Consider the following 55,381-nt stretch of genomic DNA (forward strand, 5'->3'; position numbering starts at 1 on the left):
GGTGGGGAGGGAGTTTCTGTGCATGACGGGATCGGCGGCAGCGCGAAGCTGCCGCCGATCCGGTGGGGGCCGATCAGGCCGGGGAAGGTGCGAAGCGATCCCGTAGGTCGCGCTTGAGGATCTTGCCGGTCACGTTCTTGGGGAGTGTGTCGACGAACTCGACGCGGCGCGGCACCTGGAATCCGCCGAGATGCTCGCGGCAGCTCGCGATGATGTCGTCGGCGCTCGCGTCGGCTCCTTCGCGGAGAACTACGACGGCACAGACGATTTCGCCCCAGGTTTCGTTCGGAACGCCGATCGCGGCGGCTTCGGCGACGGCGGGGTGGCGGTAGAGGGCCTGCTCGACCGCGAGGGACGCCACGTTCTCGCCGCCGCTGATGATGAGGTCCTTCTTGCGGTCGACGATGTACACGAAGCCTTCGGCGTCCTGCCGCACCAGATCACCGGTGTGGAACCAGCCGTCGGTGAAGGCGGCCTCGGTTGCCTCGGGATCGTTCCAGTATCCCGACATGACCTGGTCCGCGCGCACGATCATCTCACCGATCTCGCCGCGGGGAACATCGTTCATCGCGTCGTCGACGATGCGGATGTCCGCCAGTCGCATCGGTTTTCCTGCGGCCGCCAGCAGTTCGGGCTCGCCGTTCGCGGCCCGGCGATGCGACGCCTCGTCGAAATGGAGGACGTTGCCGGCCAGCTCGGTCATGCCCATTCCCTGGTAGAAATCGCAGCCGAGCCGGTCCAGGCCTTCGCGGAGCACCGCTGCGGGGATGGCGGACGAGCCGTACCCGATCGCTTCGAGCGTGCCGAGATCGTGCTCGTCGAGCGCGGGATCCTGCAGCAGGAAGTTGATCATGGTGGGAGCGAGTCCGGTCTGCGTGACCTTCCACTCCTCGACCGTCCGGAGGAAGGTCGCGTTGTCGTAGGCACGCAGAATCCCGACCGTGTTGCCGTTCAGGTGGTTGAGCAGCGTCACGTAGCCGCCCACGTGACAGAGCGGGAAGCAGAACAGAAACACGGTACCCTCGGGCAGGTTCCAGTGGAGCGCCGACGACGTGATGCCGCTGAGCAGGTTCCGGTGGCTGATCGCCACGCCCTTGGGCATTCCCGTGGTGCCGCTGGTGTAGACCAGCCACGCGATGTCGTCCGGGGACGGCCGGGTCACCGGCGGCTCCGTCGATGCGTTGCGGACGAACGACTCCCAGGAGGTGTCCTCGTCGGAACCGTCGATGACGACGATCGTGTGGACGGAGGGGACGCGCTCCCGGACCGTTGCGGCGACCTCGGCGAATTCCTCGGAGACGACGAGCACCGACGCCCCGGAGTGCTCGACGAGCGCGACGATCTGTTCGGGATGGAGCCGGAAGTTGAGGATGGTCAGCGCCATTCCGGCCATCGGGACGCCGTAGTAGCAGTCGAAGTACTCGGTGCAGTTCGTCGAGAGGATCGCGACCCGGTCACCCGGATTCGCTACGGCAAGAAGCGCATTCGCGAGTCTCCGGGTTCGGTCGCGCAGTTCGCCGAAGTCGACCACGTCGTTCTCGAATCGGAGGGCGATCCGGTCGGGATGTTTGCGTGCGCCGTACTCGACGATGTCGCTGAGCAGCATGTCGGGGGTTCTCCTGAGGTCGAGGGGATTGTGCGAGCGACCGTGGCGCTCAGCGGATGGCGAGCGGATTGATCGGCGACCCGACGCCACGGGTGAACTGCAGGGGCGGTCCCGCGTAGAAGAAGTCGTAGACACCGTCGGCCGCGCATGCCGCGGCGAGTTCCTCGAAGTTGAGCATTTCGGCGAGCGTCATGCCCATGTCGCGGATGAGCACCATGTGCAGTTCGAACAACGCACCCGGGTTCTCCCCCGGCATGACCTCGACGGCCCAGTTGTCCGCGCCGACCACGGCGACGTCGCGGTCGCGGAGCCACTGCGCGCAGGCGAGCGACAGGCCGGGTTCCCCCGCCATGTACGACGCCGGGTCGCGCTCGGCGAGAAACTTTGCATGCCAACCGGTTCGGATGAGCAGGATGTCGCCCGGCCCGACCTCCACCTGCTGGGATCGGGCGACCGCGTCGAGTTCGTCCGGTCCGATCGCGGTTCCCGCCTCCAGCCAGTCGACGCCGCGGTGGCGGGCGATGTCGAGGAGGACGCCGCGGCCGGCGATACCCTTGGACTGCGTATGGATGCCGCACTTGTCGGCGCCCTTGACGGTGATGCCGGTGCCGGGATGACCGTTGTAGATCTGCTCGTCGTACTGGACGTGCGAGAGCGCGTCGTACTGCGATCCGGCCTGCAGCGGCATGAACACGTAGTCGTCGGCCCACTTGAATCCGCCGGGCAGGACCTGCTCCTGGCCGTTCTCGGACATGAGGCGGATCGGGTTGATGCGGGCGCCGCCGGGCTGAGGCCCGTCGCCGTCGAGGGGGATCCCCAGCTCGAAGATCTCACCCGTGCGAATCAGCTTTGCCGCCGCGACCAGGCGTTCCGGGGTGATGAGGTTCGTCGTACCGCGCTCGTCGTCGGAGCCCCACCGCCCCCAGTTGCGCACCTTCTCGCCGAGTTCACGCATCGCAGGAACGGGCATGGTCTTCCTCCAGGGGTCTGTTCGTGACGTGACAGTCATGTCAACTTCATTGATTCCGATTGTGAGCGACAACACTCGAAGTGTCAATAGGCCGCCGTTCCGGGAGTGCGCCCGGCGACCGCATCCTCGGTAGTCCCCTGGTCGGGCGGCACGAATCCGACTGTTGTGCAGCAGATTCGGAAACCATCCGCTCGGGGTGGCGGGATCCCCTGCAAGACTGCTCGACCCACCACACCGAACCGGCCCCGCCCCGATCCATCTCGGGGGCGGGGCCGGCGACGGCGTTCCCGGCGGGGGCGGACGCGGTGTGATCAGTCCGATGTCAGCAGCGCGGTAACCATCCGCGTCATCACCGACGTCGCCTCGTGAATCGACAGTCGCGACACGTCACGCAGCGACACCCAGGTCGGCCAGGTGACGGCGATGCCCAGCGCCTGCAGCACCTCCCCGCGGCGGGGGACATCGCCTCCGGCGAGTTCACGGGCGAACAACGCCTCGATCTCCGAACTCACGCCACGCAGGTACCGCACCCGGTTGCGCTGCAGTTCGCGGGAGAACGGCGCCCGGAGCTCCGACGACCGGGCGAAGGGGGCGACGAATTCCAGAACCCGGGCACGCTGCCGACAATACGTCTCGATCCGTTCCTCCAGCGACAGGTCCGCGTCGATCGGCTCGATCATCGTGTTCTGGCGACGCAGCACCTCGGCTCCCGTCGCTGCGAACAGGGTCTCGAGGTCGTTGAAATTCCCCCACAGCGATCGCAGCGACACCCCGGCCCGGTCCGCGATCTGCGCCCCCGTCGGCGAGAGTTCACCCGCGCCGATCAGGGAGATGTGCGCCTCGACGATCGCGCGGCGGGTCCGCTCGGCCCGTGCCTGGCGCCCGTCCACGGCGGGCGGCGCGTCGTCCTGCCTGGCGGCACCGTCGACCGGTGCTCCGATTTCGCGCGCCGGAATCACGCGCACGGGCGGCGTACTTCCACTGACAACCCCCATCGAATCCCCCCAAAAGTCTTCGTTCTAGCCGGTCTCGAGCACCGCAGTACGCGCAGTGGCGCGAATGATCGAATCACACAAGGACGCGGTTGCGCGACGGGTTACCGCTGCTCCGCGAACCAGAGAAAATCCGTGGAAAGTGCCGGGCCAGAGGTGCAGTTCCACGCGCACGCCGGCCTGCAGAAGGCGCTGGGCGTATTCGAGCCCTTCGTCGCGCAGCGGATCGAGTTCGTTGACGGTGATGTAGGTGGCCGGCAGTCCCGACAGATCCTGTTGCCGCGCCGGCACCGCCTCCCCGGTCGGCGGCTGCTCGCCCAGATAGTGACGCCAGCTCAGCGCTGCCTTGGTGTTGTCCCACACGGGCGTGTCGGTGCCGCTGCGCATCGAGGCGGTCTGGAGCCGGTCGTCGAGTTCGGGCTCGAGCAGAACCTGCAGCGCGATCGGCGGGCCGTCGAGGTCCCGGGCGCGCAGAGCGACGCTGGCGGCCAGGCCGGCGCCCGCGGAATCGCCGACCAGGACGATCCGGTCCGGGTCGATGTCGAGATGCGTTGCACTCGAAGCGATCCAGGTCAGGGCGGCGTAGCAGTCGTCGACCGCGGCCGGGTACGGATGCTCGGGGGCGAGCCGGTAGTCGACGGAGACGACGACTGCCCCGGTGCGCCGCGCGATCACCGAGTTCAGTGCGTCGCTCTGCGCGGCCGAGCCGAGCACGAAGCCGCCGCCGTGGATTTCGAGCACGACCGCCCGGGATCCGAAGTTCCCGTCCGGACAGGCGTCCGGCACGAACAACCGGACCGGAATCTCCGGACCACCGGGCGCACCGGGGACCAGCCACTCCTCGACGGCGACGCCCGAGGTGTCCGCGGGACCGAGCCCGGACATCAACTCGTCGAAGGTGCGGCGAGCCTCCTCCAGATTCTCGAGGCGCAGGTCGGGTAGCTGCGCCAGGGCCGCGGCGAGATCGGGATCGACCGTCGCCGCGAACGGCATAATCTCACTCATGCCGGATGACACTAACCGATTCGGCAGTCGCAGTGCAGATTTTCTCCGGGGCAGAACTATTCGGCGAGCAGGCCCTTCGCGATGTGGGTCACCTGGATCTCGTTGCTTCCCGCGTAGATCATCAACGACTTGGCATCGCGCGCGAGCTGCTCGACGCGGTACTCGGCCATGTAGCCGTTGCCCCCGAACAACTGCACCGCTTCCATCGCCACCTCGGTCGCGGCACGCGAGGAGTACAGCTTCATCGCCGACGCCTCCGACAGGCTCACCGGCTTGCCGGCCGCGGCGCGTTCGATCGCGCTGAACACCATGTTCTGCACGTTGATGCGCGCGACCTCCATCTCGGCCAGCTTGAGCTGGATGAGCTGGAACTGCGCGATCTCCCTGCCCCACAGCTTCCGGGACTTGGCGTACGCGGTGCACAGCTTCAGGCACTGCTCGATGATGCCGAGCGAGAGATAGGCGATGCCGATCCGTTCGGCCGCGAACGATTCCTTCGCGCTGTCCTTGCCGTCGCTCTTGCCGCCCTCCTCGGTTTCGCCGAGCAGCCGGTCGCGGGTGATGCGGACGTTGTCGAAGAACAGTTCGCCGGTGGGCGAGGAGTTCATGCCCATCTTCTTGAACGGGGCGCTCTGCGTCAGCCCCTCCATGCCCTTGTCGAGCACGAACGCGAGGACCTTGCGATCCCGCCGATCGACGGTCGCGTCCCCCTCGTCGAGCTTCGCGTAGACGATGATGACGTCGGCGTAGGGGCCGTTGGTGATGAACGTCTTCTGGCCGTTGAGGATGTAGTCCTCGCCGTCGCGGCGCACGGTCGACTTCATCCCGCCGAATGCGTCGGAGCCGGAGTCCGGTTCGGTGATCGCCCACGCGCCGACCTTCTCCATGGTGACCAGTTCCGGCAGCCAGCGCTTCTTCTGGGCGAGGGTGCCGCGGCTGCGGATGGTGCCGGCGGTCAGGCCGAGGCTCACGCCCATCGACGCGACGAGACCGAGGCTGACACCGGCGATCTCGATGTTGAGCAGCGCCGCCATTCCGGGCGAGCCGCCCATCCCGCCGGACTTGGCGGGCGCGCTCTCCCCCGCTTCCTCGCGGGCCAGGGCTTTCGCCAGCGATTCCCGGGCCATCTCGTCGATGCCGAACGCCGCGAACATCTTGCGGATGATGTCGTACGGCGGCAGCGCACCGCTCTCGAGTTCATCGACGTGGGGGCGGATTTCCTTCTCGATGAAGCCGCGAAGAGCGTCGCGGAACATGAGGTCGGTGTCGGACCACTCGTACATGGTCGCAATATAGAACAGGTTCCTGGGGCCGTACAGGACTCGTCCCACTCCCGCCTTCCCCGCGATCGGAGAGATTTGGACCGCACGATTAGTTAGTGCGCTACTTATATGTGTACACTCGATCTCGACCGATCGTGACGACACACGAGGAAGCGAAACGGCACATGCGCACTCGCCCCGGCCCCGTCCAGTGGACCGCCTACGCCTTCGGACGCCCCCTACCCGCCTCGATGCGCGAATGGGTCCGCAACGACCTGGTCGGCGACCACGCCGTCCTCCGCCACATGATCCGCAGCCAGGTCCCGTTCCTCCCGGTCTACGCGGCCTTCCTACTGCTCCCCGGGCCGATCTGGCTCCGCCTGAGCACGGCGGGACTCGGCATGATGCTGTCGCTGTTCTTCTCCGTCGCCTACATGGCCCACAACCGCACGCGCCGGCTCGAGAAGAACGGACTGCCCGGCGACCTCGAGAACGACCGGGTCAAGCAGCGGCGCGCGGCCGAGCACGCCGCCTACGAGAAGTGGCGCAGCACTCTCACCCCGCAGTAGCGGGGGCGGCACCAGTAGCGGGGGCAGCACCGACCAACTCCGCGACCATCTCGCGCCCCAGTCGCAGCGGCGCGTCGCTGTGCTCGAGCTTCGACCCGGCGAGCGCGCCGTCGTAGATCAATCGGATCCGCAGGGCGAGGGCATCCGGTTCGGTGACGCCGGCCGCCGTGAGGAGTTCGACCAGCGTGCGCCGCAGCCACTCCCGGTGCGCGACCACCGGCGGAAACGATTCCTCCGGGAATTCCGTTGCGGCATTGGAGTATTGACATCCTCGAAAACCCTTCGAGGGCGCCGACGCGAGTGCCAGGTCGAAGAAGGTGAGGATCTTGACGATCGGATCCTGCACACCGGCGACCGCACCTTCCCACCGGGCACGGTCCCGGCCGTCGAGCCGATCCAGATAGGCGAGCACCAGCGCGTCCTTCGATCCGTAGGACGAGTACAGGCTGGCGCGTGCGACCCCCGATTCGGCGAGGATGCGGTCGATGCCGACGGCCCGGATGCCGTGTTCCGAGAAGAGCGCCGTCGCCGTCTCCAGGAGTCTTTCGGCAGGACCGGGCTTGCCGGTGCGGGTGTTCCGGCCGGTGTTCGACTCGGTGTGGGTGGAGACTGTCACGCCGTCGAGCCTAACCGACCCTCGCAATAGACAGATCGGTCTGTCTACATGTACGGTGAGCTTCGTGACCCACCGCCAGCTGACCCGCCGCCTGCACGTGGACCTCGTGCGCGTGGCCGGCGCCGCGTGTTGTCACATTCACCGCTGACCGGCGAAGCCCCGCCCGTTCTCGGGCCCTGACGCACGTCGACCGTGCCCGGGTGCCGGCGCAGCGACACACCCCATCCCCGTTTCACCGGAAGGTGCCCTCATGTCCCTGTACCTGTACGAACTCGTGCCCGCAGACGGCCAGGCCGACGCCGCGATCAAGGCGTTCGACGCCGAGGTCGCCGCGGCCGGCGGCGAACTCATCGAATCGCAGGTCACCACCGGTGGCGCCCGCGTCTTCGCGATCGCCGAGTTCGACGCCTGCCGCGCAGCCCAGCTCGAAGCCGCCCAGCTCGACGTCGCGGAGATCTTGGGCCCCAACGAAGTTCGTCTGGTCGGCGCGGATCTCGACGAAATCAAGGCAGCGCGTCCCGAGGCCGGCTATCTCGTCGAGTGGGACATCCCGGACACGATCGACATGGACACCTACCTGGCCCGCAAGAAGGCCAACTCCCCCAAGTACGCGAACGTTCCCGAGGTGAGCTTCCTGCGTACCTACGTCCGCGAGGACATGGACAAGTGCTTGTGCTTCTACAACGCTCCGGACGAAGCCGCGGTCGTTCGCGCCCGCGAGGCCGTCAGCACTCCGATCGACCGCATCCACTCGCTCGAAGGGTAGGAACCCGATGACCGCGGCCATGGAACGAACCGACGAGCAACAGCGCCGGGCGATCGCAGAATTCGTGCGCGATCGCGCTGCCGCGCTGGATCGCGGGGAAACCGACACCCGGATCGATCTCGCCCGGATCGGCGAATCAGGTCTTCTCACCGGCGGACTCGACGGCGGCGAACTACGGGACATGGTCGCGGTCATCGAGGACGTCGCAGCCGAATCTCTCGCGGTCGGCTTCTCCCTGTGGGCACAGCGCATGGCCCTCGAGTACATCGACCGCGCGCCGGCGACGCTGCGCGGGAAGTTCCGCGACGACCTGGGCGCAGGCCGGCGGGTCGGCGTCACCGCCATGGCTGCGGCAATGAAACATCTTGCCGGCCTGGGTGATCTCACGCTCGCTGCGGAACGTACCGACGACGGTCTGGTGGTGTCCGGTCCGATCCACTGGGCATCCAACGTATTCGACGATGCACTCATCGTCTTCCCGGCGCGCACCGCCGACGGCAGCGGAGTCGTCGCCGCGGTCCGCGCGGACAGCCCCGGCATCCGCATCGATCCGCGGCCGGACCTGCTCGCCCTCGGCGCGACCGCATCGACCTCCCTGACGTTCGACCGGGTGCACGTTCCGCACGACCAGATCGTCACCGACGAGCTCCGCTCGTTCTGCGGCGCCGTCCGCCCCACCTTCCTACTGTTGCAGACCTCCTTCTGCGTCGGGATCTCTCGCACCGCGCTCGACGAATCCTGTTCTCGTACCACCGGACTCGGCGCACTGTTCGTCGACGAGTACCACGCGCTGCGGGACCGCTTCGACAACCTCCGCGACCGTCTCTACGAGTACGCCGGCGCTCCGGCGTCCGTGGCCCCGGCCGATCTGCTGCGGCTGCGCCTCGACGGTTCCTTCGTCGCGGTCGAGGCGACGCGGCTCGAGTCGACGTTGCGCGGCGGCGCCGGCTACGCGTCCGCGAGCGCAACCAATCGCCGCTTCCGCGAAGCGGCCTTCCTGCCCATTCAATCGCCGTCGGAAGGACAGCTTCGGTGGGAACTCTCGCAGTACGAGTAGTACAGGGCTACAAGAGTTTTCCCGGCCGGACCGAACCCGTTCTCGACGGGGTCGACCTCGACATCGACACCGGCGAGTTCCTGGTGGTGCTCGGCAGCAGCGGTAGCGGCAAGTCCACGTTGCTGCGCATCGTCGCCGGTCTCGACCGTCTCGACCGAGGCGCGGTCACCTGGCCCGAATCCGACGACGCGGCCCGCCCGCACACCGGTGTGGTGTTCCAGCAGCCGCTCCTGATGCCGTGGCTCACCGTTCGCGAGAACGTCGCATTCGGTGGACGTTTCGCCGCCCATCGCGACCGTTTCGACCCCGCGTACGCCGACGAACTGCTCGACACGTTCGGTCTCGCGGGTCTCGCCGGCTACTACCCGGACCAACTCTCCGGCGGTCAGGCACAACGGGTCGCGGTGGTCCGGGCCGTCGCGGTGCGGCCGCGGCTGCTGCTGCTCGACGAGCCGTTCAGCGCGCTCGACCCGGCGATCCGCGCGGATCTGCAGGACTGGCTGAGCGGGCTCGCCCGCGACCTGGGCTTCACCACGGTGCTGGTCACCCACGACATCGACGAGGCGCTGAGTCTCGCCGATCGCATCGCCCTGCTGGGGTCCGGCGGCCGGGTGCAACAGCAGTGGCACCTGGACCATGACGGAATCACCGAATCCGAACGGCAGCGGCTGCGCACCGAGATCCTCGCCCGCTACCGCGACACCGCACTCGAAATCGCATGAGCACGAACATCGGCCGACGGACGCTGCTGCGCGGCGCCGTCGGTCTCGCCGCCGCGGGTGGCGTCGCAGGCCTTCTCGACCTGGGCCGGGCCGCGAGCACGGACCGTACGAACACCAGCGGCCGACTGCGCATCGGCTACCTGCCGATCACCGACGCCGCTCCCCTGCTCGTGGCACATCACGCCGGGCTGTTCGCCCCGGGCGTCGTCGACGACGTCCGCCCCGTGCTGTTCCGCAGCTGGGCCTCGCTCGCGGAAGCGTTCGTCACCCGCCAGGTCGACGTGGTCCATCTGCTCATGCCCATGGCGTTGCAGCTGCGGTATTCGCTGGGTAGCGCGGTGCGGGTCCTGGGCTGGAACCACACCAACGGGTCCGCGCTCACCGTCGCCCCGCACATCACCGAACTGGGGCAGCTCGCGGGCCGACAGGTGGCGATCCCGTTCTGGTGGTCCATCCACAACATCACGGTCCAGCAGATGCTGCGCGCCCACGGCCTGCACCCGGTGATCCGGCAGTCCGCGTCGCGCTCGGCCGGCACCGTGGAGCTGGTGGTGATGAGCCCGTCCGACATGATTCCGGCGCTCGCGAACGGCTCGATCGCTGCGTTCACCGTCGCGGACCCGTTCAACGCCGCCGCCGACCTGCGCGGCATCGGCCGCATCCATCGGTTCCTCGGCGACGTGTGGCGCGAGCACGCGTGCTGCGCGCTGCTCGTGCACGAGGACCTCATCGAACGCAATCCGACGGTGGTGCAGCAGGTCTCGGATTCCCTTGTGACCGCGCAGCTGCGGATCGGCACCGACCGCCGCGCCGCCGCGGAAGCCCTGACCGCCGGCTATCTGCCGCAGCCACTGCCCGCGGTGACCCGCGCGCTCACCTACCCCGAGCCGCCGGGAACCATCCGGCACCCCCAGTGGCATCCTCAGCGGATCGGCTATCAGCCGTTCCCGTTCCCGAGCTTCACCGAGGCGCTGGCGCTGGCCATGCACGACACGGTCGTCGACGGCGACACCCGTTTCCTGTCGCGTCTCGATCCCGCGACCGTGCACGCCGACCTGGTCGACGACCGCTTCGTGCGGACCTCCCTGGTCCGGGTGGACGGCACCGCCGCGTTCGGTCTGCCCGCAGATCTCACCCGTATCGAGGAGGTCGATCCATCGTGAGCACCACCGCGCTCGCTTCCCGTGCCCCCGTCCGTCCGCGCCAGGACGCGTGGTGGCCCCCGTTCGCCGCGATCGCCGTCGCCGTGTTCGTGTGGTGGCTGCTCACCACCGTGGTCGCCGGATCCGATTCGCTGGTCCGGGAATTCGCACCGCAGCACGTGGTGCCCGCCCTCGGGGATCTGCTCTCCCGCGGAGTGCTGCTGCCGGATATCACGGCGAGCATGTGGCGGCTGCTGGTGGGGCTGCTGATCGCCGCGGTGGTCGGGATCCCGCTCGGGCTGCTCATCGGACTGAACCCGGTCGTCGAGCGGGCGTCGATGCCGGTGGTGCAGTTCCTGCGGATGATCTCACCGCTGTCGTGGGCTCCGATCGCGGTGGCGCTGTTCGGAATCGGACACCAACCGGTGTTCTTCCTGATCGCCGCTGCGGCGGTGTGGCCGATCGTCATCAATACCGCCGCCGGCGTCCACGGCATCGATCCGGGGCATCTGCTCGTCGCCCGGTCGTTCGGAGCCACCCGCCTCGAACAGCTGAGATCGGTGGTGCTGCCCGCGATCCGGGGACAGGTGCAGACCGGTCTGCGCGTCGCCCTCGGCATCGCGTGGGTGGTGCTCGTGCCGGCCGAGATGCTCGGCGTCCGATCCGGACTCGGCTATCAGATCCTCAACGCCCGCGATCAGCTCGCCTACGACCAGGTGATGGCCGTGATCGTCGTGATCGGTGCGCTCGGCTTCTGCCTGGACTGGGCGGCCCGTCACGTGCTGCGCGAGCGCCGGCGGCCCGTGCGCGTCGAGGACGCCGACAACCCACGCACTCCTGCATCCCCCGAGTGATGGGATCCGTTGTTCGGTCCGGCCGGGTGAATGTTCCGGTCACCGGGAGGGGCGGAGGAGCGGGGGTCAGACCAATGCGGCGGTAGTGACCGCGAAACCGGCGATGTATTCCTTGATCGGCTGGTAGAACTCGTACGTCACCTCGAAAGGCCCACAGGCCCGCAACGCCGAGTACGCCGCAACCCACGTGCGGACCTCGTGCGAGGAATGCCCGGCGACCGCGTCCATCTCGTCCGCGGTGTATCGATCGAAATCCTCCACCCGCCCCGACGCGCACACCTCGAGGAACCCGCGGTCCCACTCGGGATTGAGGTCCATGATGTCGGCTTCACCGGCTGCGAAACGCCGCGCAGTGTCGATGGTGCGGGCCTGCCGGGCGGCACGAGCCTCGGCGGTGGGATGGCGACCGGCAGTGAGGAATTCACGCTGCGCCCCGTCGGCGGTCGCGAACTGCGGAACCGGCGGATCGTGCGAGAGTCCCCCGGACCCGAGGAACAGCACCCGTTTGTCGACGCTCGCGAAGTACTCCCCGATCGCCTGCCCCAGTGCTCGCACCCGCGACATCGGAACAAACGGTCGCGCAACGGAGTTGACGAACACCGGCAGTACCGGCGTGGCAGCGGGATCACCGTCGTAGAGAATCTCCAGCGGCTGCACGGCGCCGTGGTCGAGTTCCATGCGCCGCGAGATCGCCAGATCGATGTTGCGGTCGATCACGAACTGCGCCAGCTCCTCGGCGATCGGCGCGGGAACGTCGAGTGCGCCGTCGAACGAGTCGTAGTCCCCGGTGCCGTGCGCCGCGAAGCCGAGACAGAACGGCGGCATCAGATCGTAGAAGAACCCGTTGAAATGATCCGGGCCGAAGTTCACGACGAGCTCGGGATCGAAGTCGCGGACGAACGCCCTGGCCTGCTCGAAGGAGGCGTCGACAGCAGCGCGGACCTCGGCGGGCGGGTCGACGTGGTCGAGCAGCGGACTGTGCGACATGCACAGCAGCGCCTGCCGCCGGGTGCTCATCGGCCCGCCCGCGTGGAGTGGTGGCGGGCCAGATAGTTGCCGACGACCTCGTTGAACTCCTCGGCCCGTTCGACCTGCGACCAGTGCCCGCACCGGCTGAAGATGTGCGCGTCGGCGCGCGGGATCACGTTCAGCAGCTCCCACGTGCGCGAGACCGGGATGACGACGTCCTGCGTGCCGTGGATGAGCAGAACCGGAATGTCGAGTTCGGCAAGTACGTCGAAATCGAGCGGCAGTTCGTAGCGGTCCCGGTCGCGTGCGGCGACAACCGCCGCGAGCCGGTCGGAAGCGGTGTCGTTGAGGGCCGCGCGGTACCGAAGTGACACCAGTTCGTCGGTGATCAGGCTCTTGTCGACGACGAACATCTCGAGGGTCTTCCGGATTCCGTCCTCGGTGAGGGTCGGATTCGAGTGCGCGGCCAGGGCGCCGGTGAGCTTGGCACCCCCGGTGCCCATCGACACGATGCCCAGCAGTCGCTCGGGAAAGTCGATCGCGAACTGGAACGCCAGCCATCCGCCGAGCGAGTTTCCGACGATCCAGGTCTTGTCGATGCCGAGAGCGTCGAGGACCCGGACGGCGTGGCGGACCCATTCCCGGATGCCGTATTCGGTGCCGTCCGCGACCACGCTCTGCCCGTAGCCGATGGAGTCGATGGCGATACACCGGCCGTGCCTGGCCAGCTCGGGAAGGTTCAGCCACCAGTTCGCGGCCGCGGTCACGCCCGTGCCGGATCCGTGCAGGAACAGGATCGGCGTGCCCTCGCCGAGCTCGTGGTAGTGCGTCAGCTCGCCGTCGGCGGTCTGCAGCCACCGGTCCTCGAGACCGAAGAAGCCGTCGGTGGTGTAGTTCGGAATCATGCTGGTCGACAAGATCGTTCCTCCAGGAAGTCGGGTCCGGTGGGTCAGGCTGTTGCGGTGTCGTCGCCGAGGTCGCGGTCCTTGGTCTCCTTGCCGAACACGACCGCGACGATCGTGACGAGGCAGGCACCGATCAGGTAGACGGCCACCATCGAGTACTGCTGCCAGCCGGTGTCCGCGATGTGGTTCTGTCCGAGGCTCCACAGCGCCGCGGCGATGAACGGGGTGAAGCCACCGACGGTTGCTCCGAGCTGGTACGCGAGACCGGCTCCGGTGTAGCGGGACGAGGTTCCGAACATTTCGGAGACGTACGCCGCGAGCGGTCCGTACATGGAGGCCTGCAGGATCGAGTTGCCGAGGACGAAGCCCGCGAACACCAGCGCGACGCTTCCGCTGCCGAGCAGCATCAACAACGGCAGGGTCAGCACGATCGAGACGACGGCCCCGTAGATCAGCACACGGCGCCGGCCGAGGCGGTCGGACAAGTGCGCGAAATAGCCGATCGTGAACACGTGGATCAGGGCGGCCCCGGCCTTGCACAGCAGCACTGCGGTGGCACCGACGCCGGTGTTGGTTGCCATCGAGATCGCGAAGGTCGCCATGAAGGTCTGGAAGGCCAGCGCCGCCACTGCCGCAGCCGACGCGAGCAGCAGCGGGGTGCGGTACCTGGTGAAGACGGTGACGATCGCCACCTCCCGCTTCGTGCGCGTCGTGTCCGAGCGCCTCTGCGCCTCTACGAACAGCGGGGACTCGGAGATCTTCAAGCGGATGAACATGCCGACCAGCACGAGCGCAGCGGACAGCAGGAAGGGGATCCGCCAGCCCCAGTCGAGGAACTGTTCGCGCGGCAAGGTGCTGAAGGCTGCGAACACCAATGTTGCGATCAGGGCGCCGGCGGGCCCGCCCATGTTCGCGAACGAGGCAGAGAAGCCGCGCTTGTTCGACGGTGAATGCTCGAGCGCCATCAGGGCCGCTCCGCCCCACTCGCCGCCGACCGCGAGCCCCTGCACGATTCTCAGGCACACCAGCAGGATCGGTGCGGCGGCGCCGATCTGCGCACTGGTCGGAAGTAATCCGATCGCGCAGGAGGCGGCGCCCATCATCAGCATCGTGGTGACCAAGGTGGCCTTGCGCCCGATCCGGTCACCGAGTTGGCCGAACACGATGCCTCCGACCGGCCGTGCGAGATAGCCGACGGCGAACGTCGCGAACGAGGCGGCCAAGGCGACTGCGGGCCCCTGATTACTGAAGAACAACGGACCGAAGACGAGGCTGGCCGCCGTGCCGTACAAGAGAAAGTCGTAGTATTCGATGGCAGACCCGAGGAAGCTCGACGCGAGCACCCGCCGGTACTCACGTTCGCGGTCCAACGAAACATGTTGTGTCACTTCGGTGGTCATTGTGTTTCGATCCTTCGGCTGTGGCGAGCACGGACAGCTCGGGGGTTGGTTCGAGATAGAAGGCGGTGCGTGACATGGGGTCCGAACCCGGACGCAGGGAGGTCGACTCCAGACTGCTGCGCACGTTCGTGGTCGTGGCGCAGGAAGAGAGTTTCACCCGGGCGGCCGCGCGACTGCAGGTATCCCAGCAGGCGATCAGCGGACACATCAAGTCGCTCGAGAGCATCCTCGGGACGAGCCTGTTCTCGCGTCACAGCACGGGTGCGAGGCTCACCGCGGCGGGCAGCAGGGTCATCGCGTACGCCGAGCAGGCTCTTGCGGCCACCGATGCGCTGTTCGAAGCGGCGGCAGGTGTGGATCGGCCGATCCGACTGGCCGAGATCCGGAATCGGAAGATAATGCAGGAGATCTGGCGGGAGCACCGTCGGCGCTCTCCCGGCGACAGTGTCAGCTTCACCGACCTGACCGGTGACGAACAGATCAATGCGCTGACGAGCGGCCGCATCGACGTGGCGATGCACTCCGCCACACGCGTCGAAGCGGCGTTTACCCAGGCACTGTTGCGCCTCGATCCGGTCAAGTGTTTCCACATCCACGACCTCGGCGCGCCGCTGCTGCGTGGTCAGCGGATCGGGTACACGGGCGTGGAGTCCCGCTTCTCGAGCTGGCAGCGATTCTGCCTGCGGATGGCACCGGATGTCGGCGCGAAGCTCGAACTCGTTCCACACGACATCACGATGCTCGAGGCCATCGGGCAGCAGATGATCCAAGGCGACGTGCCTCCCGTTCTGGTTCTCGAGGGCATGGAGCAGTACGCAGAGGCGGACCACTTCAATTTCCACTACTTTGCCGATATCCAGCCGTACTACCCGTGGGCGATTTCGATCCGGCGGGACGAGCGGCGACCGGATGTGCTGGCCTTCTTCGAGACTGCGCTGGCGGTCCGGACCCAAAAGGGTTGGCTCAGGCCGATTCGCCCGGAGGTTCCACAATGGCTCCCGTCCGAATTGGTCGAGGATGCGTCGTTGCGTCACGAGTTCTCCGGCTTCGACATGTTCGGCGCGTAGCGCGGCCCCTCAGGCCACCTTCGCGCGGCAGGTCGCGACCGACGCCCCGACGCTCACCAACTGCCGCATCCGGCCGAGGTGCCGCGGCTGATCGATCAGGAGAGCACCCGTGATCGCACTGTCGGTTCCGTACACACCGACGAAGCTCATCGATTCGAGCGAGCCGACGATCGGTGTCAGCGTGGCGTTCTCGCCGACCCGGCCGAGCACCTGGACCTTGTGGGAGTACTGATCCGACCAGAAGTAGTCCGGCATCTCGATCGACGGCGACCTGCCGGATCGGCCGGCGATATCGGCGGCAACGGATTTCGCATCCGCGATCGCCGCTGCCCAGTGCCCTTTGGACGAACGCACGACATCACCGGCGGCCCACACCCGCTCCCCGGCGCGACCGGATCCGGTGACCCCGACGCCTCTCGGGTCGTAGAACGGAGTCCCGGCGAGCCACTGCACCGACGGCCGGACCCCGACCGCGACCAGCACCGCCTCCGCCGCGACGACAGTGCCGTCGGCGAGGCGGACACCTTCGACAGCCTGGTCACCCAGCAGCGCCGCAACGTCACTGGAATGATGCACGGCCACACCGCGACCACGGTGTAGATCCGACACAGCCTGCGCGACCGCATCGCCCAGCGCGGGCGCAAGCGGCGCGGCCTCCCGCAGCACCATGGTGACGTCGATTCCCATCGACCGAGCGGTCGCGGCGACCTCGGTTCCGACGAATCCGCCGCCGACCACGACCAGAGAGTTCACCGCAGTCAGGGTGCTGCGCAGTGCTCGCGCATCGGCGAGCGTGCGGAGTTCGTGAACACCGGCGATCTCCCGATACCAGGGCGGGCGAATGCAGGCGGCACCGGTGGCGATCACCAGATTGTCGTAGCCGATCGTCTCTCCGTCGGCGAGACCGACGATCCGCCGGTCGACGTCGACGCCGACGGCACGCGCACCGAGGACGAGTTCCACAGCAGCGGAACCGATCTCGTCGTCCGAGCACAACGACAGTTCCTGGGGTGCGACGGCGCCGGAGAGGAAGCCCTTCGACAGCGGCGGCCGATCGTAGGGCCGTTCCGGCTCCTCACCGACAAGGGTGATCGGCCCGTCGTAACCCTCGCGACGCAGATCCTGAGCGGTGCGGATCCCGGCCAGCGATGCCCCGACGATGACTGTCCCGCTAGCCATTTCCTGCTCCCGCTGTCATCTTGATCGCGAGTGCCGGACATGCGTCGGCAGCATCACGGATCTCGGTGGCCGATGCGTGGGCTGCCGTCGGCAGCACCACCGCCTTGCCCGCGTCGTCCATCTCGAAGACGTCGGGAGCAAGGATGGTGCAGATGGCGTGACCGGCACACTTGCTGCGGTCGACGATAATTTCCATGCGAGTTCCAATCTCAATTCATCAGGACTGCGGTATGCAGGGGTGCCGGTGCGCTTCCCTCGCCGGCAGCATCGACGAAGGCATTGTCGAGTTCGTCGATGCGGTAGGTGCGTTCGCACAGCCGTCCCAGCGCAGGCTCGGAAGCCAGCCAGCGCAGTGCAGCGGTGATCGCCCAGCTCGGCCGCGCCCACAGGCCCCGGACGGTCAGCTCCTTCTGTGCGACGAGGTCGGTGTCGATGAGCGGCCGGGACGCACCGCGCTTCATACCGCCCCACAGCACGCGTCCGCGCACCGCTGCGAGCCGGATACTCGCCTCGACGGGATGCGCGACGGATGGCGTCATGTCCATCACGATGTCGGGGCTGCCGCCGAGCACTTCGACCACGGCCTCCTCGACGTCCTCGGCCGGAGCGACGACCACCTGGCTGCCGAGTTCGCGGGCCACCGCGAGCCGGTCGCCGTCGCGGTCGGTGCCGACGACGACGACCTCGGAGGCTCCCAGACGCAGGGCCGCGGCCGCGGACGCAATGCCGTGCTGACCGGCGCCGAAGATCGCGACCCGTTCCCCGGGCCGGAGTTCGCCGCTGTCCCCCATCCACGCCAAACCGTTGGACAGCGGAATATACAGGGTTGCAAGCTCGTCCGAGACACTGTCGGGGACGCGATGGAGCTGGGTCCGCGGGTGCAGATACATCAGCGGGGCGAATCCGCCCCACAGGCTCGGCGCCGTATCGGTCGACGTGTATCCGTACCGGATCCCCGAGCGTGTGCACAGCCGCTGATGGCCGGACCGGCACAAAGCACAGAACATGCAGGGGACGGCCTCTTCGATCGCGACCCGATCGCCCGGTCGCACGTCCCACAGCGCGGCGGCCGCGGGACCGAGATCGGCGATCCGACCGATCACCTCGTGCCCGAGAACCACCGGCCCGTCGTGCTTCTTCTCACCGCGCCAGCTCGCCACATCGCTGCCGCACAATCCGCAGGCGAGAACCCCGAGCAGTCCGTCGTCCGCGCCGAGCACGGGCCTGTCGAAGCGACGGGTCTCGAAACGGCGCGGTGCCGTCAGCACCCGTGCCGCGATGTCAGTGTCGGACATCGATGCTCGCTCCATTCGTCTCGTCGTACTCGTAGATGCCCACGCGGATGAGTTCGGCACGCCGATCCTCGGGCCATGTGCACAGGCTGGCGAGTTCGATCGGATCCAGATAGGTGCGACCACCGGTCTCCCGGTCCTCGACGAGAAGCCGTGCACCGCACCGCGTGTGCTCGAGCGTGAGCCGGATGTTGGCGAACTCGTTGCGGAAGTCGATGTGGGGCTGTGTCATCCCTGTCTCCTCGTACTCGGAACATCGGGGACGGTGGGCACGTCGGAGGGCATCACAGCAGGAAGGTGACGTTCCCGAGGGGCCCCTCGGCGCCGAGGAGCTGCACCTTCTTCGCGGCGATCCGCAGGCCGTCGGCGGTCTCGGCGAGCCAGTAGGTGTACCGGCCGGTGTACTCGGTGGTGCGTTCGGCGCGGTATTCGGCCAACTTGAACGGGGCGGTCACGACCTGGTCGAACGGCGCCGGCGGTTCCCAACCGCCGGGGATCGGTGCGCAGGCCTGGCCCAGCAACCGCACGGTCTGCGACGCCGGGTCCTGCGAGTGCAGGTCGCCGCCGGTCAGGCGAGAGATCCGTTCCCGCAGACGCGGGAAATCGTCGTACAGCAGGTTCATCTCGTTCAGCGGTTCCGGCGCGTCCCACCGGTAGGGAGCCCAGTAGCGGGCATCCGGGGTGAACAGTTGGAGCCATTCGTCGTACCGGCGCTCGTCGAGCAGCAGGTTCTCGTGGTGGATCAGGTCCTGGGTGGTCATGGTGTTTCCGTTCACGACTCGACATCCATCAGCTCGGCCCAGCGCGCCCATTCGGCGCGCTGCGGCAGTTCGTCGGTGATCTGGGCGGACACGACACCGCCCTGTTCCTTCTCGCGGTGCTGCCCACGATTCAGCAGCAGCCACTCGGCGTCGGCGCCGACCCCCTGGGACACCCGGCGGAACATCTCCCCGTCGTCGGGCACTCCGAATCCTGCTGCAGAGTAGAACAACTCATGATTCCGCATGCGGAGCTGATTGATTCCGTCCGGCACTCCGTCGACAGCGAGCGGCGTGTAGTGAACGACCGTCTCGTTCACCGACACCGGCCGAATCTCGCGGATGTGCAGGCCGATCAGCTGTAGGTTCGGGAAGACGGTCAGGTTGAATCCGGGACTCGTCGACTGGGCGAGCAGCTCCGTGATCTCGTCCTCGGAAAGTTCCTCGCGCAGGCTCGCGACGATCGTGTCGACATCGGGCGACGCCTTGTACCGTTCGGCGTAGTGCTCGGTCGCCGTGTTCCGCTGGTCGAGCAGTGTGTGCCCGTTGCCGAGGCTGACCGACTCGGCGGCAGCCGAGCCGTCCATGTAGGAGCCGAGGCCTTCCTCACCGGTCCGCTCCGACATCACACGGAAGAACGAGCGGTGCGCGAAGTTCGGATGATATCCGTCGCAACCGTTTTCGAGCTGGTACTTCCAGTTTCCGCCGTACCGGATCTTCTGGGTTCCGTACGCGGCCTTGAGCGGGCGTCCGGCACCCTGTGCGACGAACAGGTCGATGTACTTCGCCGCCTCACCGAGGTGGTCGAGGAGCGGTTCGACGTCGGGGTTCAGGGACGCGAACACGAAGTCCTGGTAGATCTCGACCCGGGGGATTTCCTGCAGGCCGAGCTGGGACTTGTCGAGCCCCTGGTACGCGTCGGCGTAGGTGACGCCCACCAGTTCCCCGCTGTTCTTGTAGGTCCAGCCGTGATACTCGCAGCGGAAGAACCGCGCGTTGCCCTTCGGGGCCTGGCACACGGTGGCGGCGCGATGGCGGCACCGGTTCTGCAGTGCTCGGATGGCACCGTCCGCACCGCGCACCACGATCACCGGACGGCCGGCGACCTCGGTCGTCTTGTAGTCGCCCGTCTCGGGGATCTCCGAGGCGTGCGCGACGTAGAGCCACGTACGTTCGAAGATGCGCTGAATCTCGGCGGCGTAGACCTCCGGATCGTAGTACGCCGACTTCCGCACGAGGCCCTGGTCGAGGTCGACGAAATCCCCGACCGAAAAGTTTGCAGCATTCATCGGATGCCCACTCATTCCCTTTGCTCCGGCCCTTTGCTCCGGCTGACGTTGCCCATAAGCGCGGATCGAGGTTCGCCGTGACGGGCGATTCGATCCGGTGCGCTGTGTGATCCAGTCAACAGTCATCGCCGGGCTTGCCGCCAACAACAGCCGGAGAGGGGGTACAACGAATCCTTGTGGGCGGATCCCGGGCGGAGGGATTCACCATTCGGCATGACCCGGTGATGGGTGCCCCTGTTGTCACCCAGCGAAGGGACGCTCTTCCACGAGCGAGAGCGGTGCCGCCGTTGTTCGTCGAGAATCGCCAGGACCATCACCGGCTCGTCGATGTCGACCGGTCGGCTATGGCCATATGCGGCGGCCACCTACGCTGCGGCAGGGGCGTCGATGGGCACACCCATCACAGGTCGACCCATTCAGCGGTGGGTGCTCAGCCGATACAAGTCGGAACATTCACCCCTGGGGGGCGTCGATACGGTGCCTAGCGCCGCCAGGCTGCGAGCACCGTGCGCACCGCCGTGACGACGGACAGCGGCTGGTCGAACATCGGATGGTGACCGGCCGCGGGCAGTACGGTCATCACCGCGTCGGGGCCGAACAGCTCCCGCAACTGGGCGTACAGGGCGTCGTCGACGATGCCGTGCTCGCTGCGGAAGTACACGACCGGGCAACGCGGGGTCATCTCCTCGAGACTGCTCCGCGTCTCCCGACCGATCCGCATGGCGTCGAATTTCCAGGTGTACCCGCCGTCGACGGGCTTCAGCGAGCCGCGGGCGATGTGATCGAACACGTACGGCTCGGCATGCTCCTGCGGCGGAACGAGACGGAAGCGCGCGACCGCATCCTCGACGGTCGGGTACACCTTCGGTGGACCCGCCGGCCGCGCCGCCTTCATGCGCATCTCGAGTTCCTCGGGCGTGAGATCGCGGATCGGCGAGTCGAGGATGACGACGCCGGCGAGACGCTCCCCCATCCGGTGCGACGCCGCGAACGACACGATGCCGCCCATGCTGTGCCCGACCAGGACGGGCGGTCCGACGATCCCGCCGGCTTCCGCGGCGGCGAGCACCTCGTCCGTCCAGGTTTCGAGACCGTAGTGGTCGCGGTGGTCGCTGTCGCCGTGTCCGCTCATGTCCAGCGCGACGACGCGCCGGGACTCGGCGAGCTGCGGTCCGATGTGGTCCCACCAGCCCGAATGGGCCATACCGCCGTGGACGAGGACGATCCCGGCCTGCCCCGGATCACCCCACGCTCGGTAGAAGATCGTCGCGCCCGACACCGTGCATTTGCCCGTTTCCACGGGAGCGGCGAGGGCGTCGACGAACCACTGGGGAGCAGCACCGTTCTCATTGCTCATCACTCGAACTTAAGCGAAGTGTGACGTCCACCAACATCCGGGCCGCTTTCAACTCACGCGTCAGCGGGAATTGCGCGCTCGACGGCGGTCCGCACCAGCTCGGCGGCGCGCTTCTCGTCGAAGATTCCCGGAAGCGTGAGGCGCTCCAGGATCAGCCAGTTCAAGGCGAGGTACAGCAGCACGACGGCGTCCTCGCCTCCGGGCAATCCGGACTCCCGGTAGTTGGCCACGTTGAAGTCGAGATCGGCTCGCACCCGCTCGGTGAGCAGGGCCTGGAGTTCGGGTCGCCGTGTCGCCTCGAGCCGGAGTTCGAGGACGGCGAGATATCCGCTTCGGAAGCCGCTGACCCGTTCGACCACTTCGGTCATCAAGTCGATCATGGACTCGCGGGTCTGTCTCTGCCGCGACTGCGCTACGACGTCCTCCCCGGGAATCAGCCGCTCGTAGTAGCGATGTCCCACCTGGACGAGCAACTCGTCGCGACTGGAGAAGTAGTTCGAGGCGGTTCCCGCCGGCACTCCCGCTTCCTTGTCCACCGCGCGGAACGTCAGCCCGCGTGCCCCGTCTCGGGCGAGCACCTCGATCGATGCGTCCAGCAGGGCCTGGCGACGTTCGGGATTCGCGCGAACCACTTGACACCACTCCATCCGTAGTACTACGTTCAAACCACTTCAATCATAGTACTACGGACGAGGTGGTTTCTGTGCGAAAGCTCGTCTACTACGTGGCCGTCTCCCTCGACGGCTACATTGCCGGCCCCGACGGCGAATTCGACTTCTATCCGATGTGCGACGACATGTCGTCCTGGATCGGCGAGACGTATCCGGAATCCGTCCCGACCCACGTTCGCGAACTCGTGGGCATGCCGACCGATACACCGAACCGGACGTGGGACACCGTGGTGATGGGTCGCGGCGCCTACGAACCGGCACTCGCGGAGGGGGTGGTCAGCCCGTACGACCACCTGAAGCAGTACGTCTTCTCACGCACTCTCGCACCGGTGGACCATCCACGAGTCGACATCGTCGACACCGATCCGGTGGAACTGATTCGGAATCTGAAAGCGCAAGAGGGCCTGGACATCTGGCTCTGCGGCGGCAGCAATCTCGCGGGGCAGCTCATCGGCGAGATCGATCGGCTGATATTCAAGAGCTATCCCGTCCTCGCGGGAGCCGGTCTGCCGGCACTGTCCGGGTCCTTTGCGCCGACGCAGTTCACGGCCACCCGGCGCCGGGAGTTCGGCAACGGCGCGCAGGTGACGTGGTTCGACCGAGCCTGAATCAGGGCATTCCCAGGAGCACGAAACCTTTGAAACGCGGTCAGTTTCGTGATTCGTTCTCTACGTCCCGGCGCGACGCGCCTCCGGTCAGAGCGCGCGCGATCTGCTGGAGCCGCAGATCCTCCTGTTCCGGTTGCGGATGCACGACTGCGGACATCGCCTCTCCGTCGAGCATGTGCACGATCGAGAACACGATCGTGGTGAACACCTGCGGGTCGAATCGGGCTGCAACCGGCAGCGCGGCAGCGAATTCCGCGATCTCGGCGTGGTAGCGCGCGGCCAGCGGTTCGAGCCGTTCGCGCAGCGCCGCATCGGTGCGGGCCGCGCCGAGCAGTTCGTACCAGGCCGCGTTGATCGGGGCACGGCACGCGGCACGCACCAATTGCAGGCTCGCGAGGACCGATTCGTAGCTCCGGTCGATCACGCCGAGCCGCGCGAGGCCCTCCCGGTACTTCTCGAACTGCCGTTTGCGCACCTCGTCGGCGGCCGCGACCATCAGGTCCAGCCGAGTCGGGAAGTGCCGGAAGACCCCACCGGAGGACACCCCGGACCGGCTGCACACCTCGGCGATGGTGGTCGCGGTGTAGCCGACCTCCCCCAGCGCGGCGACCGTCGCATCGAGGATGCGCCCGATCGTCGCTTCCCGGCGTTCCTGCTGGGTGCGTGGACGGGAAATCGAGGTCATCCGACCTCGACGCGCTCGGGGACGTCCCCGCGCGCCGGGGCGGGCCCGCGTTCGGCGACGCCGGCACGCAGGAAACGGCCGGTGCCGACGGTGGTGCCGTAGCCGGGAACGAACTCGCCGTCGCGGAAGACGACCCGTCCGGCGACGACCGTCGCGGTGACGGCGGCGTCGTTACGGTTCACCATCCGGCGCAGGCCACCGAACTCGGGCATGGGTTCCTCGTGGTAGCGCTCGGTCGCCTCGTCGAGACCGGCGGGATCGACGACGACGAGATCGGCGCGGTCGCCGACGCGCAGGTGCCCGGCGTCGATTCCGTAGAAGTCGCCGAGTTCCCCGGTGAGTTTGTGGACGGCCGTCTCGAGGGGCATCACCGGCTTGCCGCGTTCGGCGAAGTCGTGGATGCGGCGCAGCATGCGGATCCCGTAGTTGTAGAACGCCATGTTGCGCAGGTGCGCACCGGCGTCGGAGAACCCGACCGTGACGCCAGGGGTGTTGATCAGGCGGTTCAGCACCTCGGGCCGGTCGTTGGCAATGACGGTGTGCCAGCGGAATTCCCGGCCGTATTCGACGACGAGATCGAGGAACACGTCGACCGGATGCAGCTTGCGTTCGCGCGCGACGTCGCCGATCGAGCGGCCCACGAGGGACTCGTCGGGGCAGGCCACGATGTCGGTGTCGTCGAAGTCGCGGTGCCACACCCGCGGCGAGAACTTCTTCTCGAAGTCCTGCCGGAACCACCGGCGGTAGGCCTCGTCGCGCAGCAGGTCGTTGCGACCCATCTCCTCCTCGAGATGCAGTGCGGCGCGGCCGGATCCGAATTCCTCGAAGACGACGAGGTCGATTCCGTCCGAGTGCACCTCGAAGGTGGTGGGCAGGTGCTGCCAGCGGAATGCGCCGCGTCCGAACTTGTTGGCGGCCTTCGCGATCGGACCGAAGATGCGGTGCACCCACCGTTCTGCCTTGGTGTCCGCGGCTGCGAGGATCGAGGCCTTCATGGGGCGACGGCCGATGCCGGTGCTCGCGAGCGCGAAGAACGCCACGTCGTACTTGGTGTTGAGGTTGGGCACGGCCTGCAGCACCCGGCCACGACGGCGCAGGATCCGGTGCAGCCTGCGGAATTCCGACCACGAGGCGTGGGTGGACGGCAGTGTCCGGGACCGGTAGCGGTCTCCGTCGATCTTGTCCCACGGGTTCGTCATGGTGGAGACCCCGAGGAAACCCGCGTCGAGCGCTTTGCCGACGGCGGTGTCGATGGCGACGAGTTCTTCGCGGGTGGGCTTGTTGACCGAGTCGGTGGAGCGGCCCAGTCCCATCACGGCGGCGCGCACGTCCGAATGGCCGATGAACGCGGCGACGTTCGGTCCGAGGGGCAGCGCGTCGATCGCCGCGATGTACTCCTTCGGCGACGTCCAATTCTTCGCGGTCTCGAGCGCGCTGAGCACGTGATCGCGGGGCAGCGCCTCGACGCGGCTGAACAGGTCGGCGGCGTCGACCGGCGGCACGAACACCGTCGACAGCGAGCAGTTGCCCATCAGGACGGTCGTGACGCCGTGCCGCACCGATTCGGACAGGCCCGGCGCGACGAGCACCTCGGCGTCGTAGTGCGTGTGCGCGTCGACGAATCCGGGCATCACCCACCGGCCGCGCGCATCGACGACCTCGGTGTCCGGGCCGGCCGGCAGCGGCTCGACGCTCTCCGTCACCACGACTCCACCGCGGATGCCGAGGTCGCGGACGACGCCGGGAGCGCCGGTCCCGTCGAACCACAGGCCGCCGCGCACGATCACGTCGAACGGTTCACTCATGAGTCCCCTCCTCCTCGAGTTCGCTCACGATAGCCAGAAAAGAGGTCGCACACTCTCTAAATCCCGAAAACGGGATTCGACCGATGGAACCGTGCACCGACAGGTCACGCAGATACCTGAGCACTTGTTCATATGAGAAGTTATGATTCGACGATGGATGTCGTAGCAATGCACATGAGCGACGGCCTCATCAACGCCCCGACGTCCCTCCTGTTCGGTGCCGTGGCAGTCGCCGGACTCGCGATCGCACTGTGGCGGGCACGGACCGAACTCGACGAGCGGACCGCTCCCATGGCGGGTTTGGTGGCCGCGTTCGTGTTCGCCCTGCAGATGGTGAACTTCCCGATCCTTCCCGGCGTGAGCGGACACGTCCTCGGTGGCGCGCTCGCCGCGATCCTCGTCGGCCCGTACACCGGCGCGCTGTGCCTCGCGATCGTGCTGATCGTCCAGGCCCTGTTGTTCGCGGACGGTGGCCTGAGCGCCCTCGGCGCGAACATCACCAACATGGCGCTGATCGGCGTCGCGACCGGCTACGGCATCGCGGTCGCGCTGCGGTCCCTCCTCCGCGGTCGCACCCGTGGTCGGGGCCTGGCGGTCGTGTCGTTCACGGCGGCACTGGCCGCCGTGGTCGCGGCGTCCGCCGGATTCCTGCTCGAGTACGCGATCGGCGGCGCCTCCACCACCTCGCTCGGGACCGTGGCCGCCTACCTGCTCGGCACCCACGTATTGATCGGCGCCGGGGAGGGAATCGTCACCGCCGCGACGGTGGCCGCGGTCGCCAGGGCCCGGCCCGATCTGGTGTATCTCCTGCGCACCGCACCCCGACCCGCACCCGCACCCGCGTCGGACGTGACGGCATGAGCCGGCGCCGGGTACTGCTCACCCTCGCCGCGGTCACCCTGCTGATCGCCGGGGCGCTCTCCTACCTCGCCAGTTCCAGCCCCGACGGCCTCGACTCGACGACCCTGCGCGGGTGCGAGGTCGTCGAGGTCGACGGGACCGAACGCGTGACCGGCGAGTGCATGGCAACCACCGCCACCGATCACAGGCTGTCCGGCAGCCCGCTGGCCGACTACGCGGTCGGCGGCCGGGAGTTCTCGACCGGGCTCGCGGGCATCGCCGGCGTGGTCGTCGTCGCGGTCGCCGCCGGCGGCCTGTTCCGATTCCTCGGTCGCCGCCGCGCACCCGGGGAATCGGCGAAACCGTGAGCGGCGAGACCGCGGCGACGCGGCTCCACCTGCCGGGCACCTCGCCGGTGCACCGGCTGCCCGCGGAGGTGAAGATCGTCGCGGCGGTGACGTTCGTGTTCGTCGTCGTCGCCACCCCACGCGAGGCGATGTGGGCGTTCGGTGCGTACCTGGCGGTGCTCGCCGCCGTGTGGACGGTCGCGGGGATCCGGCTCTCGTGGCTGGCTCCGCGGATGCTCATCGAACTTCCGTTCGTGGTGCTGGCGGTGCTGCTGCCGTTCGCCGAGGCCGGTGAACGTGTCGTGGTGGCCGGGGTTTCGCTGTCGGTTCCCGGCCTGTATGCCGCGTGGGGGATCCTCGCCAAGGGGACCCTCGGCGTGCTCGTGTCGCTGACCCTCGCCGCCACCACGGCGGTGCGGGAGCTACCGGGAGCCCTTGCACGCCTTCACGTACCGGGATCGATCACCACCATCGTCGTGCTGATGATCCGGTACGCGGACCTGCTCGCCGACGAGGCGCACCGGATGCACATCGCACGGCTGTCCCGCGGCGACGACCCGCGCACGCTGCGTCGGATCGGTGCGACCGCGCGCGGGATCGGGGGCCTGTTCCTGCGCGCCTACGAGCGCGGCGAACGGGTGCACCTGGCCATGCTCTCGCGTGGATTCACGGGTACCGTCCCGGCTTTCGGTGAGCCCGCACGTCCCGCGGACTGGATCTCGGCACTGGCGCCGACCGCAGGTGCCGTGCTCGTGTGCGCGACGGCGTGGGTCACGACGTGACCGGCACACCCGCGGTCCACCTGGCCGGCGTCGGCTACGCCTATCCCGACGGCCGGCGTGCCCTGCACGGCATCGACCTGACCGTCGCGGCGGGCGAGCGCGTCGCGGTGCTCGGCCCCAACGGGGCGGGCAAGACGACGCTCATGCTTCATCTCAACGGCGTGCTCACCCCCACCGAGGGAACGGTCGCGATCGGCGGGCGGACGATCGGCCGCGACACCCTCCGCGACGTGCGGCGCGCCGTCGGCCTGGTGTTCCAGGATCCCGACGACCAGCTGTTCATGCCCACCGTCGCCCAGGACGTCGCGTTCGGCCCGGCGAATTTCGGGGTCCGCCCGCCGGAGCTCGACGAGCGGGTCCGGGAGGCTCTCGCCGCGGTCGACATGACCGAGCACGCGGACCGCGACACCGCGCACCTGTCGGGCGGGCAGCGGCGGCGTGTCGCCCTGGCGACCGTGCTGTCCTGCAGGCCCGAGGTTCTGGTGCTCGACGAACCGTCCGCAAATCTCGATCCGGTGGCCCGTCGCGAACTCGCGGAGGTCCTCACCCGGCTCGACGCGACGCTGCTGCTGGTCACGCACGACCTTCCGTATGCCGCGCAATTGTGTACCCGCGCGGTGATTCTGGACGGCGGCCGGCTCGTCGCGGACGGACCGATCGACGAGATCCTCACCGACGACACGCTGCTCGCGGCGCACCGGCTCGAACTGCCGTGGGGCTTCTCCGTGCCGCAGCGCCGCGGCTGAGCATCATGCGGCGAGCCGGCGGTTGGTGTGCCCGAGCTGCCGGACGGTCCACGACTCCAGCCGGTCGGTCTCCTCCGCAGTGAGCCTGTCGCACACGAAATCCCAGTGCAGCGCCACCCGGTCCCCCACGCGCAGGTCGGGCACGAACACGCCGGAGTCGGTCCGCCGGCCGACGCGCCGAGCCGTCTCGGCTCCGAGAGTCAGCCGGCCACCGCCGAATTCGAGTCGCCGTACGTTCACGAGGGCGTCGTCGTCGGACACCTCCAGCACGGTCCCCCACCCGATCCGGCACGAATCGAGGATCCGGAGCGGCTCGGGCATCCCGGTTCCCAGCAGCCGCGACCACGGATACACCCCGAACACGTGGAACGCGTGGGTCGCGGTCACCTCGGGCAGCAGGTCCTCCGTCAGGTGCGACCAGTAGTGACCGGCTCGCGCGCCGAACCGGCTCAGCAGTTCACCACCGAACCGCTCCGTGTCAATGCGATCGGTGAGGACGTTTCCGGTCCAATAGGACCGCACCACCCGCTCGTCGAGCGGATCGGCGATCCCGCACTGTTCGGCGATCAGTTGCTGATACGGCCAGGCCCCGCTGAACTGCCGGGCCGCGGCGGCCACCACCGCCGGATCCCCGCCACCGCAGGCAGCAGTCTCGAGCGCGGCGGCACTCGCCGGGCCGCAGTAACCGAGTTCGTTGGGCGCGTGCGCATACCGCGCGAACAACCGATATCCCTGGGCCACCGCGCTTTCCGCCACGGTCACCCCTTCCCGCGCTGCCCCACCAGTGCCGCCGTCTCGCGATGGAGACGACCGAAGTTGTAGTAAGCGGCGCATGCCCCTTCGGGTGAGACCATGCAGGTGCCGATCGGCGTCTCGGGTGTGCATGCGGTCCCGAACACCTTGCACTCCCACGGTTTGATCACGCCTTTGAGCACCTCACCGCACTGGCATGCCTTCGGATCTGCCACCCGCACACCCGGCATCGAGAAGCGCTGCTCGGCGTCGAACTCGGCGTAGTCGGGGTGAATTCCCAGTGCGCTCTGCGAGATGAATCCGAGCCCGCGCCACTCGAAGTGGGGTCGCAGCGCGAACGTCTGCGCGAGCAGCGCCAGGGCCTGCCCGTTTCCCTCGCTGCGCACGACCCGGCTGTACTGGTTCTCCACCTCGCACCGCCCGTCCCGGATCTGCCGCAGCAGCATGTGCACCGACGCGAGAATGTCGAGGGGCTCGAAACCCGCCACCACGATCGGTTTTCCGTACTTCTCCGGCACGAACCGGTACGGGCGCAGGCCCACCACGGTCGACACGTGGCCCGGCCCGAGGAACCCGGACAGGCGCAGATCCGGCGATTCGAGGATCGCCTTGATCGGGGGAACGATGGTGACGTGATTGCAGAACACCGAAAAGTTCGTCAGCCCCAGCTGTTTCGCACGCACGAGGGTCACCGCGGTGGACGGTGCCGTGGTCTCGAACCCGACCGCGAAGAACACCACCTGCTTGTCCGGGTCGTCGACCGCGATCTTGAGCGCGTCGAGCGGCGAATACACGAACCGCACATCGGCGCCGCGCGCCTTCGCTTCGAGCAGGTTGCCGCGCGATCCGGGCACCCGCATCATGTCCCCGAACGTCGTGAACACCACGCCGTCCTGCTCGGCCAGCCACATCGCGTCGTCGATGCGGCCCATCGGGATGACACAGACGGGACAGCCCGGTCCGTGCACCAGCTCCACCGACGGCGGCAGCAGATGTTCGATGCCGTGCCGGTAGATGGTGTGGGTGTGCCCACCGCACACTTCCATGAACTTGAACTCGTCCTCGGCGGCGAGATCGGTGATCGCAGCGACCAGGGCCCGGGCCGCAGCCGGGTCCCGGAACTCGTCGACGAATTTCATGGTGCCAACCCGCTTTCCCTCGTCGCCGTCATCTCGGCGTCGTGTCGATCTCCGAATTGGTGAACGCCTCGATCTCGTTGACGTAGTCGGCCCCCATTCGGCGCACCTGGTCGAGCGTCATCCGTGCTTCCGCCTCGTCGATGCGGGACATCGCGAATCCGACGTGCACCAGCACCCAGTCGCCGACCTGCAGGCCGGTGCCGGCGAGCAACCGGATGCTGATGGCCCGCTGCACCCCGTTGACGTCGACCTTCGCGAGATCCTGATCGGCGTCGAGGATGTCCACGATCCGTCCCGGAATTCCCAGACACACAACAGTTCTCCTCACGGTCAACAGATGCGTGGCAGCGGATCACCGACGAGCATGTCGACGATCCGGCTGCCCCCGAATGCGGTGCGCAGCGCGACGATGCCCTCCGGTTCCGCGAGGATCTCGCCGACGACCGCCGCGGCTTCGCCCCCGGCCTGCCCGCGCAGCGCGGCGAGCGCCGCGTCGGTCTCGTCCTCGGCGACCACCGCCACGAACTTGCCCTCGTTCGCCACGTACAGCGGGTCGATGCCGAGCAGGTCGCACGCACCGAGAACCTGCGGCCGGACCGGCAGTGCCTCCTCGTCGAGCACCACTGCGAATCCGGTGGCCTGCGCGAGTTCGTTGCACACGGTGCCGACGCCGCCGCGGGTCGCGTCGCGCATCCACCGGGTCGACGGGGCCGCCGCGAGCAGCGCCTCCACCATCCGGTGCACGGGAGCGGTGTCGGACGCGATGTCCGCCTCGAGCGCGAGTTCGCCGCGCGCGAGCAGCACCGCCATGCCGTGGTCGCCGATCGTGCCGGAGACGACGACCCGGTCGCCGGGCCGAACCAGGTCCGCACCCAGACGACGGCCGTCGGGCACCACGCCCACGCCCGCGGTGCTGATGTAGAGCCCGTCGGCGGAACCCTTGCCGACGACCTTGGTGTCCCCGGTGACGATGTCGACTCCCGCGCCGGACGCCGCGGTCGCCATGTCGGCGACGATCTCCCGCAGCCGGGCGATCTCGAAGCCCTCCTCGATCACGAACGCCGCCGACAACCAGCGCGGCCGCGCGCCGGATACGGCGAGGTCGTTGACGGTGCCGTGCACCGCGAGGTGCCCGATCGATCCGCCCGGGAACTGCAGTGGCTTGACGACGTACGAATCGGTGGAGAACGCCAGGCGCTCCCCCACGCCGATCGACCCGACGGCAGCGTCGCCGAGCTGTTCGAGTTCGGCGTTGCGGAACGCATCCACGAACACCGCATCGACCAGCGCCGCGGACGCCTTGCCCCCGGCCCCGTGGGAGAGGGTGACGACCGTGTCGAGCAGACGCGGGCGGCGGCGCCGGAACGCCTCGATCCGTTCCAGTACCCGGTCCTCGCGATCCGCGTCGGTGCTCACGTTCCGCCTCCGGCCGTCGACGTGTCGTGCGCGAGATGGTCCTGCGCGATCTCCCACAGGCGGTATCCGAGCAGCGCGTGGCTCTCCTGGATGCGGTGGATGCTCTGCGAGCGGATCGTGAAGCAGTAGTCGAGGTCGTCGGAGACGGCCATCCGCCCGCCGTCGTGGCCGGCGAATCCGATGGTGAGCAGGCCGCGGAATCGCGCCTCGGCGAGGGCCGTCATGAGATCGTCCGAGTTGCCGGACGTGGACAGCGCGATCGCGATGTCGATCGGCCGGGCGTGGGCGATGATCTGCCGCGAGAAGATCAGGTCGAAACCGACGTCGTTGCCGAGGGCGGTGACCACGGCCTGGTCCGCGGCCAGGGACCAGGCGGGCACCGGCCGTCCGCGGGCGGGCCGGCTGAACAGGGACGCGAGGGTCGCGGCGTCGGTGGAACTGCCGCCGTTGCCGAACGTGTAGAGCCGGCCGCCGCGTGCGAAGGACCGGGCCATCCGCTCCCCCGCGGATTCGAGTGCCGGTCCCCATTCGTCGATCGACGCCTGCTGCAACCGTGCGCTCTCCGCTGCCTTGCTGCGGGCGGACGCGGCGAGGTCGCGTAACAGCGGCGCGGCGTCGCGTTCGTCCGCCTCGATGAACGGATACAGGAAACTCGTCTGTTCCGGTTCGCTCACGGTGTCACCTCTCCCCCGGATCGGCAGTAGCGTCGAGCCGGGTTAGCGCCACGCCCCCGTGTACGACGAGAAGATCGTGCACGGCAACGGATTCCAGGATCGACACGTCGACGTGCTCCTCCCCGTCCGCGGTCCGCACGAGAGCGGTGGCGGTGTCGGCGCCGGGTGGGGCGACGACCTCCGCGAGCCTGCCCTCGTCGCTGCACGTCACGCACACCGCGTCGGTGTGGTCTTCTTCGAGCAGTCCGGGATGCTCGAAGACGACGTGGGTCAATTCCCACAGCAGGTGGTACATCAGCACGAATCGGCCGGTGGCCCACACCATCGGATCGTTCGAATCCACCCACAGCACGTGCGTGGCGGCCCCGGCGGGCGGGCGCGGTCCGGCACCGATCCAGATGGTGTCGGCTCCCCACGCCGCGGCGCGACGCACGATGTCGAGGACGTCGGGTTCGTCCGCGGACACGACGGCGAGGATCACGTCGCCCGGCCGCACCGCGACCCGGCACTGGGCCACCGGGTCCGGCTCGACCAGCGACACCGCCGGCAGCGCCCGCTTGCCCATGATCACCGGATGCACGAATTCCACGGCCACGTGGTGGGCGTGCGGTTCCCATTGCGGCGAGACCACCCACAGGGTCGCGCCCGCGTGGAATCGTCGCGCCAGCCCGAGCGCCGCGGTCGCCAGGTCCGCGGCGAGGTCCTCCCCGATCGGGTTCTCACCGATCGGCGGGTTCGATTGCTGTTTCGTCGATGTCATCGCCCACGTCCCGTCTGCGCCGGATCCGCTTCCCGCCGTATCGAATCGGCGGCTCGCCGCTGCTCCGAACCGGCGGCCCGCCGCTGCTCCGAACCGGCGGCCCGCCGCTGCTCCGAAGTGGCGGCCCGCCGCCGTGCAGAACTCGCGGCTCGCCGCCGTGCCAGGGTGGCGCCGATCGCGGCCTGTCCCAGCGACAGCCCACCGTCGTTCGACGGCACCCGACTGTGCGTCAGGACATCGAACCCACTGTCTTGCAGGATAGTTCGAACACCTTCGGTGAGCAGTCGATTCTGGAAGACACCTCCGGTCAACCCGATCGTCGTGATTCCGGCGTCGGTGGCGATCCGCGCGGCGAGCCGAGCGGTCGCGACCGCGAGCGCCTGGTGGAATCCCAGCGCCAGATCCGCGGCCGGAACCCCGAGCCGCAGTCCCCCGACCAGGCAGCGCAGCGTCCCGGTCCAGTCCAGTTCGGTGCCGTGCACCGTCATCCGCACCGGCGCCGGCTCGGCGGCGGTACGCGCGAGCGCCTCGAGTTCCACGGCCGCCTGCCCCTCGTACGTGATGCGATGACGCACCCCGAGCAGGGACGCCACTCCGTCGTACAGCCGCCCGACGCTCGTGGTGCATACGCAGCCGATGCCGGACGTCAGCTGGCCGGACACCAGGTCCCGTTCCACGTCGGTCAGGGCCCCGGCGCACGGCAGGTCGTCCAGGTGCGGTGACGTGGGATCGCCGAGACCGGCGTCGCGCAGCAACACCAGCGCGACCCGCGCCGGGGTCCGCACGGCGACGTCGCCGCCGGGCAGCAGGAAGGACCGCAGGTGCCCGGCCCGGCGCATGTCCAGCAGGTCCGGTCCGACGAGCAGCAGTTCCCCACCCCACACCGTGCGGTCGCAGCCGTAGCCGGTGCCGTCGAACGCGATGCCGAGTGCCGGCGAACCGATCCTGCCGTGTTCGGTGAGCAGCGACGCGACGTGGGCGTGATGGTGCTGGACGGTGTGCAGCGCGATGTCGTGCTCCTCGGCGTAGCGCTCGGCCCATTGCCGCGTCGCGTATCCGGGGTGGGCGTCGGCCACCACGAGTTCCGGGGTGACCCGGTGCAGCGCGGTCAGCCGCTCCACGGACGTTTCGAACGCCCGCCTGCTTTCCAGCGACCCCATGTCCCCGAGGTGTGCCGAACAGAATGCGTACTCCTGCCGGGTCAGGCAGAAGGTGTTCTTCAGTTCCGCGCCGACCGCCAGGACCGGCGGCGACGGCCGGTCGAGCAGGACCGGCATCGGCGCGTAGCCGCGCGAGCGCCGGATCGGCGACTCCCGGTCGCCGTGGACGACCGCGACCACCGAATCCTCGCAAGGCACCGCGATCGGCCGGTCGTGCACGAGAAACAGGTCGGCGATGCCGCCGAGCCGGGTGCGGGCGTCGTCGTCGTCGGTGCACAGCGGTTCGCCCGAGACGTTCCCGGAGGTCATCACGAGCAGGCGCGGCACCGGATTCGGGTGCCCGGGCACCGGCATGAACAGCAGGTGGTGCAACGGGGTGTACGCGAGCATCACCCCGAGCTCGCCGAGGCCCGGCGCGACCTCGTCCGCCACCGCGGTATCGGCCCGCTTCTCCAGCAGCACGATCGGGCGCGCCGGCCGGGTCAGTGCCTCGATCTCCTGCCGGAACAGGACACACTGCGATGCGACCGTCGCGACGTCCGGTGCCATCACCGCGAACGGCTTGTCCGGTCGCCGCTTGCGTTCGCGCAACCGCCGGACCGCGTCGGGGTCGGTGGCGTCGCACATCAGGTGGTAGCCGCCGAGCCCCTTGACGGCCACGAGCTGCCCGGCCGCGAGGGCACGCTGCACCGCTGCCAGCACCGCGTCGTCCCCGTCGATGCGGTCGCCGCCGCGTTCGGTGTGGATCCGCGGTCCGCAGTCCGGGCAGCAGATCGGCTGGGCGTGGTACCGCCGGTCGGCCGGATCTGCGTATTCGCGGGCGCAGCGCGGGCACATCGGGAACGCCGCCATCGTCGTGGCGGGGCGGTCGTAGGGCAGGTCGGTGATCACCGTGTACCGGGGGCCGCAGTGGGTGCAGTTGACGAACGGATGCCGGTACCGGCGGTCGGCGGGATCGTTCAGTTCCCGCAGACAGTCCTCGCACGTGGCGACGTCGGGCGGGATCAGCGTGCGCAGTCCCGGTGTGCGGCGGCTGTCCACGATGCGGAAGTCGCGGTCGCCCCGGGGCGTGCGCGGGACCGACGTCAGATCGAGAACGTCGGCGAGCGGTGGGGCTTCGGCCCGCAGCCGTCGCTCGAACTCGTCGAGTGTGCTTGTGACCCCTTCGATCTCGACGAACACGCCGGTGTCGTCGTTCCCGCAGTGCCCGGCGAGGCGTAGTTCGGCGGCCAGGCCCGCCACGAACGGCCGGAACCCGACTCCCTGCACCACCCCCCGGACGGTCACGCGGCGGCGCTCGACGGCGCTCGTCACGGTGGATCCTCCCGGTCCGGGCCCCGGCCCATCAGTTCCAGTCCGGCCAGGGCACGTTCGGCGCCGGCTTCGTCGACCCGTTCCATCGCGAAACCCATGTGGATGATCACCCAGTCGCCGGGTTCGACGCCTGCGTCGTCGAGCAACCCGATGTTGATTCGCCGGCTCTCACCCACGACGTCGACGAGCGCCAGCTGGCCGCCGTAGCCCTCGAGCAGCCGGATCACCCGGCCGGGAATTCCCAGGCACATACGTCACCCTCCGGGCCTCGGCCGGGCGGCCCGATCGGGTCGCCGGAGATTCTGCACGGCTCGGCGCACCGCCGCGGCGGCCGGTTCGACCGCGGCCGCGACGGCGGGTGAGAGCCCGATGCCCTCGTCGACGCACTGCGCCTGACATCCCACCACGATCGTGCGGGGCCGGCTCCCGCCCAGCGCCGCGAGGGTCGCGAACACCGAGGCCGGGTCCATGCCGTGCGCATCGACCCCGACCGTGGTGGGTGCGGTGTCGCCGGCTTCGAAGACCCGCACCGCCCCGGGCTCCCCGGCGTCGGGAACCGCGTCGACCAGGACCAGGCCGTCCCACCCGTCGAGCAGGTCGTATGCCAGGTGCATGCCGCGGATCCCGTAGTCCACCACCCGGACTCCTTCCGGTTTCGGGCTCCGGGCAAGGTAGCGCACGACCTCGGGTCCGAACCCGTCGTCCCCGAGGAAGATGTTGCCTACGCCCGCGACCAGAATCCGCACCCCACTCCTCACATGTTCCGGATTCGGAAGTAGCGCTTGAGATCCGGCAACGACTTCACTGCGACCAATGCTGCACCGACCGCGACGGCGGCGGCGACCGCCGTGGTCAGCATTCCGACGATTCTCATGACTCCTCGTTCCTCGACGGTTGCACCGGGACGTCCGGCACCGGTTCGATCTCGTCCGGCGCGAAATAGAGGTAGCGGCCGAACCATTCGTGGAGGTCGGCGGCGGGGTCGTCGGTGAGGACGACCCCGACGTGGGTCCCGCCGTCCACATCGGCGTGGACCGTCGCGACGCGCGCGAGCCGGTCGCGGAAGAACAGGTCCTGCGCGTCGGCCCGCCGGGACGGGTGCAGCCGGACCAGGCTTCCCTGTCCCACGGGCATCCCCTGCACGAGCACGGTGTCGAGTTCCGGTCGCACGCTGGTGTCCGCTTCCTCGGTCCACCAGTCGACACCGTCGGGCACCTCGGGTATCGGACCGGCGCCCATCGGATCGGCGCCGCGGCCGGGGTCGCGCAGGACCCCGTGCAGTGCCTGGAGCTCCTCGGGGGTCATCGCCTCGCAGCGGTCCACGATCTCCGCGGCCCGCGCGTCGGTGGCGCGGGCCTGCGCCTTCTCCTCGTCCGTGAGGGTCAGTACCCGCAGGGTGAGGATCTCGTCGATCTCCGTGGCGTCGAACAGGTCTCCGCCGCTCTGCTCGGCGACGCGCGGGTGGTCGTAGAGGATGATCGGCGACACCAGCACGACGGGTGCTTCCCCCGGCACGGCCGGGTCCGGGTCCCCGGCGAGCACCGGGAAACAACGCTCGTGGGTGCAGGTGCCGACCAGTGCGGCCGCGTCGGCGGGCGGTTCGAGGAGCGATACGAAACGCGCCTCGGTGGCAGCGAGGATCAGGTGCGCTCCGATCAGCGACCGCCCGATCGCGTCGTCCGCGTCGACGGGCGCGTCACCGGTGTTCGTGACGGTGGCGGACACGCGGACGAGATCGCCGTCGATCGGTCCGGCCTCGACGGTCACGGTCGCGTGCACGGCGCGCCGGGTGCGCAGCAGACGTCCGGCGACCGTGCCGTCCGGTTCGGTCAACAGTTCGGTGTCCTCCCCCGCGGGCACCGCGACCTCCGTCGCCCCGTGCGCGTTTTCGGTAGCCACCGCTACCGAAAACGCGCACGAGCACTCGACGGCCTCGTCCCACCCGACCCACGACTGTCCGACGACGACCAGCTCGGGCACGATCTCGAACCCCTCGCCGGTGCGGCGCTGCACCGTACGACGCTGAAGCTGGAGAAACCGCAGGGTCACCTCGATCACCGGCTCGGTTCCCAGCGTGCGCAGCACGGTCTGTGCCGCCAGTCCCGGCGGCTCGCCGAGCCCGGACGCGGCGGCTCCGGGCGGCCCGAGAACTCCGAACTGCCAGCGCGAGTGGTTCTTCCGGGCGTTCGCGCGGTACGGGTACAGCAGGTAGCCCTCGTACAGGATCGTGTCGGCGACCGCACGCACCCGGTCCGTGTCGTCGTGTTGCTTCTGCCGTTCCACCGTCACGACGCCTCCGCATCCGTTCCCGCACCGGCTGCGTCGAGCAGTGCGGTGATCGTGGCGTCCAGATCGGTCAGTCCCCGTTCGGCCTTGAACCGTGCCAGTGCGGCCAGCGTCGCGTGGGTGAGGCGCGCGTATCCGCTGTCGGGGAAGTGCGCCCGCATCAGGTCACGCCATACCTGTACCGGAAGGTCGTATCGGGCCTCGCGGTCCCACGGCACCTGCTCGACCGCGAATCCCGTGGTGCCGCGGGTGAAGACGGTACCGCTGAACAGGGCCAGCAACGGCACCGCACCGCCGCAGAGCGCGTGCAGGTAGCGCGAGGCCGCGACCTCGAAGTCGTACGTGCAGGCCAGTGGCAGCGTGGTCTCGCACGCGCCCTCGAATCCCGGCACCACCGTCGACGCGTGCAGCCACGGGAAGGGCGCAAGGGTCGTGCCCCATCGGTCGCGCGTGCCGAACAGGTCCGTCAGCGCGGCTTCCTCGTCGGGGCCGTAGTTCCGGCGGCGCGGTTCGATGCGGAGCTGGCACCGCAGTGCCAGTGCGTGCACGGTCGCGCCCGTGTCTTCCCGTATCCGGAGTTTCGCCAGCAGGGTCGGCGCGGCCGCGTACGGTTCGGGCGCGATGTCGACGATGCCGAACTCGAGCGCGGTCACGACGGTGCCCCCGCGTCGACCGGTCGGCTCCGCCGGGCGAGTGTGTCGAAGAATCCGTCGAGTGCGGCATGCGCATCCTGTCCGCCGTCGAAGCCCCGCCACACCCGCCGCAGCCTGCCCACCAGTTCGTAACACGCGTCGATCGGCACGAGGTGGCACGTGGGTTCACCGCGGTCCGGTACCCGTACGATCAGCGCCTCCACGTCGGGCAGCGGTGTGGTCAGCGCCGGGTTATCGGCGAGGACCGCGTCCCACATGCCCAGCGGCAGCTCCGATTCCGTGGCACCGGCAGGTCCCGGATAGAACGCGACGGTGCGGCCGAGCGTCGAATTGTGGAAGAAGAACGCCAGCGCCACCGGGATCTCGAGGTCCTCCCACCGGCCCGGCGCGAGCGTGAAGGACGGGAACGACAGGTACCGGTCGGGAACGGAGCGGAACCGAAGGTCCGCGCCCTGATCGGTGAAAAGGAGGTAGCAGGGCCGGCATACGCACATCAGACGCCGGGATTCGAGATCGACGACGTGCCGGTGCGCCTCGTCGAGTCCGATCGCACACATCTGGCACCGCTCCGCCGCGGGAACCGGTGTCGCGGCGGCGATGCGGCCGAGAACCTCGGAGACGGTGGCCATCACGCCACCTCGGTAGGACGCGCATCGGGCACGGCGAGCGACAGGATTCCGTCGCGAACCAGCACCGGCAGGGGCTCGAGATGTTCGGCGGCACCGTCGTCCACCCGGGCTCCGGCCCTGCGGACGTCGAAGTGTGCTCGGCATCCCGGGCAGCGCAGTACCGCCCCCGCGTCACCTCCCGCTCGTCGGTGCAGCACCGCACCGGCGAACGATCCACCGCACGCGGGGCAGTGGTCGCGGTAAGCGAGATATCGGCCGTCGAGGCGGCATGCCAGCACCGGCACCTCGGCAATCGTGAACCCGCCGAGCTCCCCTTCCCCGAGTCCTTCGAACTCCGTTACCGCACACCAGGTCCCGCTCACATCGGAACGGACGTGCGCGAACAGGGTTTCCGGACGGATGAGGCCGTGATCGTCGGGTTCGGTTTCCACGTCGAGCTCGGTGATCTCCGGCGCCGCCGCCCGCACGGCGTCGCGCACTGTCAGTTCGAGCGTGGCCGCCGACGACGGGCATCCCCGGCAGTTGCCGAGCAGCCGCAGGCGCACCACCGATCCGTGGATGTCGAGCAGGTCGACGTCGCCGCCGTGCGACTCCAGGTACGGGCGGACCGAGTCGAGCGCGGTGCGCACCCGCGTCGTCACGTCGTGCGGGTGGAGGCCGTGGACGAGCAGCAGGCTCGCGACCAGGTCGTCGCGTGCGACCGCGTCCACGGCTCCGGGATGCACGGCGATCGCGTCGAGGATCCGGGTCAGGCCGGCCCCGTACAGATCCAGTACCTCGCGCACGAGGTCCTCCGCGCGGTCGCGGGCTGCCGGCCCGGCTACGGAACAGGCATCGAGCAGCGCTTCGATACGGTCACCGGATTCTCGCCACCGCTCCATCCGTCACTCTCCGGTGACCGACTGGGTCGGCGAATGCACCTTCTCGAGCGTCTTCCCATCGCCCAGGTACATGTGCACGCCGCACGGTAGGCACGGATCGAAACTGCGCACGGTGCGCATGATGTCGATGCCCTTGAAATGCTCGCGGTCGTTCTCCTCGAAGATCGGCTGACCCTGCACCGCGTCCTCGTAGGGCCCGGGTGTCCCGTAGCTGTCGCGGGGGCTGGCATTCCACGGCGTCGGCGGATACGGGTGGTAGTTGGCGATCTTGCCGTCCCGGATCACCAGGTGATGGGAGAGCACGCCGCGCACCGCCTCGGTGAATCCGCAGCCGATGCCCTCGTCCGGCACCTCGAACGTCTCCCACGTCTTGGTGCGGCCGGCACGGATCTCCTCGAGCGCCTTCTCCGCGAAGTGGAGCGCGCACGCCGCCGCGTAGGCCTGGAAATAGGTGCGGGCGCGGTTGCGTTCGAGGGTGTTGCTGCCGTGCTTCGGAATCTTCCACTCGAGCGTCACCGGCGGCTTCAACGCGGTCTTCGGCAGGTTGATCTTGACACTCGACCCGGTCGACTCGACGTAGCCGATGTTCACGAGACCGGCCAGCGCGGTCGACCACAGCCGGGCCAGCGGTCCGCCGCCGGTGTCGAGGGCCAGGTGATCGGTGCCGTCGAACCAGCGCGGCGACATCACCCAGCTGTACTTGTCCTCGAGGTCGCGCTTCTGCGGGTGCGGATTGGTGTGCTGGTTCCACGGGTGGCGGCGGTCGACCGGATTGCCCAGCGGGTCCGTCTTGACGAACATCTCCTGGTCGGTCCAGTCCTCGTAGTACGACGAGCCGAGCAGGATCCGCAGACCCAGGTTGATGTCGACGAGCGAGGTCGTCACGAGTTTGCCGTCGACGACCACCCCCGGCGTGACGAACATCTTCCGGCCCCAGTTCTCCATGTCCCGGTAGGAGAAGTTGCAGACCTCCGGATCCTGGAACGCGCCCCAGCACCCCAGCAGGGTGCGCCGCAGGCCGACCTTCTCGTAACCCGGCAGCGCTTCGTAGAAGAAGTCGAACAGGTCGTCGTGCATCGGCACGACCTTCTTCATGAATTCGACGTAGCGCATGAGCCGGCTCATGTAGTCGGTCATCAACTGCACCGTGGCCACGGTGCCCACGCCGCCGGGGTAGAGCGTCGAGGGATGTACGTGACGGCCTTCCATGAGACAGAACATCTCTCGGGTGGACCGGCTGACGTGCAGTGCCTCTCGGTAGAACTCGCCGCTGAACGGATTCAGGGACCGCATGATGTCGGCGATGGTGCGGTAGCCGTGCTGGTCCTCGTGCGGTGCGCGGGTCTTCTCGGCCCGTGCCAGGACGGACGGGTTCGTCTCGGAGACCATCTTCTCGCAGTAGTCGACGCCGACGAGGTTCTCCTGGAAGATGTTGTGGTCGAACATGTATTCGGCCGCTTCGCCGAGATTGACGATCCACTCCCCGAGATGCGGTGGCTGCACGCCGTACGCCATGTTCTGCGCGTAGCACGAGCAGGTGGCGTGGTTGTCGCCGCAGATCCCGCAGATGCGGCTGGTGATGAAGTGCGCGTCGCGCGGGTCCTTGCCCTTCATGAACAGGGAGTACCCGCGGAAGATCGACGAGGTGCTGTGGCATTCGGCGACAGTGTTGTTCGCGAAGTCGATCTTCGTGTAGATGCCCAGGCTACCGACGATTCGGGTGATGGGATCCCAGGCCATCTCGACGAGCGAGTTCGTGGAGCTGGAATCGGGAGTGGTGGCTGTCATCGAGCTGGCCTCTCTCGGAACGTCGGCTGCACACCTACCAGGTGCGGGTGGCTCCGGTCGTCAACTTCGTGCCGGGTGTGCGCCACGACGGCTCGTGGTCCAGGGTTCGTCTCGTGATCTTGCGCAGGTTCCGGATGACGGAGCCGTACATGCCGATTGCGGTGCTCGACACCAGACCACCCGGAGGTTCGTCCATGAACGGCATGAACTTGTCGGGGAATCCCGGCATCGTGCATCCGATGCAGATACCGCCGACGTTGGGGCAGCCGCCGATACCGTTGATCCAACCGCGTTTGGGGACATTGCATCTGACGACCGGACCCCAGCAGCCCAGCTTGACGATGCACTCCGGCGAGCCGTATTCGGTCGCGAAATCACCCTGCTCGTAGTATCCGCCGCGGTCGCAGCCCTCGTGGACGGTCTTTCCGAACAACCACTGGGGACGCAGCGCCTCGTCCAGCGGGATCATCGGCGCCTGATCCGTCGCCATGTACAGCAGGTAGGTGAGCGTCTCGGACAGATTGTCCGGCTGGATCGGGCATCCGGGCACACAGACGATCGGGATGCCCGCCTTGGACTTCCAGTCCCAGCCCAGATAGTCGGGGACCCCCATCGCGCCGGTGGGGTTGCCCGCCATCGCGTGGATGCCACCGTATGTCGCGCAGGTCCCGGCGGCGACGATCGCCGTGGCCTTGGGGGCCAGCCGGTCGAGCCACTCGCTGGTGGTGATCGGCTGCCCGGTCTCCTCGTTGTTGCCGAAGCCGCACCAGTAGCCGTCGTCGTGGAGTTTCTCGTTGGGAATCGACCCCTCGACGACCAGCACGAACGGTTCGAGTTCGCCGCGGTCGGCCTTGCGGAACCATTCGAGGAAGTCGTCGGCGCCACCCTCGGGTCCGCACTCGAAGTCGATCAGCGGCCAGTGCACCGCGACCTTCGGCAGACCCGGCAGCGCTCCGAGCGCGATCTCCTCGATGGTGGGTTGCGTCGCAGCGGTGAGCGCAACCGAATCGCCGTCGCAGCTGAGACCGGCATTGATCCACAGGACGTGGATCAATGTGTCCTCGGCCGCCTGCGCTTGTGGTGTAGGCATGCTGAGCCACCTTCCGGAGTGCCGGTTCACCCCTGCGCTGCCGGAGTCGACCGTCGGCCCACTTGCACAGCGCTTCTCCTATTAGGGACCCGATCGCGACGGATTGTCAACGAAGGTCCGGTTTACGATCTCGAATAACGTTCGGGCCGACGATGATCGGCGATCCAGTCGTACCACGCGGCGAGGTTCTCCCCCGTCGTCGCGGACACCGCGATCGCCTCGATTCCGGGGTTGATCGATTTCGCATGCCGCACACAGGTTTCGATGTCGAAGTCGACGTAGGGCAGCAGATCGATCTTGTTGACCAGAACCAGGTCTGCGACGGCGAAGATGTGCGGATATTTGAGCGGTTTGTCGGTTCCTTCGGGGGTGGAGATGAGGACCACCCGGCCCTGCTCTCCGAGGTCGAACAGGGCCGGGCACACCAGATTCCCGACGTTCTCGACGAACAGCAGGGTCCCCGCCTCGGGGTCGAGTGCCGTGAGCGCGTCGTGCATCATCTGCGCGTCCAGGTGGCAGCCCGCCCCGGTATTGACCTGCACCGCAGAGCAACCCGTCCGGCGGATCCGTTCCGCGTCGAGCAGGGTCTCCTGATCGCCTTCGATCACCGCGATCGGACCGGATCCGGAGAGGTCCCTGATCGTCCGTTCGAGCAACGTGGTCTTTCCGGCACCGGGCGAACTCATCACGTTGAACGCGGTGACGCCACGACCGGCGAGCCAACCCCGATTGCGTTCGGCCAGAACGTCGTTCTTCGCCAGTACCCGTTGCTCGAGCGTGACGGTTTCGGTGGAGCCGGACCCGGCGGTGTCCTCGCCGTGTCCGTGTCCGTGTCCGTGACCGTGTCCGTGCTCGTGCTCGTGCTCGTGGGGCACCGTGATACGCGGGCCGGCATCGTCACCGCATCCACACGTGGCGCACATGCGATCAGCTCACTTCCATCGACACGATCGTCAACTCCCGACCCGAACGGACCTCGACGTCCGCACTTCCGCACGGACACAACAGGATCGGGTCCGTCAATGCAAAATCCGCATCGCACTCCCGGCAGTGTCCGACGCCGTCCGGCGTCTCCAGATCCAGCCGCGCGCCCTCCGCGGCGGTGCCGGTCGCCGCCAATTCGAAGCAGAAGTACATCGAGTCCGGAACCACCGCACACAAAGCCCCGACGACCATGCGCACGCTACGGACGCGCCGCCCGCCGGCGCGTTCGCACACCGTCTCGACCACATCCTGCGCGATCGACAGTTCGTGCATACGACCTCGCTCCGCCTGCTTCACAGGCTCGTATCCACGATAAGCCGCGCTCGCCGACCCCGATGGCGGAATCAGTCGTTCTCGTGGGAGTGCGCGGCGTGCTGGTGCGTCGCACCGATCGAATGCAGCATCTCGTGCACCGTGTCGTCGACGAGCCGATACCGCACGGCCCGGCCGTCCCGTGTCGCCGAGACCCATCCGCGGTCGCGCAGCAACCGCAGCGCGTGCGAGACGGCGGTGCCGGTCATACCGAGCGCAGTCGCGAGATCGGTGACGCGGATACCGGGCGCGTGGTGCAGGCACAGCAGCATCCGCAGACGATTGACGTCGGAGAGCAGTTCGAACCGTTGCGCCCACCGCTCGATGTCCGGGGTCCGCAGTGCCGCTTCCGCACGTCGGACGTCATCGGGATCGAACACGGGCCGGCTTTCCACGGGCCGAGTGTACGGTGCGCGCATGACCTTGTTCGATGCCGTCACCGCCACCCCGGCGCTCCTCGTCGACCGCGACGTACTCGACCGCAACATCGAACGGATGGCCGAATCCGCACGGACCCGGGGCGTGACGCTGCGCCCGCACGCGAAGACCCACAAGAGCCCCGACATCGCGCGACTCCAGATCGCCGCCGGCGCGGCCGGATTGACGGTCGCGACGGTGTCCGAGGCGGAGGTGTTCGCCGATCACGGCTTCGGCGACCTGTTCGTTGCGTATCCGCTGTGGGTCGATGCCGCCCGCGGCGCGCGGCTCGCGGCGCTCGCGGACCGTACGCGTGTCACGGTCGGAGTCGATTCGGTGGAGGGGGCGCGGGCGCTCGCCACGCACGCGGGCACCGCGATCGAGGTTCTCGTGGAGGTCGACAGCGGCCACCACCGCACCGGCGTGGCACCCGGGCACGCCGGTGCGGTGGCGGCCGCGGCGACCGCGGCGGGACTGACCGTCGCCGGGGTCTTCACCTTCCCCGGTCACTCGTACGGACCGGGCCGACCCGGCGCCGCAGCGGCCGAGGAATCCGAGGCACTGCGAACAGCCGCAGACTCGCTGCGCGGCGCCGGGATCGAACCGGGAATCGTCAGCGGCGGCTCGACTCCCACCGCCTACCTGGACACGGCCGCAACCGAACTGCGGCCCGGCGTGTACGTCTTCGGCGACGCCCAGCAGCTCGAGCTCGGCACGGTCACCGAGGAAGAGGTTGCGCTCACCGTCCTCGCGACCGTCGTCTCCGCCCGTGACGGTGTCGTCGTGCTCGACGCGGGGAGCAAGTCGCTCGGCGCAGATCGGGCGCCGTGGGCCACCGGGTACGGCCGGATCCTCGGGGTTCCGGACGCACGGATCACCGCCCTGTCGGAACACCATGCGACGGTCGAGTGGCCGGCCGGCCCCGATGTGCCGCGCCCCGATCTCGGGGCGCGGCTGCGGGTGATCCCGAATCACGTGTGCAACGCCGTGAACCTGGCGGACGAGCTCGTCGTCACCCGCGGCCGCGAGGTCGTCGACCGCTGGCCGGTCAGCGCCCGCGGCTGCACCGTCTGATCGGGCTCACTCGACGAGAACGGCGACCGTCTCGGCGATCAGCGCCGGCTTGTCGCCACCCTCGACCTCGACGGTGTAGGACAAGACCAGGTTCGCGCCCTTGGGGGTGCGGTCGACGGACTTGACCGTGGCACCGGCGCGGACCTTCGAGCCCACCGGCACCGGCGCGGGGAAGCGCACCTTGTTGGACCCGTAGTTGACACGCATCTTCAGGCCTTCGACGGTGAAGATCTGCGAGCCGAGGACCGGCAGAAGCGACAGCGTGAGGTAGCCGTGGGCGATCGTCGTCCCGTACGGGCCGGACGCGGCACGCTCGGGATCGACGTGGATCCACTGGTGGTCGCCGGTGGCGTCGGCGAACGTGTTCACGCGCTCCTGCGTGATCTCGAGCCAATCACTGTAGCCGAGGTGCTCGCCGACAGCGGCTTCGATCTCGGCGATGCCCTGGAATACGCGCATGTTCTGGACTCCTGTGTGGTCGGGGCCGGCGGTCGTCAGTGCTCGGCTCGTGTGAGGGTGACTCGATAGGTGTAGTGCTCGGGCAGAAAGTAGCTGACCGACAGTTCGGTCGGCGTGCCCTCCGTGTCGGAGTAGAGGCGATCCACCCGCAACATCGGATGGCCCACCTCGCAGCCCAGCTCCGAAGCGACCTCGGCGGTCGCCGGGGCCACGGTGATCGACTGTGCGGCCCGGACGATCGGATGCGGCAGGTGCGGCTCGAGCAGACCGATGAGTGTGACCTTGCTCGACGCACCCGCCGCCAGTTCCGGCGCGTCCTGCACGTACGCGGCGATCGGACCCGGCAGCCAGATGGTGGTGTGGACGAACGGCACGCCGTCGTGCAGACGGCGGAACGTCACCGAATGGAGCAGGTCCGTGTCGAGGCGCAACCGGCTGGCCGCCTCGATGTCGACCTTGCGGTGCAGCGGGGTGACGATCTCCATCGTCGTGTCCGCGGACAGCGCGAGCAGGTCCTCGATCGAACCGTGCGGACGCCCGTACCGGCGCCCGGGTTCGTTGGCGAACGTGCCGCGTCCGGGAACCCGGTACACGACGCCGTCGGCCACGAGGTCCTGGAAGGCCCGGCGCACCGTCTGCCGGCTCACGCCGTGCTGCTGCGCGAGTTCGGCCTCTGTGGGCAGCCGGACCCCGTCCCGGTACCGACCGGACTCGACGGCCTCGCGCAACTGCCGTGACAGCTGCGCGTACGCCGGCTCCGATTCTCGTTCCCTACCGCTCATGACGCGGGGATCCTACCGATCCGGGATCGTGTCAGATTCCGCCGCGGGCCACGAGCTGGCTCGCGATGACGTTGCGCTGGATCTCGTTGGTGCCTTCACCGACGATCATCAGCGGCGCGTCGCGGAAGTAGCGTTCGACGTCGTACTCGGTGGAGTAGCCGTAGCCGCCGTGGATGCGGACCGCGTTCAGGGCGATCTCCATGGCGACCTCCGAGCAGTACAGCTTCGCCATACCCGCTTCCATGTCGCACCGCTCGCCGCTGTCGTACCGCTCGGCGGCGTAGCGGGCCAGCTGCCGCGCGGCGGTGAGCTTGGTGGCCATCTCGGCGAGGTAGTTGCCGATGGACTGGTGCTTCCAGATGGGCTGGCCGAAGCTCTCGCGCTGCTGCGCGTACGCCAGCGAATCCTCGAGCGCCGCGGTCGCGACACCGAGGGCGCGCGACGCGACCTGCAGGCGACCGGTCTCGAGGCCCTTCATCATGTGCGCGAAGCCCTTGCCGGGCTCGCCGCCGAGGATGGCGTCGGCGGAGATGCGGTAGTTGTCGAAGCTCAGTTCGCAGCTCTCGACACCCTTGTAGCCGAGCTTGGGCAGGTCGCGCGAGACGGTCAGGCCCGGGCCGTGCTCGACGAGCACCACGGAGATGCCCTTGTGACGCGGCGTGGCCGTCGGGTCGGTCTTGCACAGCAGCGCGATCAGGCCGGAGCGGCGGGCGTTGGTGATCCACGTCTTCGCGCCGTTGATGACCAGGTCGTCGCCGTCGCGCTTGGCGGTGGTGGTCATGGCCTGCAGGTCGGAACCACCGCCGGGCTCGGTCAGCGCCATCGTCGCCCGGATCTCACCGGTGGCCAGCTTCGGCAGGTACTTGCGCTTCTGCTCCTCGGTGCCGAACAGGGTCAGCAGCTTGGCGACGACCGTGTGGCCGCCCATGGCACCCGACAGGGACATCCAGCCGCGGGCGAGTTCCTCGGTGACCTGCACGTAGCAGGGCATCGACACCGGCGAGCCGCCGTATTCCTCCGGGACCGCCAGACCGTAGATCCCGATCTGCTTCATCTGCTCGATCCACTTCTCGGGGTACTCGTTGGCGTGCTCGACCTCCTGCACCGTCGGCTTGACCTCGCGGTCGATGAAGTCGCGGACGGTCTTGACCAGGAATGCTTCTTCGTCGTTCAGGTTGTAGCTCACGCAAGTGACCCTTCGGTTTCGGAGCGGGCCACGCGGACCCGAAACTTTGTACGGCCATTTTGTGTAGTACGGCATGCCATTGTCAATGGAGGCTTCGACGAGCACCCCCTTTGTTTCGAGAGTTTTCGGTGATAGAACCCGCTGCGCCTACCTATGGGGTGGCGCAACCCCACACAATGGCCGTACATTTAGCGCCGTTCCTGCCGCTCCGACTCTCCATGAGGTTCTCTGTGACTCCCGAGCAACACGTCCGCAGGCGAGCGGTGCTCGTCGCCCCCGGCTCCGACGAACGCAAGGCGTCCAAGGCTCTCGCCTCCGCCGCCGACGAAGTCGTCCTCGACCTCGAGGACGCCGTCACCCCCGCGCAGAAGGACGCCGCCCGCGACCTCGTCGCCCCCCTGGTCCGCGAGCACGGCAGCCGGCGCACGGTGTCGGTGCGCATCAACGGACGCGGCACCCCCTGGTTCGAGGACGACCTGCGGGCCTGCGCCGAACTCGGCGATGCCCTCGCCTCGATCGTGATCCCCAAAGTGGAGAGCGCGGCGGACCTCGCCGAGGCCGATCGCATCCTCGGCTCGTCGAACGCCGTCGTCCAGGCGCTCATCGAGACACCCGCGGGCGTGCAGCGCATCGACGAGATCGTCGGTGGTGCCCGCGTGGCGGGTGTCATCATCGGATACGCCGATCTCGGTGCCGCCCTGGGCCGTTCCCGCACCGCCGCCCCCGAGCACTGGATCTACGTGCAGGATCGGGTGCTGCACGCCGCCCGCGCCGCGGGTGTGCAGGCCGTCGACGGACCGTTCCTCGGCATCGCCGACGACGACGCCTTCCGTCACGCGGCACGCTGGGTCGCCGATCTCGGTTTCGACGGCAAGTGGGTCATCCATCCGGCCCAGATCGATTCCGCTGCAGCAGCATTCACCCCCACCGACGACCAGGTCGAGGCGGCCCGCAAGGTCCTGGCCGCACTGGAGGAGGCCGAGGCGCGCGGCGCCGGAGCCGCCCAGCTCGACGGACAGATGCTCGACGAAGCCGTCGCCGTCGCCGCCCGCCGCACCCTGACGAAGATCGGAGCCTGAGATGGCCACTCCCGCAACCGAAGCCACCCACGTCGGCGGACCCTACTTCGACGACCTGACGGTCGGCCAGGTGTTCGACACCGCCCCCGCCGTCACCATCACCGACGGCCTCGCCGCGACCCACCAGGCGATCCTCGGCGACCGCCTGCGCCTGGCGCTCGACACGCACCTGTCGACCGCGGTCGCCGCGGGCCCGATCGCGCACGCCGGCCTGGTCACCGATCTCGCGATCGGCCAGTCCACGCTCGCCACCCACCACGTCAAGGCCAACCTGTTCTACCGGGGCCTGCGCTTCCACCGGTTCCCGCGCATCGGCGACACCCTGTACACGACGACCGAGGTCGTCGGTCTCAAGAGCAATTCGGTCAAGCCGGGACGCGCCGCGACCGGGTTGGCGGCGCTGCGGATGAACACCGTGGACCAGCAGGGCCGCACCGTGCTCGACTTCTACCGCTGCGCGATGCTGCCGCTGAACCCGGCGACCGACCCGGCGACCGCGACCCGCACCGACGACCTGTCGTCGATCGGCCCGCAGGACGAACCCGAGTGGGCCGCACCGGCCGACTGGAACCTCGCCGAGTACCGCAATCGCGTTCCCGGAACGCATTTCGACCCGTCGCTCGCCGGCGCGGTCCTGCGGTCGAGCGGCGACGTGGTTTCCAGCGCACCGGAACTCGCGCGGCTGACGCTCAACATCGCCGCGACCCATCACGACGAGCGAGTCGGCGCCGCCGGCCGCCTCGTGTACGGCGGGCACACGATCGGTCTCGCGCTCTCGCAGGCCACCCGCGCGCTGCCGAATCTCGTGACGGTGCTCGGCTGGCAGTCCTGCGACCACACCGGTCCCGTGCACGAGGGCGACACGCTCACCAGCGACCTGCACGTCGAGTCCGCGACTCCCCTGCCCGGCGGCGGCGGTGTGCTGAAGCTGCGTTCGCTGGTGTTCGCGCACCGCGGCGGTGCCGCGAATGGGAACAGCGGCGAAGCGGACCCGGCGCCGGTGCTGGACTGGAAGTTCACCGCCCTGATGGCCTGAGTGCTGTTTCCGTTCAATCGAAACCGGCGTTGTGCGCGATTCTCACGTGAGCTTCGCACACGACGCCGGTTTCGTTTACTATCCGCCCGCGATCTCGTCGATCAATCCCCACGACAACGCCCGCTCAGCACCGAGCGCGACGGCGGTGACGAACAGGTGCAAGGCGCGCCAGCGACCGATCCGCCGCGGCACGCTCACGGTCCCGCCCGCCCCCGGGATCAGACCCATCGAGACCTCGGGCAACCGGAACACCGTGTCGGGCGCGGCGACGATGTGACCGGCGAACGCCGGAATCTCGATGCCCGCGCCGACGCAGTGACCGTGCACCCGTACCTCGGTGAGGTCCCGCAGGCGCGCGACCAGGCGACCGGCACCGCCGCGGGTGCGGATCAGGTGCGCGACGGCGGTGTCCGGGGTGCGGCCGAATTCGTCGAGGTCACCACCCGCGCAGAACGACGGTCCGGCACCGTCGAGGACGACCCGGCCGATGCTGTCGTCGAGCAACGCGACGCCCAGCGCCTCGACGAGGGCATCCCGCAACTGCGTGCCGTAGGCATTGCGGCGTTCGGGACGGTTCAGGGTGATGTGCAGCGTGTCGTCGTCGCGGGCGATCAGCACCGGTTCCTGCGGGGCCGGTGGCGGCAGCGGACGCGGGCCGCGCTCGTCGAGCCACCGGTGGAACTCGGGGCCGCCCTGCAGTGTCGAATAGCCGAGCGACTCGACGTCGATCGCGGCGGGCACCGGAAGCGTCTCGGCGGCACGCAACACCTGACCGGCCGTCAGCGCGGCATAGGGGTTCCAGGTGACGGCCGCGACGAACCCGGCGATCGCGTCGTCGAGGTCGCCGGACCCCACCACCGTCCGCTCGCGCGGGTCGGGACCCGCGACGTAGGTGAGGTCGAGGGCATCGAGCAGCAGGCCCAGTTCCGGAGCGTCCTCGATGTCGCCTCCCCCGAACCGGCCGACGAGCAGGCGGTCGCAGTCGCGGGCACGGTCGGCGGCGACGGGAAGCAGGTCGTCGGGCGCACCGTCCAGATCGACGACCAGCACGGGTGCGTCGAGCACCCCGCCGCCGGTGAGCAGAGGTGTGTGGGCCGCGCCGGCGGCGAGATCCGCCACCCCGATCGTGCGCACCTCGGTCTTGCCCAGTGACGCGTCGACGTTCATCCGTTCACCATTCGTTCCGCCTCGAGGTCGTCACCGCCCGAAGGCGGTCCCATCGGCCCCATCCCGGGGCAATGTAACATCGGCCACGTGTCGACCGGTCCGAGCCTTGATCCCGTCGAGGACTGGGCCGAGAGCGGAATCGCCGCCCTGACCGGTTTTCTCGACGGTCCCCCGCTGATCCCACCCGGGCGTGCCGCGACCCGGGCACGGGAACTGTCCGACTTCGTCGCGGCCGCGTCCTCCGGGGCGGTCCGGCTCGACGGCGCCCGATTGCTCTCCGAGCGCGCCGCGCTCACCGGTCACCGCAGGTCCGGGGCGGTGTCCGCGGGCGGATCGTGCCGGCTGCTGCCGACCGCCGACGGGTGGGCGGCTGTCTCGTGCGCCCGCCCCGACGATCCGATACTCCTCGGCGCGCTGGTGTGCGCCGAGATCGACGACGATCCGTGGCCGGTCGTCGGCCGGTGGTTGCGCGAGCACACCGGCGCCGAACTGGCCGAACGCGCCGAACTGCTGGGCGTCGCCGCCGCGCCCGTCGCCGCGCCGGTCGCGGTTCCGCCGGTGCCGGCCGCGCCGCGATCGGTCGAGGGCCTGCTCGTCGTCGACTTCAGTGCGCTGTGGGCCGGACCGCTGTGCGCTCATCTGCTGGGGCTCGCCGGCGCCCGCGTGGTGAAGGTGGAGACACCGTGGCGGCCCGACGGTGCGCGGCGCGGCAATCCCGACTTCTACCGGTTGCTGCACGCCGGCCACGAGTCGGTGGTGCTCGATCCGAACGTGCCCGCCGAACGCGACGCGCTGCACGGCCTGGTCGCGGCGGCGGACATCGTGATCGAAGCGTCCCGGCCGCGCGCGCTCGCCGGATTCGGCCTCGACGCGGACGCATTCGTCGCCGACGGGGGAACCTGGATGTCGATCACCGCACACGGCCGCGGCAGCAACCGCGTCGGTTTCGGTGACGACGTCGCCGCGTCCGCAGGCCTGGTCGGATACGACCGTGACACACCGGTGTTCGTCGGCGACGCGATCGCCGATCCCCTGACCGGACTGACCGCGGCGGCGCTCGCGATGTCGGCACCGAACGGGGATCGCGGGCACCTGTGGAACGTTGCGATGTCCGCGGTCGTCGCCGCCACGCTCACCGACTCCGAATCCGTTGTACCGCAGACATATCGGTCCGGAGATCGGTGGTGGGTGGACACCACGAACGGCGCCGTCGCGGTCGCCGAACCGGCCCTGCGCGAACCGTCGGGCCTCGCGCCGGCATCGGGCCGCGACACCGACAAGGTGCTGTCCGAGTTGAAGATCCGGCGATGAACACGCTGCTGGTCCGCGACGTCGAGGTCGCGGGACGGCCCGGCGTCGACGTGCTGATCCGGGCCGGGGTGATCGTCGCGATCGGTTCCGGGCTCGACGTGCCGGGTACTGCCGAGGTGCTCGACGGTCGCGGCGGGGCCCTGATTCCCGGCCTGCACGACCACCACCTGCACCTGCACGCCGCTGCCGCACAACGAATGTCGGTGCAGTGCGGTCCGCCGCACGTGCGCTCGGCCGACGACCTCACCGATGCTCTCGCCGCCGCGCCGGGCGACGACTGGATCCGCGGCGTCGGCTACATCGAGTCGGTGGCGGGACTGCTGGACTCGGCGGGCTTGGACCGGATCCACGCCACCCGGCCGGTGCGGATCCAGCACCGCAGCGGCGCGATGTGGGTGCTGAACACGGCCGCCGCCGCGCGGGTCCGGCTCGACAATGCGGATCATCCGGGGGTGGAACGCGACGAACGGGGGCGGCCCACCGGCCGGGTGTGGCGCGCGGACGACTGGCTGCGCGACCGACTGCCCGCGACCGCGCCGCCAGCCTTGGACGCCGTCGGCGCCGACCTGACGAGATTCGGGATCACGGGGATCACCGACGCCACCCCGGATCTGTCGGAGAGTTCGCTGGACGCATTGGTCGACGCCCACCTCCGCGGGATCGTGCCCCAGCGGATGCGCCTGCTCGGAGTACCGCTCCACCACGAATCATCCTGGTGCACATACTCCCTGAGCTCCGGTCCCTACAAGATCGTGCTCGCGGACTCGGGGCTACCCGAACTCGACGACCTGGTCGCGACGATCCGCCGCGTGCACGAGGCCGGACGGGCGATCGCCGCGCACTGCGTCACCCGCGAGGCCCTGCTCATCCTGCTCGTCGCGCTCGACGAGGCCGGCACCCGCCCCGGCGACCGCATCGAGCACGGTGCGTTGATCCCGGCCGAGACGATCGAGCAGCTCCGCCGGCGGGGCCTGACCGTCGTCACCCAGCCGGGTTTCCTGGCGCACCGCGGCGACGACTATCTGCACGACGTCGAACCGCGCGACCTACCGGACCTGTATCGGTGCCGGAGCCTCATCGACGGGCACGTCCCCACGGCGTTGTCCAGCGACGCCCCGTACGGCCCGCTCGACCCGTGGGAGGTGATCGCCGCCGCCGTCGACCGGCGCTGTCCCACCGGCGAGATCGTCGGGCCCGCAGAACGTATCGATTCGAGCGAGGCACTCGACCGGTACCTGGCACCGCTCGACGACCCCGGCGGCCCCGCACGCACGATCCGCGTAGGCGCCGAAGCCGACCTGGTGCTGCTCGATCGCTCTCTCACCGAGGTGTTGGCGTCACCGCAGGCGGACCGCGTGCGCGCCACCGTGATCCGCGGCGAAGTGCGCTGACGCGCCGGTGTGCCTTTGTGGCGCCCCCAGCCGCCACAAAGGCACACCGCTCACACGCTCCAGGTATTGGAACCGTTGAGCAGCGCCTGTAGATCCGCAGGCTTCTCCTGCCGCGCCTGTGCGATCTGTGCGCGCACCCCGTCGTCGTACGTGTCCCGCGCGACCGCGCGGAGAACCCCGGTGACGGTGTAGGTCAGATCGTGCGTCGACAGTCGCGTCAGCGCGTAGGCGTACTCGGGGTCGTCGGTGTGCGCGTCGTGGACGACGATGTCCTCGGGTGCGGTCTCCGCGGTCGGCACCACCCGCAGCCCGAATCCGCTTCGCACCACACACCATTGGTCGTCGACACCGAAGACGATGGGCTTGCCGTGCACGACGGGGACGAGCCGGTGCTCCGCGCCGTCCTTGCGCAGGGCGTCGAACGAGCCGTCGTTGAAGATCGGGCAGTCCTGGAGGATCTGGACGAACGCGGCGCCTCGGTGCTGCGCCGCGGCCAGCAGCACCTCGGTCAGACCCGCGCGGTCTGAATCGAGGGCGCGCGCAACGAACGTGCCCTCCGCGCCGACGGCCAGCGACAGCGGATTGAACGGCGCGTCGAGCGATCCCATCGGCGTCGACTTGGTGACCTTCCCCGTCTCGGAGGTCGGCGAGTACTGCCCCTTCGTCAGACCGTAGATTCTGTTGTCGAACATGAGAATTCGCATGTTCACGTTGCGGCGCAGCGCGTGGATGAGATGGTTGCCGCCGATCGACAGGCTGTCGCCGTCGCCGGTGACGACCCACACCGACAGGTCCGGCCGGCTCACCGCCAGGCCGGTCGCCAGGGTCGGGGCGCGCCCGTGGATCGAGTGCACACCGTACGTGTCGAGGTAGTACGGGAAGCGCGAGGAGCAGCCGATACCGGAGACGAAGACGACGTTCTCCCGCTTGATGCCGAGCTGCGGCAACACCGACCGGACAGTCGCGAGGATGACGTAGTCACCACACCCCGGGCACCAGCGCACCTCCTGCGAAGACGTGTAGTCCTTGGGCTTCTGCGGTTCGTCGGTGTGCGGCACGTGCGCGTGCGCCGTCAACCCCGTGTGCGCCGTCAACCCGAGGTCGGCACCGACTCGCATCCCACCGGTCATGCCCGCTCCCCCTTCTTCACAACTGCCGCGACCGCGGCCCGGGTCTTCGCGTCCTCCGTGGTGGCGAGGGTGCCGGCGACCTCCGCGAGCAGCGCGTCGTGCAGTTCGTCGGCCCGGAAGGCCATGCCGGACACCTTCGTCACGGGCTGGATGTCCGCGTCGAACCGGGCGCGCAGCAGCAGCGACAACTGGCCGAGGTTCATCTCGGGCACCAGCACCCGGCGGTACCCGCCGAGAACCTCACCGAGA

Annotated in this window: 61 protein-coding genes (1 of these 61 cut by a window edge); 18 read left to right on the plus strand and 43 right to left on the minus strand. The window is 68.7% G+C overall.

Annotation, left to right across the window (positions count from 1 at the left end; genetic code table 11):
• Nucleotides 1-73: 73 nt before the first annotated feature.
• From M1M07_RS18595 to M1M07_RS18615, 5 genes are all read right to left on the minus strand, one after another.
• Nucleotides 74-1,606, minus strand: a complete 1,533-nt coding sequence (locus M1M07_RS18595; protein ID WP_197250898.1) for a long-chain-fatty-acid--CoA ligase — start codon at nt 1,604-1,606, stop codon at nt 74-76.
• A gap of 49 nt (nt 1,607-1,655) precedes the next feature.
• Nucleotides 1,656-2,576: a cyclase family protein gene (locus M1M07_RS18600; protein ID WP_231610023.1), complete on the minus strand. Its 921-nt coding sequence runs from the start codon at nt 2,574-2,576 to the stop codon at nt 1,656-1,658.
• Between the two features lie 311 nt (nt 2,577-2,887).
• A complete protein-coding gene (locus tag M1M07_RS18605; protein ID WP_231610022.1) occupies nt 2,888-3,541 on the minus strand; it encodes a TetR/AcrR family transcriptional regulator in 654 nt (217 codons plus the stop codon).
• Between the two features lie 54 nt (nt 3,542-3,595).
• Nucleotides 3,596-4,573, minus strand: coding sequence for an alpha/beta hydrolase (locus M1M07_RS18610; RefSeq protein ID WP_248675147.1), 978 nt, complete (start codon nt 4,571-4,573; stop codon nt 3,596-3,598).
• Nucleotides 4,574-4,629: 56 nt separating this feature from the next.
• The gene (locus M1M07_RS18615; protein WP_197250896.1) at nt 4,630-5,856 is read right to left on the minus strand and encodes an acyl-CoA dehydrogenase family protein; all 1,227 of its coding nucleotides are present in this window, start codon (nt 5,854-5,856) and stop codon (nt 4,630-4,632) included.
• Nucleotides 5,857-6,020: 164 nt separating this feature from the next.
• Here M1M07_RS18615 and M1M07_RS18620 point away from each other — a divergent pair, with 164 nt between their 5' ends.
• Entirely contained in the window at nt 6,021-6,404 is a 384-nt protein-coding gene (locus tag M1M07_RS18620) for a DUF5313 family protein (RefSeq protein ID WP_197250895.1), read from the plus strand.
• On the opposite strand, the gene M1M07_RS18625 is transcribed toward M1M07_RS18620, so the two are convergent.
• Nucleotides 6,391-7,020, minus strand: coding sequence for a TetR/AcrR family transcriptional regulator (locus M1M07_RS18625; protein ID WP_248675148.1), 630 nt, complete (start codon nt 7,018-7,020; stop codon nt 6,391-6,393). The two genes, M1M07_RS18620 and M1M07_RS18625, sit on opposite strands and share 14 nt — an antisense overlap.
• Here M1M07_RS18625 and M1M07_RS33220 point away from each other — a divergent pair.
• The 6 genes from M1M07_RS33220 (at nt 6,905) to M1M07_RS18650 (ending at nt 11,561) form a co-directional block, all read left to right on the plus strand.
• Nucleotides 6,905-7,168 (plus strand): putative leader peptide, encoded by a 264-nt coding sequence (locus M1M07_RS33220; RefSeq protein WP_368862567.1) that lies wholly within the window; start codon nt 6,905-6,907, stop codon nt 7,166-7,168. The two genes, M1M07_RS18625 and M1M07_RS33220, sit on opposite strands and share 116 nt — an antisense overlap.
• A gap of 102 nt (nt 7,169-7,270) precedes the next feature.
• Nucleotides 7,271-7,786, plus strand: coding sequence for a DUF4242 domain-containing protein (locus M1M07_RS18630; protein ID WP_248675149.1), 516 nt, complete (start codon nt 7,271-7,273; stop codon nt 7,784-7,786).
• Nucleotides 7,787-7,793: 7 nt separating this feature from the next.
• A complete protein-coding gene (locus M1M07_RS18635; RefSeq protein WP_197250892.1) occupies nt 7,794-8,843 on the plus strand; it encodes an acyl-CoA dehydrogenase family protein in 1,050 nt (349 codons plus the stop codon).
• On the plus strand, nt 8,819-9,565 hold the full coding sequence (locus M1M07_RS18640; protein WP_197250891.1) for an ABC transporter ATP-binding protein: 747 nt from the start codon (nt 8,819-8,821) through the stop codon (nt 9,563-9,565). Before M1M07_RS18635 ends, M1M07_RS18640 begins: the two co-directional genes overlap by 25 nt.
• A complete protein-coding gene (locus M1M07_RS18645; protein ID WP_248675150.1) occupies nt 9,562-10,728 on the plus strand; it encodes an ABC transporter substrate-binding protein in 1,167 nt (388 codons plus the stop codon). Before M1M07_RS18640 ends, M1M07_RS18645 begins: the two co-directional genes overlap by 4 nt.
• Complete coding sequence (locus M1M07_RS18650) at nt 10,725-11,561, plus strand: ABC transporter permease (protein ID WP_248675151.1); 837 nt, start codon at nt 10,725-10,727, stop codon at nt 11,559-11,561. Before M1M07_RS18645 ends, M1M07_RS18650 begins: the two co-directional genes overlap by 4 nt.
• Nucleotides 11,562-11,627: 66 nt before the next feature.
• Here M1M07_RS18650 and M1M07_RS18655 read toward each other — a convergent pair whose 3' ends face one another.
• Genes M1M07_RS18655 through M1M07_RS18665 form a run of 3 tightly spaced genes read right to left on the minus strand, consistent with a single transcriptional unit; the run spans nt 11,628 to nt 14,835 of the window.
• Complete coding sequence (locus M1M07_RS18655; protein ID WP_248675152.1) at nt 11,628-12,578, minus strand: 3-carboxyethylcatechol 2,3-dioxygenase; 951 nt, start codon at nt 12,576-12,578, stop codon at nt 11,628-11,630.
• Nucleotides 12,575-13,435: an alpha/beta fold hydrolase gene (locus M1M07_RS18660; protein WP_248675188.1), complete on the minus strand. Its 861-nt coding sequence runs from the start codon at nt 13,433-13,435 to the stop codon at nt 12,575-12,577. The genes M1M07_RS18655 and M1M07_RS18660 overlap by 4 nt, the downstream gene beginning before the upstream one ends.
• A gap of 44 nt (nt 13,436-13,479) precedes the next feature.
• Nucleotides 13,480-14,835 carry an MFS transporter gene (locus M1M07_RS18665; RefSeq protein WP_248675153.1) on the minus strand — a complete coding sequence of 452 codons (1,356 nt, stop codon included), beginning with the start codon at nt 14,833-14,835 and terminating at the stop codon, nt 13,480-13,482.
• Between the two features lie 74 nt (nt 14,836-14,909).
• On the opposite strand from M1M07_RS18665, the gene M1M07_RS32795 reads away from it, so the two are divergent.
• A complete protein-coding gene (locus M1M07_RS32795; RefSeq protein WP_282582150.1) occupies nt 14,910-15,902 on the plus strand; it encodes a LysR family transcriptional regulator in 993 nt (330 codons plus the stop codon).
• Between the two features lie 9 nt (nt 15,903-15,911).
• Here the strand turns inward: M1M07_RS32795 and M1M07_RS18675 are convergent, their stop codons facing one another.
• The 8 genes from M1M07_RS18675 to M1M07_RS18710 form a co-directional block, all read right to left on the minus strand.
• Nucleotides 15,912-17,081: an NAD(P)/FAD-dependent oxidoreductase gene (locus M1M07_RS18675; RefSeq protein WP_248675154.1), complete on the minus strand. Its 1,170-nt coding sequence runs from the start codon at nt 17,079-17,081 to the stop codon at nt 15,912-15,914.
• Complete coding sequence (locus tag M1M07_RS18680) at nt 17,074-17,277, minus strand: ferredoxin (protein WP_248675155.1); 204 nt, start codon at nt 17,275-17,277, stop codon at nt 17,074-17,076. Before M1M07_RS18680 ends, M1M07_RS18675 begins: the two co-directional genes overlap by 8 nt.
• A gap of 13 nt (nt 17,278-17,290) precedes the next feature.
• Nucleotides 17,291-18,376, minus strand: coding sequence for a zinc-binding dehydrogenase (locus M1M07_RS18685; protein WP_248675156.1), 1,086 nt, complete (start codon nt 18,374-18,376; stop codon nt 17,291-17,293).
• Nucleotides 18,363-18,605: a hypothetical protein gene (locus M1M07_RS18690; protein ID WP_248675157.1), complete on the minus strand. Its 243-nt coding sequence runs from the start codon at nt 18,603-18,605 to the stop codon at nt 18,363-18,365. The genes M1M07_RS18685 and M1M07_RS18690 overlap by 14 nt, the downstream gene beginning before the upstream one ends.
• A gap of 52 nt (nt 18,606-18,657) precedes the next feature.
• Nucleotides 18,658-19,134, minus strand: coding sequence for an aromatic-ring-hydroxylating dioxygenase subunit beta (locus M1M07_RS18695; RefSeq protein WP_248675158.1), 477 nt, complete (start codon nt 19,132-19,134; stop codon nt 18,658-18,660).
• 11 nt (nt 19,135-19,145) lie between these two features.
• Nucleotides 19,146-20,420, minus strand: coding sequence for a Rieske 2Fe-2S domain-containing protein (locus tag M1M07_RS18700; protein ID WP_248675159.1), 1,275 nt, complete (start codon nt 20,418-20,420; stop codon nt 19,146-19,148).
• Between the two features lie 481 nt (nt 20,421-20,901).
• A complete protein-coding gene (locus M1M07_RS18705; protein ID WP_248675160.1) occupies nt 20,902-21,777 on the minus strand; it encodes an alpha/beta fold hydrolase in 876 nt (291 codons plus the stop codon).
• A 53-nt stretch (nt 21,778-21,830) separates the two neighbouring features.
• Nucleotides 21,831-22,409 carry a TetR/AcrR family transcriptional regulator gene (locus M1M07_RS18710; RefSeq protein WP_248675161.1) on the minus strand — a complete coding sequence of 193 codons (579 nt, stop codon included), beginning with the start codon at nt 22,407-22,409 and terminating at the stop codon, nt 21,831-21,833.
• A 71-nt stretch (nt 22,410-22,480) separates the two neighbouring features.
• Between M1M07_RS18710 and M1M07_RS18715 the strand changes: the two genes are divergently transcribed.
• On the plus strand, nt 22,481-23,056 hold the full coding sequence (locus tag M1M07_RS18715; protein ID WP_248675189.1) for a dihydrofolate reductase family protein: 576 nt from the start codon (nt 22,481-22,483) through the stop codon (nt 23,054-23,056).
• Between the two features lie 40 nt (nt 23,057-23,096).
• Here the strand turns inward: M1M07_RS18715 and M1M07_RS18720 are convergent, their stop codons facing one another.
• Nucleotides 23,097-23,741, minus strand: coding sequence for a TetR/AcrR family transcriptional regulator (locus M1M07_RS18720; protein WP_197250886.1), 645 nt, complete (start codon nt 23,739-23,741; stop codon nt 23,097-23,099).
• Complete coding sequence (locus tag M1M07_RS18725) at nt 23,738-25,546, minus strand: amidohydrolase family protein (protein WP_197250885.1); 1,809 nt, start codon at nt 25,544-25,546, stop codon at nt 23,738-23,740. Before M1M07_RS18725 ends, M1M07_RS18720 begins: the two co-directional genes overlap by 4 nt.
• A gap of 153 nt (nt 25,547-25,699) precedes the next feature.
• Here M1M07_RS18725 and M1M07_RS18730 point away from each other — a divergent pair, with 153 nt between their 5' ends.
• From M1M07_RS18730 to M1M07_RS18745, 4 genes are read left to right on the plus strand one after another with little or no spacing between them, the layout of a single operon-like run.
• The gene (locus tag M1M07_RS18730; protein ID WP_197250880.1) at nt 25,700-26,407 is read left to right on the plus strand and encodes an energy-coupling factor ABC transporter permease; all 708 of its coding nucleotides are present in this window, start codon (nt 25,700-25,702) and stop codon (nt 26,405-26,407) included.
• Entirely contained in the window at nt 26,404-26,754 is a 351-nt protein-coding gene (locus tag M1M07_RS18735; RefSeq protein ID WP_248675162.1) for a PDGLE domain-containing protein, read from the plus strand. Before M1M07_RS18730 ends, M1M07_RS18735 begins: the two co-directional genes overlap by 4 nt.
• Nucleotides 26,751-27,515, plus strand: a complete 765-nt coding sequence (gene cbiQ / locus M1M07_RS18740; RefSeq protein ID WP_248675163.1) for a cobalt ECF transporter T component CbiQ — start codon at nt 26,751-26,753, stop codon at nt 27,513-27,515. The genes M1M07_RS18735 and cbiQ overlap by 4 nt, the downstream gene beginning before the upstream one ends.
• Nucleotides 27,512-28,261, plus strand: a complete 750-nt coding sequence (locus M1M07_RS18745) for an ABC transporter ATP-binding protein (protein ID WP_248675164.1) — start codon at nt 27,512-27,514, stop codon at nt 28,259-28,261. The genes cbiQ and M1M07_RS18745 overlap by 4 nt, the downstream gene beginning before the upstream one ends.
• A 3-nt stretch (nt 28,262-28,264) precedes the next feature.
• Here M1M07_RS18745 and M1M07_RS18750 read toward each other — a convergent pair whose 3' ends face one another.
• From M1M07_RS18750 to M1M07_RS18835, 18 genes are all read right to left on the minus strand, one after another.
• Entirely contained in the window at nt 28,265-29,017 is a 753-nt protein-coding gene (locus M1M07_RS18750; RefSeq protein WP_248675165.1) for a DUF6390 family protein, read from the minus strand.
• Between the two features lie 2 nt (nt 29,018-29,019).
• Nucleotides 29,020-30,153, minus strand: coding sequence for a hydrogenase formation protein HypD (gene hypD, locus M1M07_RS18755; protein ID WP_197250878.1), 1,134 nt, complete (start codon nt 30,151-30,153; stop codon nt 29,020-29,022).
• A 28-nt stretch (nt 30,154-30,181) separates the two neighbouring features.
• A complete protein-coding gene (locus tag M1M07_RS18760; protein ID WP_197250877.1) occupies nt 30,182-30,466 on the minus strand; it encodes a HypC/HybG/HupF family hydrogenase formation chaperone in 285 nt (94 codons plus the stop codon).
• 17 nt (nt 30,467-30,483) lie between these two features.
• Nucleotides 30,484-31,569: a hydrogenase expression/formation protein HypE gene (gene hypE / locus M1M07_RS18765; protein ID WP_308200810.1), complete on the minus strand. Its 1,086-nt coding sequence runs from the start codon at nt 31,567-31,569 to the stop codon at nt 30,484-30,486.
• Nucleotides 31,566-32,243 (minus strand): SIS domain-containing protein, encoded by a 678-nt coding sequence (locus M1M07_RS18770; protein WP_248675166.1) that lies wholly within the window; start codon nt 32,241-32,243, stop codon nt 31,566-31,568. The genes hypE and M1M07_RS18770 overlap by 4 nt, the downstream gene beginning before the upstream one ends.
• A gap of 4 nt (nt 32,244-32,247) precedes the next feature.
• The gene (locus M1M07_RS18775) at nt 32,248-33,003 is read right to left on the minus strand and encodes a hydrogenase assembly protein HupF (RefSeq protein ID WP_248675167.1); all 756 of its coding nucleotides are present in this window, start codon (nt 33,001-33,003) and stop codon (nt 32,248-32,250) included.
• Nucleotides 33,000-35,477: a carbamoyltransferase HypF gene (gene hypF / locus M1M07_RS18780; protein WP_248675168.1), complete on the minus strand. Its 2,478-nt coding sequence runs from the start codon at nt 35,475-35,477 to the stop codon at nt 33,000-33,002. The genes M1M07_RS18775 and hypF overlap by 4 nt, the downstream gene beginning before the upstream one ends.
• Entirely contained in the window at nt 35,474-35,728 is a 255-nt protein-coding gene (locus tag M1M07_RS18785) for a HypC/HybG/HupF family hydrogenase formation chaperone (RefSeq protein WP_197251189.1), read from the minus strand. Before M1M07_RS18785 ends, hypF begins: the two co-directional genes overlap by 4 nt.
• A 3-nt stretch (nt 35,729-35,731) precedes the next feature.
• Nucleotides 35,732-36,235, minus strand: coding sequence for a hydrogenase maturation protease (locus M1M07_RS18790; protein ID WP_197251188.1), 504 nt, complete (start codon nt 36,233-36,235; stop codon nt 35,732-35,734).
• A gap of 112 nt (nt 36,236-36,347) precedes the next feature.
• A complete protein-coding gene (locus M1M07_RS18795) occupies nt 36,348-37,766 on the minus strand; it encodes a hypothetical protein (RefSeq protein WP_248675169.1) in 1,419 nt (472 codons plus the stop codon).
• The gene (locus M1M07_RS18800) at nt 37,763-38,416 is read right to left on the minus strand and encodes a DUF6084 family protein (protein ID WP_197251187.1); all 654 of its coding nucleotides are present in this window, start codon (nt 38,414-38,416) and stop codon (nt 37,763-37,765) included. The genes M1M07_RS18795 and M1M07_RS18800 overlap by 4 nt, the downstream gene beginning before the upstream one ends.
• A complete protein-coding gene (locus tag M1M07_RS18805; protein WP_248675170.1) occupies nt 38,413-39,045 on the minus strand; it encodes a DUF5947 family protein in 633 nt (210 codons plus the stop codon). The genes M1M07_RS18800 and M1M07_RS18805 overlap by 4 nt, the downstream gene beginning before the upstream one ends.
• The gene (locus M1M07_RS18810) at nt 39,045-39,926 is read right to left on the minus strand and encodes a NifU family protein (protein WP_197251186.1); all 882 of its coding nucleotides are present in this window, start codon (nt 39,924-39,926) and stop codon (nt 39,045-39,047) included. The genes M1M07_RS18805 and M1M07_RS18810 overlap by 1 nt, the downstream gene beginning before the upstream one ends.
• 3 nt (nt 39,927-39,929) lie before the next feature.
• Complete coding sequence (locus M1M07_RS18815) at nt 39,930-41,714, minus strand: nickel-dependent hydrogenase large subunit (protein WP_197251185.1); 1,785 nt, start codon at nt 41,712-41,714, stop codon at nt 39,930-39,932.
• A 34-nt stretch (nt 41,715-41,748) separates the two neighbouring features.
• Nucleotides 41,749-42,804, minus strand: coding sequence for a hydrogenase expression protein HypE (locus M1M07_RS18820; protein ID WP_197251184.1), 1,056 nt, complete (start codon nt 42,802-42,804; stop codon nt 41,749-41,751).
• Nucleotides 42,805-42,926: 122 nt separating this feature from the next.
• Nucleotides 42,927-43,727: a hydrogenase nickel incorporation protein HypB gene (hypB, locus tag M1M07_RS18825; RefSeq protein WP_197251183.1), complete on the minus strand. Its 801-nt coding sequence runs from the start codon at nt 43,725-43,727 to the stop codon at nt 42,927-42,929.
• 4 nt (nt 43,728-43,731) lie between these two features.
• Entirely contained in the window at nt 43,732-44,061 is a 330-nt protein-coding gene (locus tag M1M07_RS18830) for a hydrogenase maturation nickel metallochaperone HypA (protein ID WP_248675171.1), read from the minus strand.
• A 71-nt stretch (nt 44,062-44,132) separates the two neighbouring features.
• Nucleotides 44,133-44,495 (minus strand): metalloregulator ArsR/SmtB family transcription factor, encoded by a 363-nt coding sequence (locus tag M1M07_RS18835; RefSeq protein WP_248675172.1) that lies wholly within the window; start codon nt 44,493-44,495, stop codon nt 44,133-44,135.
• Between the two features lie 22 nt (nt 44,496-44,517).
• Here M1M07_RS18835 and M1M07_RS18840 point away from each other — a divergent pair, with 22 nt between their 5' ends.
• Nucleotides 44,518-45,591 carry an alanine racemase gene (locus tag M1M07_RS18840; RefSeq protein WP_248675173.1) on the plus strand — a complete coding sequence of 358 codons (1,074 nt, stop codon included), beginning with the start codon at nt 44,518-44,520 and terminating at the stop codon, nt 45,589-45,591.
• Nucleotides 45,592-45,597: 6 nt separating this feature from the next.
• Here the strand turns inward: M1M07_RS18840 and M1M07_RS18845 are convergent, their stop codons facing one another.
• Genes M1M07_RS18845 through M1M07_RS18855 form a run of 3 tightly spaced genes read right to left on the minus strand, consistent with a single transcriptional unit; the run spans nt 45,598 to nt 48,018 of the window.
• Entirely contained in the window at nt 45,598-46,050 is a 453-nt protein-coding gene (locus tag M1M07_RS18845) for a MaoC family dehydratase (RefSeq protein WP_197251180.1), read from the minus strand.
• Between the two features lie 35 nt (nt 46,051-46,085).
• Nucleotides 46,086-46,832, minus strand: coding sequence for a GntR family transcriptional regulator (locus tag M1M07_RS18850; RefSeq protein WP_197251179.1), 747 nt, complete (start codon nt 46,830-46,832; stop codon nt 46,086-46,088).
• Nucleotides 46,833-46,863: 31 nt separating this feature from the next.
• Nucleotides 46,864-48,018, minus strand: coding sequence for an acyl-CoA dehydrogenase family protein (locus tag M1M07_RS18855; protein WP_248675174.1), 1,155 nt, complete (start codon nt 48,016-48,018; stop codon nt 46,864-46,866).
• Between the two features lie 218 nt (nt 48,019-48,236).
• Here M1M07_RS18855 and M1M07_RS18860 point away from each other — a divergent pair, with 218 nt between their 5' ends.
• Nucleotides 48,237-49,097, plus strand: coding sequence for a CoA ester lyase (locus M1M07_RS18860; RefSeq protein ID WP_248675175.1), 861 nt, complete (start codon nt 48,237-48,239; stop codon nt 49,095-49,097).
• Between the two features lies 1 nt (nt 49,098).
• A complete protein-coding gene (locus M1M07_RS18865) occupies nt 49,099-50,133 on the plus strand; it encodes a MaoC family dehydratase (protein WP_248675176.1) in 1,035 nt (344 codons plus the stop codon).
• 78 nt (nt 50,134-50,211) lie between these two features.
• Here the strand turns inward: M1M07_RS18865 and M1M07_RS18870 are convergent, their stop codons facing one another.
• Complete coding sequence (locus M1M07_RS18870) at nt 50,212-51,300, minus strand: enoyl-CoA hydratase/isomerase family protein (protein ID WP_197251175.1); 1,089 nt, start codon at nt 51,298-51,300, stop codon at nt 50,212-50,214.
• An 87-nt stretch (nt 51,301-51,387) separates the two neighbouring features.
• Between M1M07_RS18870 and M1M07_RS18875 the strand changes: the two genes are divergently transcribed.
• Both M1M07_RS18875 and M1M07_RS18880 read left to right on the plus strand, forming a co-directional pair.
• Nucleotides 51,388-52,611: a CoA transferase gene (locus M1M07_RS18875; RefSeq protein WP_248675177.1), complete on the plus strand. Its 1,224-nt coding sequence runs from the start codon at nt 51,388-51,390 to the stop codon at nt 52,609-52,611.
• Nucleotides 52,608-54,002, plus strand: a complete 1,395-nt coding sequence (locus tag M1M07_RS18880; protein WP_248675178.1) for an amidohydrolase family protein — start codon at nt 52,608-52,610, stop codon at nt 54,000-54,002. Before M1M07_RS18875 ends, M1M07_RS18880 begins: the two co-directional genes overlap by 4 nt.
• Before the next feature lie 50 nt (nt 54,003-54,052).
• Here M1M07_RS18880 and M1M07_RS18885 read toward each other — a convergent pair whose 3' ends face one another.
• Both M1M07_RS18885 and M1M07_RS18890 read right to left on the minus strand, forming a co-directional pair.
• On the minus strand, nt 54,053-55,132 hold the full coding sequence (locus tag M1M07_RS18885) for a 2-oxoacid:ferredoxin oxidoreductase subunit beta (protein ID WP_248675179.1): 1,080 nt from the start codon (nt 55,130-55,132) through the stop codon (nt 54,053-54,055).
• A protein-coding gene (locus tag M1M07_RS18890; protein WP_248675180.1) for a 2-oxoacid:acceptor oxidoreductase subunit alpha crosses the window boundary here: on the minus strand, nt 55,129-55,381 show its final stretch. The gene runs 1,709 nt beyond the window's last position; 253 of the gene's 1,962 nt are visible here — the last part of the coding sequence; the start codon falls outside the window, past its right edge; its stop codon occupies nt 55,129-55,131. Before M1M07_RS18890 ends, M1M07_RS18885 begins: the two co-directional genes overlap by 4 nt.

Origin of the sequence: Rhodococcus sp. HM1 (assembly GCF_023218075.1) — a bacterium.
Taxonomy (GTDB): domain Bacteria; phylum Actinomycetota; class Actinomycetes; order Mycobacteriales; family Mycobacteriaceae; genus Rhodococcus.

Coding starts and splice junctions, on each gene's coding strand:
- hypD (WP_197250878.1), bottom strand. CDS start 30,153: ATGAAATTCGTCGACGAGTTCCGGGACCCGGCTGCGGCCCGGGCCCTG.
- M1M07_RS18725 (WP_197250885.1), bottom strand. CDS start 25,546: ATGAGTGAACCGTTCGACGTGATCGTGCGCGGCGGCCTGTGGTTCGAC.
- M1M07_RS18595 (WP_197250898.1), bottom strand. CDS start 1,606: ATGCTGCTCAGCGACATCGTCGAGTACGGCGCACGCAAACATCCCGAC.
- M1M07_RS18690 (WP_248675157.1), bottom strand. CDS start 18,605: ATGACACAGCCCCACATCGACTTCCGCAACGAGTTCGCCAACATCCGG.
- M1M07_RS18735 (WP_248675162.1), top strand. CDS start 26,404: ATGAGCCGGCGCCGGGTACTGCTCACCCTCGCCGCGGTCACCCTGCTG.
- M1M07_RS18705 (WP_248675160.1), bottom strand. CDS start 21,777: ATGAGCAATGAGAACGGTGCTGCTCCCCAGTGGTTCGTCGACGCCCTC.
- M1M07_RS18775 (WP_248675167.1), bottom strand. CDS start 33,003: ATGACATCGACGAAACAGCAATCGAACCCGCCGATCGGTGAGAACCCG.
- M1M07_RS18785 (WP_197251189.1), bottom strand. CDS start 35,728: ATGTGCCTGGGAATTCCCGGCCGGGTGATCCGGCTGCTCGAGGGCTAC.
- hypB (WP_197251183.1), bottom strand. CDS start 43,727: ATGTGCGCCACGTGTGGATGCGGTGACGATGCCGGCCCGCGTATCACG.
- M1M07_RS18635 (WP_197250892.1), top strand. CDS start 7,794: ATGACCGCGGCCATGGAACGAACCGACGAGCAACAGCGCCGGGCGATC.
- M1M07_RS18865 (WP_248675176.1), top strand. CDS start 49,099: ATGGCCACTCCCGCAACCGAAGCCACCCACGTCGGCGGACCCTACTTC.
- M1M07_RS18615 (WP_197250896.1), bottom strand. CDS start 5,856: ATGTACGAGTGGTCCGACACCGACCTCATGTTCCGCGACGCTCTTCGC.
- M1M07_RS18695 (WP_248675158.1), bottom strand. CDS start 19,134: ATGACCACCCAGGACCTGATCCACCACGAGAACCTGCTGCTCGACGAG.
- M1M07_RS18815 (WP_197251185.1), bottom strand. CDS start 41,714: ATGACAGCCACCACTCCCGATTCCAGCTCCACGAACTCGCTCGTCGAG.
- M1M07_RS18610 (WP_248675147.1), bottom strand. CDS start 4,573: ATGAGTGAGATTATGCCGTTCGCGGCGACGGTCGATCCCGATCTCGCC.
- M1M07_RS18660 (WP_248675188.1), bottom strand. CDS start 13,435: ATGATTCCGAACTACACCACCGACGGCTTCTTCGGTCTCGAGGACCGG.
- M1M07_RS18830 (WP_248675171.1), bottom strand. CDS start 44,061: ATGCACGAACTGTCGATCGCGCAGGATGTGGTCGAGACGGTGTGCGAA.
- M1M07_RS18810 (WP_197251186.1), bottom strand. CDS start 39,926: ATGGAGCGGTGGCGAGAATCCGGTGACCGTATCGAAGCGCTGCTCGAT.
- M1M07_RS18720 (WP_197250886.1), bottom strand. CDS start 23,741: ATGACCTCGATTTCCCGTCCACGCACCCAGCAGGAACGCCGGGAAGCG.
- M1M07_RS18685 (WP_248675156.1), bottom strand. CDS start 18,376: ATGTCCGACACTGACATCGCGGCACGGGTGCTGACGGCACCGCGCCGT.
- M1M07_RS18730 (WP_197250880.1), top strand. CDS start 25,700: ATGGATGTCGTAGCAATGCACATGAGCGACGGCCTCATCAACGCCCCG.
- M1M07_RS18880 (WP_248675178.1), top strand. CDS start 52,608: ATGAACACGCTGCTGGTCCGCGACGTCGAGGTCGCGGGACGGCCCGGC.
- M1M07_RS18870 (WP_197251175.1), bottom strand. CDS start 51,300: ATGAACGTCGACGCGTCACTGGGCAAGACCGAGGTGCGCACGATCGGG.
- M1M07_RS18885 (WP_248675179.1), bottom strand. CDS start 55,132: ATGACCGGTGGGATGCGAGTCGGTGCCGACCTCGGGTTGACGGCGCAC.
- M1M07_RS18805 (WP_248675170.1), bottom strand. CDS start 39,045: ATGGCCACCGTCTCCGAGGTTCTCGGCCGCATCGCCGCCGCGACACCG.
- M1M07_RS18600 (WP_231610023.1), bottom strand. CDS start 2,576: ATGCCCGTTCCTGCGATGCGTGAACTCGGCGAGAAGGTGCGCAACTGG.
- M1M07_RS18845 (WP_197251180.1), bottom strand. CDS start 46,050: ATGCGCGTATTCCAGGGCATCGCCGAGATCGAAGCCGCTGTCGGCGAG.
- M1M07_RS33220 (WP_368862567.1), top strand. CDS start 6,905: ATGCCGTGTTCCGAGAAGAGCGCCGTCGCCGTCTCCAGGAGTCTTTCG.
- M1M07_RS18630 (WP_248675149.1), top strand. CDS start 7,271: ATGTCCCTGTACCTGTACGAACTCGTGCCCGCAGACGGCCAGGCCGAC.
- M1M07_RS18655 (WP_248675152.1), bottom strand. CDS start 12,578: ATGAGCACCCGGCGGCAGGCGCTGCTGTGCATGTCGCACAGTCCGCTG.
- M1M07_RS18620 (WP_197250895.1), top strand. CDS start 6,021: ATGCGCACTCGCCCCGGCCCCGTCCAGTGGACCGCCTACGCCTTCGGA.
- M1M07_RS18675 (WP_248675154.1), bottom strand. CDS start 17,081: ATGGCTAGCGGGACAGTCATCGTCGGGGCATCGCTGGCCGGGATCCGC.
- M1M07_RS18680 (WP_248675155.1), bottom strand. CDS start 17,277: ATGGAAATTATCGTCGACCGCAGCAAGTGTGCCGGTCACGCCATCTGC.
- M1M07_RS18840 (WP_248675173.1), top strand. CDS start 44,518: ATGACCTTGTTCGATGCCGTCACCGCCACCCCGGCGCTCCTCGTCGAC.
- M1M07_RS18700 (WP_248675159.1), bottom strand. CDS start 20,420: ATGAATGCTGCAAACTTTTCGGTCGGGGATTTCGTCGACCTCGACCAG.
- M1M07_RS18645 (WP_248675150.1), top strand. CDS start 9,562: ATGAGCACGAACATCGGCCGACGGACGCTGCTGCGCGGCGCCGTCGGT.
- M1M07_RS18860 (WP_248675175.1), top strand. CDS start 48,237: ATGAGGTTCTCTGTGACTCCCGAGCAACACGTCCGCAGGCGAGCGGTG.
- M1M07_RS18820 (WP_197251184.1), bottom strand. CDS start 42,804: ATGCCTACACCACAAGCGCAGGCGGCCGAGGACACATTGATCCACGTC.
- M1M07_RS32795 (WP_282582150.1), top strand. CDS start 14,910: ATGGGGTCCGAACCCGGACGCAGGGAGGTCGACTCCAGACTGCTGCGC.
- M1M07_RS18665 (WP_248675153.1), bottom strand. CDS start 14,835: ATGACCACCGAAGTGACACAACATGTTTCGTTGGACCGCGAACGTGAG.
- M1M07_RS18850 (WP_197251179.1), bottom strand. CDS start 46,832: ATGAGCGGTAGGGAACGAGAATCGGAGCCGGCGTACGCGCAGCTGTCA.